Origin of the sequence: Streptosporangium sp. NPDC023615, assembly GCF_040640155.1 — a bacterium.
Lineage (GTDB): Bacteria > Actinomycetota > Actinomycetes > Streptosporangiales > Streptosporangiaceae > Streptosporangium.
In genome coordinates, this window is sequence record NZ_JBFABE010000018.1 from 57,672 (window position 1) to 114,779 (window position 57,108).

The following is a 57,108-nucleotide window of genomic DNA, read 5'->3' on the forward strand; positions in this document are numbered from 1 at the left end:
TGCGCCGGGCGCGGGTGCTGCGCGGGCACGCCGTGCGGGCCCTGTACCTGTCCGCCGGCGCGGTGGACGTGGCCGTCGAGACCGGCGACGACGAACTGCTGCACGCGATCGAGGAGCAGTGGGAGAACACGGTCGCCCGGCGCACCCACCTGACCGGGGGGATGGGCTCGCGCCACGCCGACGAGTCCTTCGGCGAGGACTTCGAGCTCCCGGCCGACCGGGCCTACTCCGAGACCTGCGCGGGCATCGCCTCGATCATGCTCGCGCACCGGCTGCTGCTGGCCACCGGCCGGGCCCGCTACGCCGACCTCGCCGAACGCACCCTGTACAACGTGCTCGCCACCTCGCCGGCACTGGACGGCCGCTCGTTCTTCTACGCCAACCCCCTGCAGATGCGCGTCCCGCCCGAGCCGCGCGAGGGCGTCGTCCCCCACACCTCCGGGGTCGGGCTGCGCTCCTCCTGGTACGACGTGTCGTGCTGCCCGAACAACATCGCCCGCACCCTCGCCTCGCTCCCGGCCTACCTGGCCGCCGCCGACGGCGACGCCCTGCGCGTCCACCACTACGCGCCCGCCGAGATCCGCCACCGGGGCCTGACGCTCCGGCTGGAGACGGACTACCCCTGGTCCGGCACGGTGACCGCGCACGTCGTCGAGGGCCGTCCCGGACGGGTCGCCCTGCGCGTCCCCTCCTGGGCCGAGGGCGCCACCCTCACCCACGGCGGCACGACCCGCCCGGCCGGGCCCGGATACGTGACGGCCGAGGGCGACTGGCGTCCGGGCGACCGGATCCGGCTCGACCTGCCGATGCGGGCCCGCTGGACCTTCCCCGACCGGCGGGTGGACGCGGTGCGCGGGTGCGCCGCGGTCGAGCGCGGCCCGCTCGTCTACTGCGCAGAGTCGGCCGGCGACGAGCCGCCGCTGGCGCTGGTCAAGGTCCTCCCCGGACCGCCGGCCGAGCGGACGGCGGACGGGATCGTCGAGCTGGAGGCCCGGGCCTGCCTGGTCCCGCCCGCCGACACCGCCTGGCCCTACCGGAGCGGGAACGGGGACGCGGCCGGTCGGGGGGACGCGTCCGCGCGGGAGGACACGGACGTGCAGGAGGCCGCGGACGACGCGAGCGCCCCGGCCGGGCGGGAGGTCACCCTGAGGATGGTCCCGTACCACCGCTGGGGCAACCGCGGGCCGTCGAGCATGCGGGTGTGGCTGCCGCTGGCCTGAGGGGAGACCTCCGATCACGGGGACGCCTGATCGCGGGGACGCCTGATCGTGGGGAGGGCCGATCGCCGGAAGGTCTGATCGCGGGGAGGTCTGATCGCGGGGACGGTCGCCGGGCGCGGGGTCGACAATGTCGGTCATGAGCTCATCGCGACACGACCGTCCCCTGCCCCCGGCGCGCATCGAGGAGGTGGCCGACGGCGTCTACGCCTACCTGCAGCCCGACGGGAGCTGGTGGATCAACAACACGGGCTTCCTGGTCGGCCGCCATGGAGTCATCAGCGTGGACTCCTGCTCCACCGAACGCCGCGCCCGCGCCTACCGCGAGGCCATCGGCACCGTCACCGACCGGCCGATCAGGACGCTGATCAACACCCACCACCACGGTGACCACACCTTCGGGAACTTCGTCTTCCCCGAGGCGACCGTCGTCGGGCACGAGCGGACCAGGGAACTGGTCCTCGCCGAGGGGATTCCCGACTACCTCACGCTGGCCTGGACCGAGGCCGACTGGGGAGCCCTGGAGGTCAACCCCCCGTTCCTCACCTACACCGACGGGGTGACCGTCCACTCCGACGAGCTGCGCTGCGAGGTGCGGCACATCGGCCTTCCCGCCCACACGACCAACGACTCGATCGTGTGGATCCCCGAGCGGTCGCTGCTGTTCGCCGGGGACCTGGTGTTCAACGGCGGCACGCCGTTCGTGATGATGGGCTCGGTGACCGGGGCGATCACGGCCCTGGACCGGCTCAGGGAACTGGGCGCGGAGACGATCGTCCCCGGACACGGCGACGTGTGCGGGCCCGAGGTCATCGACACCGTCCAGGGTTACCTGCGGTTCGTGCTCGCCACCGCCGAGCGCGGCCGCGAGGCGGGGCTGTCCCCGCTGCGGGCCGCGCGCGAGACCGACCTCGGGGAGTACGCCGGGCTGCTCGACCCCGAACGCATCGTCGGCAATCTGCACCGGGCCTACGCGGAACTGGACGGCCTGCCCGCGGGCGAGCCGATCGACGTGGTCACGGCGGTGCTGGAGATGATCGACTACAACGGCGGCAAGCCGCTGACCTGCCTGGCCTGACCCTGGCCGACGGATCCGCAGGGTTTTGTACTGATCTTTAGTGATCAGCGGAACACCTGGCGATATCCAGGCGAAAGGGCGGTTGAGTCGCCGGGGGAGCCGTGCCACGTTGGGAGTGATCCTTCCGCCGGGGGAGGCCCCGGTGGAGGGATGTCTGCGATGTTCGCGGAGCGCGCGCTCTCCCGGGTCGTGTACGGCTCCCGCTACGACCGGGTGCCCAGGAACCAGCGGTCCTACGTCCGTCCCGGCGAGCGGCTCGCCCGCGAGGTCCGGTGGCGCCTGAGGATCGGCCGGACCCCCGTGCTGAGGTACCAGGACTACCGCGAGCGCATCCTGCTGGAAGGGGCCGAACGGTTCGTCACCTGCCGGCTGTGCGGGGAGACCCGTCAGCAGCCGCTGTTCCAGCGGGCGGGCGCGGGGCGCGGGGGGAACTACCGGGTGGTGCGCTGCCCGGCGTGCGGGCTCCTCTACCGCAACCCCGCCGTCCGGCCCGCCGCAACGGACACCCCGGCCACGGGCCGGGATCTCACCTCGCCCGCGGTCCGGGATCTCACCTCGCCCGCGGGCCGGGACCTCACCCCGCCCGCGGGCCGGGACCTGTCCCCGGTCGCGGCGCCCGTGACGTCCCCTCCGGCGACGCGGAACCGCGGGGAGCGCGGGCGCCCGGCCGACCGGCGGCGACGTTACCGGCTGACCATGGACGCCTTCGGCCCGGTGTTCTCGTCGGGTCACGGGCGGAGGCTGCTCGACGTCGGCCGTGGCGGCGGGCTCTTTCCCCGGCTCGCCGAGGAGCGCGGTTTCGAGGTGACCGGACTGGATCTCCCGGCCGGTTCCGTGGCCGCCGCCACCGCGCGGGCGGACGCCGGCGGTTTCGATGTGATCACCCTCTGGTCGGTCCTGGCCAGGCTCCCCAGGCCGCTGGAGGACCTCGGGTGCCTGCGCGGGCTGCTCGCCCCGGGCGGGGTGCTGCTGATCCTCACCGCGAACGCCGCCTCCCTGCAGCTCAAGGCGTACGGGAGCGGCTGGAGGGGGTTCACCCGGAACGGCCTCATGTTCTACTCGGCCGAGACCCTGGCCGCCCTGCTGAGCCGTACCGGATTCGCCGGGGTGGCCTTCGCCCCGTTCTACGGCGACGACGTCGAGGCGGGCGCCGTGGGGCTGCCCGGCCGGATGGACCGGCGGCTGCGCCGTAACGTCGAGACCGGCGGAGGCAAGATGCTCCGCGCCCTGGCCTTCGCCGACGAGGAGGCCATCGGCCGGTGGAGCGAGCGGCTGGGAGCCCGGAGCCCGACCTGACCGGAGCCCGGAGCCCCACGTGACCCGCGTGCTCGGTCGCGCTCCTCGGTCACGCTCCTCGGGCCCGGTCCTCTGCCCCGGCTCTGCCCCGGCCCCGCTCTGCCCCGGCCCCGGCTCTGCCCCGTCGCGGATCGGCGGCCGGGCGCCGCGCCGGTGTCCCCCAGGCGGTGGAAGGTGAAACCCGCGCCCCCGCTGACACGGGCCAGGCGGACCTCGGGTTCCTCGGGCGCCGGCCGGGCGCCGGGGTCGATCACGGCCTCGTACGCGTGACGCTCCCCCCTTCTGAGCGGGACCGGGACGCATCGCGCACGCGGATCGACCGCGGCGACGACCGCGTCCAGGGCGCGGTCGGCGTCCCCGCCCAGCTCGGCCAGCCAGGTGAACGGGTCGGCCTCCCGGAAGATCGGCGCGTCGGGGAAGCCGAACCTCACCCGGAGCGGCCCCGACACCTCCACGTCCAGACCGGCGTAGGAGTCCGGCCGGAAGGTCGGGTGGAGCTGCAGGACCCTGCCGATGGCCGCGGCGCCGTCGTCGGGGACGTTCATGGCCTCGCGGATCCTGCTCGCGGTGAGCCCGGCCAGCCCGACGAGCACCCGCGGTCCGGCCCGCCGGGCCGCCCGCTCGCCGTACCACCGGTTCACGCTGAGCAGGTACGCGCGGAAGAGCAGGTGGCTCTGGAGGGCGACCTCGTCCAGCACGGTCTGCAGCGCCGCGTGCGACAGGTCCTCCAGCCGGAGGTCCGGATCGAAGGGGCCGCCGTACCCGTCCAGCCCGCCCGGCTCGGCCGAGACCTTGCCCGAGGTGACCGGCAGCCGGGCGAGCAGCGACGCCTCCACCTCGGCCCGGCCGGGATGCGGCGCGAGGGGCTCGGCGCTCTCGGAGATCTCGACGCGCCAGCGGCAGTGCGGCATCCGGTCCGCGGGCACCCGGGGAGGGCGGTGGACCGGCAGGAACCGGGCGCGCGGGTTGGTGGCCGCGCCCGTCGCGTCGAACGTGGGGTCCTCGATGGTGTGGCACATGCCGCGGACCCAGTCCTCGCCCATGGGCTCGACGTCGAGGAGCGCGCCGCAGTGGGCCAGCTCGAACTCCCCGTGCCGTTCGTCGACCAGCCGCAGCCGGAAGTCCATGAACTGTGGCGGCGCGCCGATGTCGAGCTGGAGGTTCTTCAGGATGGACGAGACACCGTCGCCCCGGAAGCCCAGCGCCTCCTGCATCCGGATCGAGTAGACGGGGCTGGCCGCCGCCCACTCCTCGATGGCGACCCGCTCGGCCCCCGGCCGGCCGTCGCGTTCCAGCACCATCGGGACGCCGACGCGGTCCTGCAGGTGGCCGTGCAGCAGCCACTCCCTGCCGAGCACGGCGAGCGCCCCGCGGCGGAGGCGCTCCAGCCGGAAGCCGGGGTCGAACGGGCCGGAGTAGTCGGAAAGAAGTGTCACATCGATTCCTTCGCCGAACCGGGACCCTCAAACTAGACACGTGTCCAGGTCGCGGTCAACAGAGAACCGCAACACGTTCCTTTCCGGTAGGGGACGCGCTCGGCGCGCGGAGAGGCCCCCGGAGGATCATCGCCGCGGCAGGATCATCGTCACGCCGGGGACCGAGCCGACCGACGCCAGGGCGGCTCCCGCCTCCTGCAGGCCGATGGACCGGGTGACCAGCGCCTCCGGCCGCAGGCTCCCCCGGGCGACGGCCGCCAGCATCTCCGGGTAGGCGTGCGCGGCCATCCCGTGGCTGCCGAGGAGTTCGAGCTCGTGACCGATCACCCGGCCCATCGGCAGCGCGGTCAGCCCCGGCAGCAGGCCGATCTGGACGTGACGGCCCCGCCGGCGCAGGCCCTCGATCGAGGCCGTGCACGTCTCGGGGCTGCCGAGCGCGTCCACGGAGACGTGCGCGCCGCCCGAGGTCAGCTCCCTGACCCGCGCGGCGATCTCCGTGCCCGGGACGGCGGGGACGCAGGCGGCGGCGCCGAACCGCAGGGCCAGCTCAAGGGCGCCGGGGGAGACGTCCACGGCGATCACCCTGGCCCCGGCCGCGGCGGCGATCATGACGGCGGACAGGCCCACGCCGCCGCAGCCGTGCACGACCACCCACTCGTCCGGCCGGACCCGGCCCACGGCGGTGATCGCGCGGTACGAGGTGGCGAAGCGGCAGCCCAGGCTCGCGGCGGTGGAGAAGTCCATCTCCTCGGGGAGCCGCACCAGGTTCACCTCGGCGTGGTCGATCGCGACGTACTCCGCGAAGGAGCCCCAGTGGGTGAACCCCGGCTGGGTCTGGCGCTCGCAGACCTGCTGCTCCCCGGCGGCGCAGGCCGCGCACGAGCCGCAGGCGCAGACGAACGGGGCCGTCACCCGGTCGCCGGGCCGCCAGGAGACGACACCGGTGCCCACCGCCTCGACGACCCCGGAGAACTCGTGCCCCGGCACGTGGGGAAAGACCCGGATGTCCGGGTCGTGTCCTCGCCAGCCGTGCCAGTCGCTGCGGCACAGGCCGGTGGCCTCCACCCGGATCACCGCTCCGCCGGGCGGCGGCTCCGGGGCGGGCACCTCCCTGACCTCGAGATCGGCTCCGAAACCGTCGAAGAGCACCGCTCGCACCCGCCTGTCCCCCTCCCGGATCGCGCCCGGCCGCGCGTTCCGGCGGCCCGGCACCATTGTCGGCGCCCGGGGGACGCCGGGGAAAGCCGCAGGGCCGCCGACACCCCGCCGGAAGTCGGAGTCCCTGGTGAAGAGGTGTCCCGAGCACTGATTAGAGGGGTCATGCTGGGAGAGAGGCAGGGGGCACGAGACGGGACGAGCATCTACTGATCGGACGGTGTGATGGGGCAGAAAGTCGACAAGGACCGCTACTCCGAGGAGGAGTTCGTCCGCTTCAGGGCGAAGCTGGCGGAGCAGCTCGACAGCCTGCGCGAGGTGCTCGCGCGGCCCGGCTTCGGCGCGGGACCCGCGACCATCGGGGCCGAGCTGGAGATGTTCCTCATCACCCCCGACGGGCGGGCGCTGCCGCGCAACCACGAGGTGCAGGCCGCCGCGGGCGACGACCGGCTCACGCTGGAGCTGGGCAGGTTCAACCTGGAGGCGAACCTGACCCCGCTGCCGATCGAGGGGCGGCCGTTCACCGCACTGGTGCGCGAGGTGCGGGAGGTCATGGCCCTGGTGGACGCGGCGGCCGCGACGCAGGGGGGGCAGGCCGTGGCGATCGGCATCCTGCCCTCGCTCGGCGAGTTCGACTTCACCCACGAGACGCTGAGCGGGGAGGACCGCTACAAGGCGATGACCCGGGGCATGCGGCGTCTGCGCACCGAGCCGTTCCGGGTGCTGGTGGAAGGCGTCGAACGGCTGGAGCTCGAGGTCGAGGGGATGATCCTGGAGAGTGCCAACACCTCCTGGCAGGTCCACCTGCGTACCACCCCCGTCGACTTCGCCCGCGTCTACAACGCCGCGCAGCTCGCCATCGGGCCGGTCCTCGCGGTCAGCGGGAACTCCCCCTCCTTCCTGGGCAGGAAACTGTGGGAGGAGACGAGGATCGCGCTGTTCGAGGAGGCCGCCGACGACCGGGACGTGGAACGGCTCGACCGCAGGGACGGGCGGGTCTCCTTCGGGTCGAGCTGGACGCGCGGCATCGAGGAGATGTTCGCCACCTGCGTCCGCGACTACGAGCCGGTGCTGCCGATGATCACGGACTCCGGCGAGCCGGGCCCCGGCGGCGTCCCCGAGCTGGCCGAGCTGCGCCTGCACCAGGGCACGGTCTGGCTGTGGAACCGCCCGGTCTACGACCCGGGCGACGGGGGCCACCTGCGGGTGGAGATGCGCGCCCTGCCGGCCGGTCCGAGCTCGGCCGACATGGTGGCCAATTCCGCGTTCCTGCTCGGGCTGACCGCGGCCCTGGCCGTCCGGCCGGTGGAGGAGTTCCCCTTCGCCGGGGCCTACCGCAACTTCTACCGCGCCGCGACCCACGGCCTGGACGCGGCGATGAGCTGGCCCGGCCTGGACGAGGAGACCCCGGCCGACCGGCTCGCCCTGGACCTGCTGCCGCTCGCCGAGAGCGGGCTCGCCAGGATGGGCGTGGACGCCGACGAGATCCGGTGGACGCTGGACATCGTGCGCGAGCGCGTCACGCGCCGCCGTACCGGCGCGATCTGGCAGCGGGAGGCGACGGCACGCCTGGGCGGCGACCGGGAGGCGTGGGCCCGTATGGTCTGCCGGTACCGGGAGCTGGCCATGACCGGCGAACCCGTACACACCTGGCCTTTTTAACTGCACAGGGGATTTGAGTGACGGCATACTCATGAACTCCGCATCTTGATCCGCCCATCACGGCGGAACCGGACAGGGAGTGACCCCGCATGAGCCAGTTGAAGGCCGTACCGACGGAGCCGTTCGGGCTCAGGCGTGACGGGGGCGGCCTCGCGGCCGGGATCGCGGCCCTGGGGAAGGAGCTCGAGCGGGTCCCCCTCGCGGACGTGCTGGCCAGGGCGAACCGCGTCCTGGCCAGGAAGGGCAGGAACGGCGCCGGCGCGTTCACCGGGATGACCCCCAAGCCCGCCGACTGGTACTGCTTCGACAACGACGACAACGCCGTCAGGGAGTGGTACCCGCAGGGCCTCACGAGCGCCTCCGACGCCGGGATCGCCGGCGGCGGCGCGAGCGTGCTCGTGGTGAGCTGGTACCATACGCCGTCGTCCGGGGCCGAGCGCGGCGTGCGCCTGACCTTCCTCGACACCGCCACGCTGCGCTACCGGCACGTCCTGCTCGTCCGGGCCACCGCCGACGGCGACATCACGCCGATCAACATCCACGCCGGCGGTGTCGCCTGGTACGGCGATCTGCTCCACGTCGCCGACACCAGCCGGGGCCTGCGGGTCTTCGACCTCCGGGAGATCTTCGAGGTCGACGGGAAGGGCGCGCCCACGATCGGCAGGAAGGGCGGGGCGTACGAGGCGTTCGGCTACCGGTACGTGATGCCGCAGACCGACGCCTGGACCAGCACGAGCGGCACCGTCCGCTTCTCCTTCGCGGCCGTCGACCGTAGCACCGCCCCCGACACCCTGATCTCCGGCGAGTACGTCGACGAGGCCGGGGTGACCGGGCGGGTGGCGCGCTGGCCGCTGGCCGCCGGGGGCTCCCTGAACGCCCCCGCCGGGGGCGTCGTCCAGGCGGTGGACGCCTACGCGCTGCCCGCCAGGAAGATCCAGGGCGCGCTCTCCCACAACGGCACCTGGTACCTCAGCCAGAGCGCGGGCGCCGCCGGGAACGGCACCCTGATCGTGGTCGGCGACAGGCCGGCCAGGCGGTCCTACGCGGTGGGCCCGGAGGACCTCACCTGTGTCCGCGACCGGGGCACGCTGTGGACCGTGAGCGAGTTCGCCGGCAGGCGGGCGGTGTTCGGCGTGCCGCTCTGACCGGGAGGCGCGCGTCCCCGGCCGGATCCCAGGGGTGACGTGCCGCACCTCCCGGGCCCGAAGGGCGGCGCGCCGTCCCGGCCGGACCCGGAGGGGGCGTCGCGCCGGCGGGGGGCCGGTCAGTGCAGGGAGCCGCCGACCAGGCGGAGGTCGCCGCCCAGGGAGACCGAGACGGCGGCGGTCACGATCGCGGTGAGCGCCTGGGCGGCCACCGGGACGGGCATCGAGGGCGCGGCCCCGCCGAGGACCTGCTCGGGGGAGAACGGCACGTGCACGAGGCCCCCGCGGATGCCCGGACGCTCGGTGGCGATCAGGTGCATGAGGCCGTAGAAGACGTGGTTGCACAGGAACGTGCCGGCGCTCTGGGAGACGCTCGCGGGCACCCCGGCGGCCCGGGCCGCCGCGGCGCAGGCCTTCACCGGCAGCGTGGCGAAGTAGGCGGCCGGGCCGCCGGGCACCACCGGCCGGTCGATCGGCCGGTGCCCGGCGGCGTCCGGGACGCGGGCGTCGTCGAGGTTGACGGCCACCCGCTCCACCGTCACGTCCGGCCGGCCGCCGGCCTGCCCGACGCAGACCACCACCGCCGGGTCGTGCTCGGTCACCGCGGCGCGCAGCCGTTCCAGTGCCTCGCCGAACACGCAGGGCAGCAGCGCGGTCCGCACGCCGGGGACGAGCCCCACCGTCTCCCACGGCGGGTTGCCGGGTCCGTCGAGCGGTTCCAGGGCGACGAGCAGCGCGTTCCTCATCGGTTCTCCGCGGTCCTGACGTCCGGCGGCGGGGGCGACGACGAGGGCGACGGCGACGACGAGGGCGAGGGCGACGAGGGCGACGCCGGGGGTGGCGGTGACGGGCGGGAGGACGGCGGGGCCGCGGCCGCCGATCCCGGGGCGGGCAGGGCGCAGGCCGGGGTGCCGCCGGGCAGGCGGTGCCGGTTGGCGGCGACGAGCCGGTAGAGACCGTGGGCGGCCCACCGCACCGGCGGGAGGCGCAGCAGGAACCCCAGGGGGCTCCACGGGAGACCGGCGGCGATCAGCAGCCCGGCCACGGCCTGGGCCCCGCCGCGCACCCGGCCGCCCTCGATCCAGAGCACCTCGTACTCGGCACGCTCGCGCGTGACGCCCAGCGCGGCCAGGTCTGCCCTCTGCCAGGGGACGACCCGCGCACGGATCCCGACGAGACGCTCGGCGAGGCCGACACTCGTCGTGCAGAAACCGCAGTCGCCGTCGAAGACCAGTACAGGTTCTCCCGTCATGCCCACGACACTACCCAGCCCGTTTCGATCATGGACGGGCGACCAGGGTGACCGCGATCGGGCGGTGATCGGAGTGCGGGACGTCCGGGTTGACCGGGGCGATCCCGGCGAAACCCGGGGTGACCAGGACATGGTCGATCTGCTCGACCGGGCCGCCCCGCCCGCTCGGAACGGTGTCGAACGGCCTGACCGCGTCCAGCGGGTCGGTCAGGCCCGCGTCGGTGAGCACCTTCCAGGCCGCCTCCCCCGGCTGGAGGTTCAGGTCCCCGGCCACGACCACCGGGGCGCCCCGCCCGGCGGCGTCCTTGACGATCCCGCCGAGCTGGCGGACCTGCGCGAGGTCGTTCCGGTCGGGCGAGGGCTGCAGGTGGGTGCCGATCACGACGAACTCCCTGCCCCGCCAGTTCAGCCCGACCTCCAGCGCCTGCGCGCCGGTCGGGCCGCCCTGGACCAGCACGTGGTTGCGGATCGACGTGATCGGCAGCGTGGTGAGCAGCGCGTCGCCCCACACCTCGTCGGTCGCGGGCGCCCAGATGTAGTGCATGTCCAGCCGCTCGGCGATCAGCCGCACCCCGTCGTGGCCGCCGTTGAGCAGCCAGCCCCGGTCGGCCTCGCTCAGCACGACCACGTGCGGCCTCAGGCGCCGCAGCTCGTCGGCCTGCTGTTCCAGCGAGAGCCTGCCGGACTCGCCGTACCCCATCCTGATGTTGTACGCCGCGACCCGCAGGCCGTCCGGCGGGGGCTCCCAGCGCGGCACGTCGCCCTGCCACAGCGGTACGGCGGCGACCAGGGCGGCCGAGGCCGTGACGGCCGCCGCGAAGCGCCGGTCGTAGGACAGGCGGGGCAGTCCCGCGCCGCCCACCAGCGCCAGGGCCGCGACGAGGAGCGCCGCGGTGATCGGCACCCACCCGTTGGGCAGGTAGAGGTCGTAGGCGGCGTAGTAGCCGAAGACGAACACGAAGAACAGCAGCATGCCCCCGGCCGCGGCCAGGCCACGCCGGGCCGGCCGGTCCGGGCCGAAGGTCGTCGCGGCGTGCGCCAGGCAGGCGCCCAGCGCGACCTGGCCGACGATCTGCGCGGCGATCGTCCAGCCGGGCGCCACCCCGTGGACGCCGTCCACGGTGGCCCTGCCCAGGGTGAACGCCACCGCCGAGGCGACCAGGGCGATCGCGGGCGGCAGCGGGCGGCGCAGCACCGGCAACGCGGCGGGCAGCGCCGACACCACCGCGAACGCCGCCACGATCACGGCGGCGGCCTGCTGGGCCGAGTCCGTCGCCGCCTGGGCGTGGGCGGTGTTGCCCGTGTACAACCCCCACAGCAGCACGGCAGGGCCGATCGCGAGCCAGGCGCGCGGGGCCCCGGAGTACTCCTCGTCCGGGGGGACGGCCCGGATCAGCAGCATGCCGAAGAGCCCCAGCTCCACCAGCAGCAGCAGCCACGGGACCGGCCCGGGACGCCACATCAGGTCGATGCCGTCCAGCGCCGCGTGGATCACCGTGGAGGCCGCGAGCCCGGCGATCACCCCGGCCATCACCGGCCGGGCGTCCAGGGTGGCCATCGCGGTCGCCACCAGCCAGACCAGCCCGGCCAGCAGGCCCACGCCGGCCACGTAGAGCTGGGGGTCCCCGCCGCCGGTCATCTGGAGGACCAGCCGGGCGAGGAGCAGCACGCCGCCCGCGCCGAGGGCGATCAGCGGCGGCCTGACCCTCCTGGCCAGCGGGACGGCGAGGAAGGCCATGACGAACCAGGAGAGGGCGAACAGGCCCATCATCTCGGCGGGGGTGCTCCCGGCCCGGCCGAAGAGGGTGATCAGCGACGGCAGGAAGACCCTGAGCACGTCCGCCAGCACGACCACGCCGAGCGCCATGTCCAGGCGAATCCGCATGTTACCTCCAGAGAACGCGAGCTATCCTCGCCTTCTTCGCGACGCGTGACAAGGGCGGTCCACCGCGACGGCGCGGGACGTCTCACCGCGGCGGGAACGCTCAGGAGGCGGCGGGCTCGTCGCCGGGACGAGGGCCGGGTCCTGAGCCGGGCCGGGGGGGAGGTCCGGCGGGACCGTCGAGGTACCGGAACGCCTCGTGCGCCGAGCGGACGCTGTCGCGCAGCGCCTGCTCCAGGTGACCGGCGTCCTCGGCCAGCCGCCCGATCTCCGGTACGGCGAAGGCGTCCGCGCCCGACTCGGCCAGCAGCTCCTCGTAGCGGGGCAGCCGCGCGCGGAGCACCGCGATCTGCTCGTGGGCCCGCAGCGCCCGCTCGGCGTCGGTGACGTGACCCGCGTAGCGTTCCAGCGCCTCCACCCGCGCGGTCACCGCGGCCTCGCTGGCGGCCAGGGCACGTTCCAGCGGCGCCATGGCCGCGGTCACCTCGGGCGTGCTGCCGCCGTACGCGAACTCCCGGTGCTCGTTCCGCAGCGCCGAGATCTTGGCCAGCAGCCGGGCGATCTCCCACTCCTGCGCGGGAAGCATCGCCGAGTTTCGCGCGTCGTCCAGCAGGCCGGTGGCGTTGACCTGGGAGTGCAGTATGAAGTCGATCGACTGCTGGGTCCGGTCGAGCAGCCGCCCGGCCTCGTGGTCGAAGTCCTCCGCCAGCAGGTAGCGGCCCTCGTACCAGCGGGCCTCCCGGTAGAGCTCGCCCTCCTCCGACTCCTGGTCCACCGGCTCGCGGGCGGCGAGAAGGCCGACGAAGACCACGAAGAACAGCAGCGCGGTCGCGAAGAACAGCAGCCTGACGTCCAGGAACAGCAGGACCATCAGCGCGAGCGTCGACAGCGCGCCGCCCGCCTGCAGGAAACGGATGGGCAGGCGCGAGGGGGGCGACGGAGGCTCCGGGCTCCACCCGGCCCGGATACGCGACAGCATCGACCCGTGTCGGCGGAACAGCTCGGCGATCCGGGCGGGAACTTCAGGATCGACCACCACGCGCCGCACAGGTTAGTCCTCCGTATCAGTCAGGACCTCTACGATTCACATCAGCCGTCGAGATGGCGGAACGCCTCGTGCGCCGAGCGTACGCTCTCGCGCAGCGCCCGCTGGAGCATGTCGGCGTCGTCACTGAGATACCCGATTTCGGGCAGTGAAAAGGTGCTGGCGCCCGCCTCGGCGACGAGTTGCTCGTATTCGGGCAGGTGAGTACGGAGAATCTCGATCTGCCCCTGGGCGAGAAAGGCGCGCTCGGCGGCGGCGACGTGGCCCGCGTAGCGTTCCAGCGCCTCCACCCGCGCGGTCACCGCGGCCTCGCTGGCGGCCAGGGCGCGTTCCAGCGGGGCCATGGCCGCGACCATCTCGGGGCTCCTGCCCCCTCTGGCGAGGTGGCGGTGCTTGACGCGCAGGGCGGAGAGCTTGGTCAGCAGCCGGGCGATCTCCCACTCCTCGGCCGGGAGCATCACGGAGTTGCGGACGCTGTCGAGCATGCCCAGGGCGTTGATCCGGGAGTTCAGGATGAAGTCGATGGCACGCTGGACCCGGCCGAGCAGGCGCCTGGCGCCGTGGTCGAAGTCCTCCAGGACGAGGAAGCGCCCCCGCCACTGCCGGGCGTGCCCGTACAGCACGCGCTCGACGGAGTCGATGGGGGAGGGCTTCCTGGCGATGTAGACCACGGTGAGGATCAGCAGGCAGAAAGCGATCATCACGGCGAGCAGGGGGACGACGAACGAGAGCGAGTCGCCGAGGACGGCCAGGACGGCCGGGATCAGCACCGCGAAGCCGCCGAGGACCCCGATCAACGCTCCCGGCACGCGGGGGCCGCCGTCGTCCCTGGGGACGCGGCCGGTACGGAAACGTGACAGCAGAGGGCCGTTACGGCGCAGGAGGTCGGCGACCTCCCGGGGGACCTCCGGATCGACCACCACGCGATGCACAGGCTCGCCCCCTTTGCTGTGTTTCATGAGCATAGCGATTAACCATGTTCCAGGTCGTACGCCTTCCATGGTGCCCCGTTTCCGGACGGGGCGCGGGCCGGAGAGGTGCGGGCCGCCCCGGCGGCGGTGTCGCGTCCTGAGGACACCGGGAGGGTGGCGGCGACCTGTCCGGGAAGGACGGCGGCTCGACCAGGGGAGTGGTCCCGTGTCCGAAAGGGGTGGCTCGTCCGGGGAGGAGGATGTCGCGGCCAGGGCGTCCGGCGGGGCGACGGTGGCCGGTCCGAGAACACCGGCGGGGCGGCGGACCGCCTGAAAGCAGAAGATCCCAGGCCGCCGGCCTGGGATCTCGCTGGTGGACGATACAGGGATTGAACCTGTGACCTCTTCCGTGTCAGGGAAGCGCTCTCCCGCTGAGCTAATCGTCCTCGGGTGAATCAGAGCGGAAGACGGGATTCGAACCCGCGACCCTCACCTTGGCAAGGTGATGCTCTACCACTGAGCCACTTCCGCGTATCCGCTTCGGGTTTCCCCTCGGCACCCGCACCACTTTACCGGATCCCGGGGGTCCGTCGGTCGTGCGTGGAGGTGGAGACGGGATTTGAACCCGTGTAGACGGCTTTGCAGGCCGTTGCCTCGCCTCTCGGCCACTCCACCGGCCGGATCCCGGAGGACCCGCCGGAGCGGAAGACGGGATTCGAACCCGCGACCCTCACCTTGGCAAGGTGATGCTCTACCACTGAGCCACTTCCGCGTGATCCCGGAGACGACTCCGGAGCACGTGGAAAACTCTAGCGCCTTCCCCGGGCGGATGTGCGCACCAATCCCGACCGGGGCGCATCATCCGCCGTGACCGGCCTGACGTCGGAGGCGCGGACGAACATGACCCGGTGCCCGAACTGGATCTGCCGGTAGCGGATCCTCCCGGTGACGATCCGGTGTCTGGACGCGTCGTAGGAGGCGGCCCTGAGGTAGCGGGCACGCCGGGTCATCGCGACGCTGTACACCTGCCCGGCCGGGATCGAGTACTGCAGGGGGGCCAGCGGCTGGACGGGCACGTTCTCCGGATAGGCCGGTGCCCCCGGGTAGGCCCTGCCGTAGACCTTGATCGGGGCGCGGCCGGGCCGGGGGGTGACCAGCGGGCCGGAGGCGGGCAGAGAGGTGGGCGCGGCGGCCGGGTCGCTGAACCACGCCTTCTGCCCCAGGTACCAGATCGCGGTCCAGCCCTCCCGGCGCTCGGCGAGCGCGTACCGCTGGCCGGTGGAGGCGCGGGCGGCGTGGTCGTAGACGCTGTAGCTGGACCCGCCGGTGGGGTGCTTGCCGATGTCCCTGACCAGCGGCGCCGTGGGGGAGGGACGGGTACGCAGCCAGACCGAGGCGGCGCCGAGCCTGCGGCATCCGCCGGGGCAGCCGGTGAAGCCGGGGCTGTTGGAGGCGTAGTGGGGTTTGATCAGCACGGAGCGGGCGTTCTCGCCGCCCGAGGCGCGCAGCGGGCTGCCGAGCAGCTCGAAGTAGTGGCCCCAGTCCCAGTAGGGGCCGGGGTCGTCGTGCATGCCGCTCACGGTCTCGGGGGTGGTTCCCGGCACGTTGTCGTGCCCGAGGATGTGCGCCCGGTCGAGGGGGATGTCGTACTTGTCCGCGAGGTGGCGCACCAGCCTGGCCGACGCCACGTACATCGCCTCGGTGAACCAGGTGCCGCCCCTGGCCAGGTAGCCCTCGTGCTCCAGGCCGATGGAGCGGGAGTTGACGTACCAGTTCCCGGCGTGCCAGCCGATGTCCTTGCCCCGCAGGTGCTGGGCGATGTGGCCGTCCCGGGACCGGATGGTGAAGTGCCAGCTCAGGTAGTCGGGGTTCTTGGCCAGCCGGGTCATGGCGTCGTAGGTGGTCTCGCCGTCGTGGATCACGATGTAGTCGATCTCACGGCGGCCCTCGAAGCGGTCGTGGTTGCCGTAGCCGCCGCCCGCGAGCCGCTGGTAGACGGCGGGAATCCACTCGCAGGAGACGTTCGCGGGGCAGTCGGGCCCCGCCGGGGGGGCCGCCACGGGCGGGCGGGCCTGCACCGGTGGCCGGGCCTGCACCGGCGGGCGGGCCTGGACGGGGGGCCGGGCCTGGACGGGCGGCCGCGCCGTGACAGGGCGCGCCGTGGCGGGGCGGGCGGTCGGCGCGGCGGCGGGGCGTACGACCGGCTGGGCGGCGGGGCGTGCGGGCACCGGGCGTGCGGGGGCGGCGGGAGGCAAGGCGCGGCCGGCGGCGGGATCGGGCGCGCGCCGCTGTGCCGTCCAGGCGGGGGACGTCCACGTGGAGGACGTCCGTGAGGAAGAGGTCCGTGCCGGGGTTCGGGGCACCAGGCCGGGCCTCGCGGCCAGCGTCATCGGCTCGCCGTCGTCGGTCACGCGTGTGACACCGGCGCGGATCGTCGCGTAGACCTCGTCGGCGAAGGAGCGCGCCGCCTCCGTGAGGACCGTCCCCGGCCGGGACCCCGGGCCGAGGGGGCCGGAGTAGCGGGCCACGGCCCCGTACCAGCCCGCGGGACCGGCGTGCGGGTCGCCGCCGGTGGCGCGCTGGTGGTCGGCGAGCAGCGCGGCGCCGCCCATGACGTTGGTGCAGGGATCCCGCCGCAGTCGCTCGGGGGAGAAGCCCGACAGCTCCGCGGCCCGCCGCAGGGTGTCCTCCGGCGGGGCCGGTGCGACGGACGGGAGCGGGATCACGCGCGGTCTCCTGTCGTCCCCGCGCGGGTCCTCGCCGGCCCCGTGGGGAAGGCCGCCCTCCGCCCGGCCGTCGACCAGGTGCATCGGCCCGTATCCGGCCGAGACGCTGGGCAGCCCTCCGTGAGCGTCCCATCGCGACTCCAGGTAGGAGACCCCGAGCAGCACGCTCTCCGGCACCCCGTACGCCCGCGCCGCCGCGGCGAAGGCGGCCTGCCTGCCCCCGGGAGCCGCACCGGGCCCGGGCGCGCAGGCCGTCCCGGGCGCGGAGGGCGTTGCCGGGCCGGGCGGTGCCGGGCGCGACGGGTGGGCCGTCGCCTGTTCACCGGAGCGTTCCGCGCGTGCGGGAACGACCGAGACCAGCACGGCGAGAGCGGTGACGACGGCGGTCCCCGGCAGGCGGCGCATAGTGTGTTCCTCCCTCTCTGGTCACTACCTAGAGTAATCAGAGATGACCGACTGTCGCGCATTCTGACGGGGTTGAGATTTGAAGAGATTCTCTGCCCGAAATCGGGCAGAAAACTTGTTGTTCTCTTCTCGGGATGCGTAGGGTCCTGCTCTGTGTCCATGGCGCGGTATCCGCACGAGGATCTGATCACTCATCTGACCCGGACGAGCGGACTCGGGCCGGGCGAGGCGGCGCGGGTCGTGGCGGACGTCCTGGCCTACTTCTCCGAGCCCGTCGAGGAGTTCGTCCGGCGGCGGCACGCCGAGCTCAAGGCCAGGGGGATGGTCAACGACGAGATCTTCCCCCGGGTGGCCGCCGAGCTCGCGGTCCGCCGCGTCGCGGCACCCGAACTCTCCCTGCGCCAGTTACGCCGGATCGTCTACGGATAGCGGGCGCACCGGATCGTCTACCGATAGAAGGAGCGGACGTATGTGCGGAATCGTGGCCTACGTGGGGCCCAAGGACGCGGCACCCATCCTGCTGGAGGGTCTGCAGCGTCTTGAGTACCGGGGCTACGACTCCGCCGGGGTGGTGGTGTCCAACAAGGGGCTCAAGATGCGCAAGGTCAAGGGCCGGGTGGCCGACCTGGCGGCGGTCGTGCCCGCGCGCTTCAAGGGCGGGCTGGGCATCGGTCACACCCGCTGGGCCACCCACGGCGCGCCCAGCGACGTCAACGCGCACCCGCACCTGTCGGCCGACGAGCGCATCGCCGTCGTGCACAACGGCATCATCGAGAACGCCGACGAGCTGCGCGCCAAGCTGGAGGCCGAGGGCGTGGTCTTCCTCTCGGAGACCGACACCGAGGTGCTGGCGCACCTGATCGCCCGCACCGTCAGGGAGGCCGACTCGCTGGAGGAGGCCGTCCGCGCCGCGCTCAAGCGGGTCGTCGGCACGTACGGCATCGCGGTGCTCGACGCCGAGCGGCCCGGCGAGGTGGTCGTGGCGCGCAACGGCAGCCCGATCGTGCTGGGCATCGGCGAGAAGGAGATGTTCGCCGCCTCCGACGTCGCCGCGCTGGTCCGCTACACCCGCCAGGTGGTCCACCTGGAGGACGGCGAGATCGCGGTGCTCAAGGCCGACGGGTTCACCACCTTCGCCAGCGACGCGCGCGAGACGGCCAAGGAGCCGCTCACCGTCGACTGGGAGGCCGGCCACTACGACACCGGCGGCTACGAGCACTACCTGCTCAAGGAGATCTCCGAGCAGCCCGACACCGTGGCCAGGACGCTGCGCGGGCGCCTGGACGACCGCTTCCACATCGCGCACCTGGGCGGCCTGAACATGGACGCGCGGGAGACCCGCTCGTTCCGCCGCGTGAAGATCATCGGCTGTGGTTCCGCGTACTACTCGGGCCAGATCGGCGCGCAGCTCATCGAGGAGCTGGCGCGCATCCCGGCCGACGCCGAACCGGCCAGCGAGTTCCGCTACCGCAGCCCGGTGGTGGAGGCCGACACCCTGTACGTGGCGATCAGCCAGTCCGGGGAGACCTACGACACCCTCGCCGCCGTCCAGGAGCTCAAGCGCAAGGGCGGCCGGGTGCTCGGCATCGTCAACACCGTGGGCAGCGCGATCGCCCGCGAGTGCGACGGCGGCGTCTACCTGCACGCCGGGCCCGAGGTGTCGGTGGCCAGCACCAAGGCGTTCACCTCGACGGCCGTGGCGTTCGCGCTGCTCGCGCTGCACCTGGGCCGGGTACGGGACCTGTCCCCGGCCGACGGCAGGCGCATCTGCGACGGCCTGCGCAGGCTGCCGGAGCAGATCAAGGAGATCCTCGTGCTGGAGCCGGTGATCCGGGAGCTGGCGCACAAGTACGCCAGGGCGCCGAGCATGATGTTCGTGGGCCGGGTCCGCGGATACCCGGTGGCCAGGGAGGGCGCGCAGAAGCTCAAGGAGATCTCCTACGTGCACGCGGAGGCGTACCCGGCCAGCGAGCTCAAGCACGGCCCGCTGGCGCTGATCGGCCCGGAGATGCCGACGGTGGCGATCGTCCCCGACGACGAGCTGCTGGACAAGAACCTCACCACGCTGGGCGAGATCCGCGCCCGGGGCGGGCGGGTGCTCATGGTCGGGCACCGCACCGCCGACCCCAAGCTGGCCGACGACTGCGTCGTGGTGCCCAAGAACGAGACCGAGCTGGACCCGATCCTGCTCTCGATCCCGCTGCAGCTCTTCGCCTACCACGCCGCCGTGGCGCTGGAGCGGGACGTCGACAAGCCCCGCAACCTGGCCAAGAGCGTGACGGTGGAGTGAGGACCTCCCGGCCGACCGGTCATACCCCCCGCACTATGACAGAAAGTGACATGAGCGTAACCTAGGGTGCAGGGGGTTCCCGGGGGAAGGGGCGCTTATGCGCCGCAGGGGGTTTTTCGCACTGGCGGCGGGGGCCGTGGTGCTCGCGGGCTGCGGCGGCGAGGGCGCTCCCGCGGGCGCGGCCGTGGACCGGCTGTTCCTCCTCGAACCCGCCGCCGACGGCCACGGCTGGGACGGCATCGCGCGCCGGCTGGCCTCGGTCCTGGTCCGCTCGGGGCTGGCGCGCACCGTCATGGCCGTCGAACGGCCGGGAGTGCTGGGGTCGGCCCCGCGCGACGCCTTCGTCGTCCCCGGCGCGCCCGGCCTCGCCGGGGACGCCGGGGACGCCGCCTCGGGTGCCTCCGGTGCCTCCGGTGTCTCCTTCGCCCGCGAGGGCAGGCTGCTCGTCACCGCGATGCCGATGGTCGCCGCCGCGGAGATCGCGAACACCGCCGCCGTGGTGGAGGCCGCCACCCCCCTCGCCCGCCTGGCGGGCGACTGGACGGCCCTGGTCGTCCCGGCCGGTTCCCGGCTGCGCGCCTTCGAGGACCTCGCCGCCGCGCTGCACCGCGACCCGGCCGGGCTGACGGTCGGGGGCAGGCTGGAGGGCGGCTCGGACCACGTGCTCTACGGCATGATCGGCAAATGCCTCGGGGTGGACACCCGGCTGCTGGAGTACGCCGGCTACCTCGCCGCGGCGGACGCGGCCGAGGCGCTCCGGGTGGGGCGGGTGGCGGCCATGCTGGGATCGGCCCGCGCCCTGCTGCCGGCCATCTCCGCGGGCCGTCTGCGCCCCCTGGCCGTCTCCTCGGGGGGGCGGATCGAGGGGATCGACGCGCCGACGCTGATGGAGCTCGGCGTCCGGCTGGAGTACAGCGACTGGTGCGGGCTGCTGGGCCCCCGGGGCATGAGCGAGGGGGACAGGCAGGCGGCGATCGCCCTCTGTGAGAGGCTCGACGCCACGCCGCACTGGCGCGCCCTGTGCGCGGCGAACGGGTGGAGCCGGGTCTTCCTCGGCGGCGACGACTTCCGCCGGTGGCTGTCCACCGAGACCGGCCGGACCCGGGGCGTGCTTCACGAACTCGGCCTTTTGACGTCCTCAGACACAACCTGTTGGGGTAGTTGCGTCAGGCGGCCCTAGATGTAGGATCCTGATCGTTGCTGGTTCGCCCCGCGAGGGGCGAGGCAAGAGGGAACCCGGTGAGAGTCCGGGACTGCCCCGCAGCGGTGAACGGGAACGAAAGCCGTCATTGAGCACTGGGTGAACCATGCCCGGGAAGCGACGGCCGGTAGGCGTGTGCGGTGCGCCCGTGAGTCCGAAGACCTGCCGGTGACGTTGTTGTCCAGGGCCTCGTGGGAGGGCTCGCGGAACGAGGCGGTCCGGCGTGCCCGGAATCGCTCGCGGACGCGTGCCCCCGGCGGGAGCCGCAGGGGGAAGTCCGAACGAGCGAGGACATGACGTGACAGAGACCTTGGCGCGGGCCGCGGCGGAGACCGCGACGAAGAACGTGACGCCCACCGGCGCGCCGGCCGGGACCGCGGCGGAGAGCGGCCCGCGGGCGGGAACCGCCGCGGGGCCCGATGCGCGCGCCGGGAGCGCCGGGAGCGGCGGGGACGGCGGGGACGGCGGGGACGGGGCCGCCGACCGCAGGCTGGCCATCGACGAGGCCGCCGCGGGGGTGATCACCGACCCGGAGAACTCCAGGGTCGCCGCCGCGATGCTGGCCGAGCTGATCGCCGACGAGGCCGCCGGGCACGGCGTGCGGAGCTTCTCCGACTCCGTCGCCGCCACCCACGCCGCCGGGCTGGTCCAGGACCGGCTCGCGGAGTTCGTGGCCGCGCACGCCGGTGCCCTGGACGCGCTGATCCTGCCGGACGCCGACGCCCGGTTCGAGTACTTCGGGCTGCGTACCGTCTACGACCGTTACCTGCTGCGCCACCCGAGCACCCGCGAGGTGCTGGAGCGCCCGCAGCACTTCTTCCTGCGGGTGGCCTGCGGCCTGTCCGAGACCGTCGAGGAGGCCGCCGAGCTGTACGCGCTCATGGCCTCGCTGTCCTACCTGCCCAGCTCGCCCACGCTGTTCAACTCCGGTTCGCGCCGCCCCCAGCTCTCCTCGTGCTTCCTGCTCGACTCGCCCCGCGACGAGCTGGAGTCCATCTACGAGCGCTACACGCAGGTCGCCCGGCTGTCGAAGTACGCCGGGGGCATCGGCATCGCCTGGACCAGGGTCCGCTCGCGCGGCTCGCTGATCCGCGGCACCAACGGCCACTCCAACGGCATCGTGCCGTGGCTGCGCACGCTGGACTCCAGCGTCGCCGCGGTCAACCAGGGCGGCCGGCGCAAGGGCGCGGCCTGCGTCTACCTGGAGCCCTGGCACGCCGACGTCGAGGAGTTCCTCGAACTGCGCGACAACACCGGCGAGGAGGCCAGGCGCACGCACAACCTCAACCTCGCCAACTGGGTCCCCGACGAGTTCATGCGCCGGGTCGAGGCCGACGCGACGTGGTCGCTGTTCGACCCCAAGGAGGTCCCGCACCTGACCGACCTGTACGGGGCGGCCTTCGACGAGGCCTACCGGGCCGCCGAGGCCGAGGGCCGGTTCGTCCGGCAGATCCCGGCCCGCGCGCTGTACGGGCGGATGATGCGCACGCTCGCCCAGACCGGCAACGGCTGGATGACCTTCAAGGACGCGGCCAACCGGACCTCCAACCAGACCGGCGGGCCGGGGAACGTCATCCACCTGTCCAACCTCTGCACCGAGATCCTGGAGGTGACCGGGGACGCCGAGACCGCGGTCTGCAACCTCGGCTCGATCAACCTCGCCGCGCACCTGTCCGCGTCCGGCACCGCCGGAACCGGAACCGGCACCGGCACCGGCGCGGGAGCCGGCACCGGGATCGAGGCCGAGGCCGAGGCCGGGGCCGGGGCGGGGATCGAGGCCGGGACCGGGGCGGGCGCCGGGGCGGGGATCGACTGGGACCGCCTCCGGGCGACGGTCCGCACCGCCGTGCGCTTCCTGGACCGCACCATCGACCTGGGCTTCTACCCGACCCCCGAGGCCAGGAACGCCAACCTGAGGTGGCGGCCGATCGGGCTCGGCATGATGGGCCTGGCCGACGTCATGTTCGCGCTCCGGCTGCCGTTCGACTCGCCGGAGGCGCTGGAGCTGTCCACCCGTATCTCCGAGGAGATCGCGCTCGCCGCCTACGCGACCTCCTGCGACCTGGCCGCCGAGCGGGGCCGGCACCCCTCGTACGAGGAGACCAGGGCCGCGGGCGGGGTGCTGCACCCCGACCACTACGGCGCGGCCACGTCGGCGCGGTGGGCCGAGCTGCGGGAGCGGATCGCCGTGACCGGGCTGCGCAACTCGCTGATGATCGCGATCGCGCCCACCGCCACGATCGCCTCCATCGCCGGCTGCTACGAGTGCATCGAGCCGCAGGTGTCGTGCGTCTTCAAGCGCGAGACACTCTCGGGGGAGTTCCTCCAGGTCAACCGCTACCTGGTCCGCGACCTTCAGGCCAGGGGCCTGTGGACCCCGGCGATCCGGGACGCGATCAAGCGGGCCGACGGCTCGGTCCAGGACATCCCCGAGATCCCGGCCGACCTCAAGCCGCTCTACCGGACCGCCTGGGAGCTGCCGCAGAAGGCGCTGATCGACCTGGCCGCCGCGCGCACCCCCTACATCGACCAGTCCCAGTCGCTGAACCTCTTCATGGCCACGCCGACGATCGGCAAGCTCTCCTCGATGTACGCCTACGCGTGGAGGTCGGGGCTCAAGACCACCTACTACCTGCGTTCGCGCCCGGCCACCCGGATCGCGCAGGCCACGGTGGCGGCGCAGGCCCAGGCGGCCCCGGAGGGCGCGTCCCAGGATGGGAACCAGGGCGCGTCCCAGGGCGGGAACCAGGGCGGGATCCGGGCGGGGGGAGGGGTCGGGGTGCCGGAGGCCGCCGGGTTCGTCGCCGACCCCGGCGCCGTCGCCTGCTCGCTGGAGAACCCCGATTACTGCGACGCCTGCCAGTAGGGCGCCGGCCGCCCCCTCCCGCCCTGTTCTTCTCGCCCCGTTCTCTTCCCGTTCCACGAAAGGCACCGTTTCCGATGCTGCTCGACCCCGGCATGGATCTCACCCTGCGGCCGATGCGCTACCCGGAGTTCTACGAGCGCTACCGGGCGGCGATCCGCAACACCTGGACCGTCGAGGAGGTGGACCTCGCCTCCGACCTGGCCGACCTGGCGCGGATGACCCCGGAGGAACGCCACCTGATCAACCGCCTCGTGGCGTTCTTCGCCACCGGCGACTCGATCGTGGCCAACAACCTGGTCCTCAACCTCTACCAGCACCTCAACGCGCCCGAGGCGCGCCTCTACCTGAGCAGGCAGCTCTTCGAGGAGGCCGTGCACGTCCAGTTCTACCTGACCCTGCTGGACACCTACCTGCCCGACCACGACGAGCGGGTCAAGGCCTTCGCCGCGGTCGAGCACATCCCCTCGATCCGCGACAAGGCCGAGTTCTGCTTCCGCTGGATCGACTCGCTCGGCGGGCTGACCCGGCTGGAGACCCGGCAGGACCGGCGGGCGTTCCTGCTCAACCTGATCTGCTTCGCGGCGTGCATCGAGGGCCTGTTCTTCTACGGGGCGTTCGCCTACGTGTACTGGTTCCGCTCCCGCGGCCTGCTCAGCGGCCTGGCCACCGGGACGAACTGGGTGTTCCGCGACGAGTCCATGCACATGGAGTTCGCCTTCGGCGTGGTGGAGACCGTACGGGCCGAGGAACCCGAGCTGTTCGACGACGAGCTCACCGAGCAGGTCACCCGGATGATCGAGGAGGCCGTGGCGGCGGAGCTGGCCTTCGCGGCCGACCTGTGCGGCGACGGCATGCACGGGATGGGTGTGGAGCCGATGCGGCTCTACCTGCAGTACGTGGCCGACCAGCGGCTGGTCAGGCTCGGCATGCCCGTCCGGTACGGTACGGCCAACCCGTTCGCGTTCATGGAACTGCAGGACGTCCAGGAGCTGGCCAACTTCTTCGAGAGGAGGGTTTCGGCCTATCAGGTAGCCGTCGAGGGGAATGTCACCTTTGATGAGTCCTTCTGATTAGCTGGAGATCCCGGAAAGGAAGCTCGTAGGACAGAGAGGCCGAGGGGGACGTCGTTCGTGTCCGACTGGATGATCATGATCGTTTCCGTGGCCGCCGCGATCGTGGCGGTGGAGGCGGTACGCAGGGTGCTGCGTTCACGACTGATCGGTGAGAGGTGGATCCTCGCCGGCCCGCTGGTGCGCCGCTGCACCTGGCCGGGGTTCGCCACGGCCGCCGTGGCGACCGCCTACACCGTCTACACGCCCGACCGCACCGGCGAGCCGACCCTGGTGGAGGGCTCGGCGGGCCAGGCGATCGACCGCGGCCTCAGCCTGGTCCTGATCGCGTGCGCCACCTGGCTGGTCATCCAGGCCGCCTACGCGATCACCGACGTGGTCCTGGACCGCCTGGTCGCCGTCGAGGGCGAGCGCAACCGCAGGGCCCGCCGCATCCGCACCCAGATCACCCTGGTCCGCCGGGTCGCCTCAGCCGTGATCATCGTGGTGGCGCTGGGCGCGATGCTCTTCACGTTCCCGCAGGTCCGGGCGCTGGGAGCCGGTCTTCTGGCCTCGGCCGGGATCGCCGGCGTCGTGGTCGGCATCGCCGCCCAGTCGACGCTGGGCAACATGCTCGCCGGGCTGCAGCTCGCCTTCAGCGACGCGCTCCGCCTGGACGACGTCGTCGTGGTCCAGGACGAGTGGGGCCGCATCGAGGAGCTCAGCCTGACCTACGTGGTGCTGCGGCTGTGGGACGAGCGCCGGCTGGTGCTGCCGGTCTCGTACTTCACGGCGAACCCGTTCGAGAACTGGACCCGGCACAGCAGCCGGGTGGTCGGTCACGTGTTCATCCGGGTCGACTGGTCTGTGCCGGTCGAGGAGTTGCGCACCGAGCTCTACCGCGCGCTGCGCGAGCACCCGCTCTGGGACCAGAAGGACTGGACCCTCCAGGTCACCGACACCCTTCCCAACGGGCTGCTGGAGCTGCGCGCCCTGATGAGCGCCTCCGACTCCGCCAGCGCCTGGGACCTCAAGTGCGACATCCGCGAGCACATGGTGGCCTTCGTCCGTGACAGGTACCCCGAGTCGATGCCCCGCTTCCGGGTCGACGTCCCGCCCGTCTCGGAGAGCGTTCCCGGGCTGCTCACCGGGATGACGGCGGCCGAGCCGGACTCCCGGCCGGTCGGCTCGTGGGGGACGGGCGGCGACCGGCCCCGGAAGGAACCGCCGTCCTGAGGCGACCGTCACCGGCGGCCCGTCAACGGCGGCCCGGCCCCATGGAGGCCGGGCCGCCCGGGTCGGTGCCCGGGTCGGTGACGGTGCGGGCGGGGTGCCGGTGCGGTGCGGGCGGGGTCCGGGTGCCTCAGAGGCCGCAGTCGCAGCAGCACCCGTCGCACTTGTCGCAGCATCGGCAGCAGTCGCAGCATCCCTGGCAGGCACCGCCGTCGTCGCACCTGTTCAGGTAGCAGCGTTCGTGCCAGGGACTCCGCCGCTCCGAGCTCCACCGGGGCCGCCACATCCCGCAGGTCAGCAGGGCTCCCGTGGCCGCGGCCGACTTGCGGACGAACCCCGGACGCTCGTAGGAGTGCCCCCTGTGGGGGGCGGATGCCGTGCCCGGCGCGCGGCCGTCCTCCGGAGCGGGGCGCGCCGCCTCGCGGGAGACGGCGTGGGCGGGGCCGGAGGCGTGCCGGAACGTCCGGTCCACCGCGCGCCGCACCTCGGTGCCCAGCAGCGCGTCCACCAGGTGCCGGTCGGCGGGTTCCAGCTCCAGCTCCAGCAGCGCGAGCTCCAGGCCGTGCGCGGCGTCCTCGCAGAGCCGCCGCGCCTCCCGCGCCGAGGTGCCGGTGGCGGTCAGCGGGTTGAACGCCCCGCGCGCCTCGTCCTGGCGCCGATCCTCGACCGCGTCCAGCAGGTGGGCGATCCGGCCGAAGAACCGGCCCGCCTCGGCCAGCGCCGCCGCGTTGCCCGGCCTGCCGGCGAGCGTCGCGGTGTGCGCGAACGCGGCGGCGACCGCCTCCTCAGTTGGGCCGGTCAGCTCCAGCAGAGACGCCCCGGCGGTGTTCTCCAGCTCGAGCTGGACGACGGCCGTGGCGGCCAGCGGGGCGGTGTCGAACCCGATCGAGGCCCCCATCCTGGCGCCGGCCGCCTCCCAGCGGGCCGCCAGCATCCGGCGCGCGGGAGCGGTGCCCGGCCCCGCGTCGCCGTCGGCGACGTGGTCGCGAAGCTTGCCCGCCGCCAGGACCAGCGAGACCGTGGCGGCCAGCCGCGCCCCCCGGGCGCGGGCGTCCACCACGTCCGCCGTCCGGAACCCGCGCAGCGCGCACGGCCCGGCGGTCCGGTGAGGGGAGCCCGCGGGGTCCTGCGCCTCGGTCAGCACCGAGACGATCAACCCGTCGTAGTTGGTGGCCAGCCGGGCCGCGTGCCCCTGCCCGTCGCGGAGCGTCAGGCACAGCCCGCACAGGTGAGCCGCCCACGCCCTGTGCAGCGACGGACAGGAGTGATCGCCGCAGGGGCGGATGATGCCGAACATGTGAGCTCTCGGGGGGTGGAGGGGTGGGTGAGAAACACGGAACGTACCGGGAGAATCTATCCCGTACGGAAGATCTCTGCCGGTACGGCCCGCCAGGGGCCTCCCGCGTCGGGAAGGCCTCGAGCCGAGGACCGGCGCCACCGTGCCACCGCGCCACCGTGCCACCGCGGTCACCGGGCCACCGCGGTCACCGCCCTGTGCCGGCCCGCTCCCCGTCCCCGAGCCCGCGGTGCCCCCGTCCGGCGGCTCCGGTCCCAGGTGCCCGGTCCGAGGTGCCCGGTCCGAGGTGCCCGGTCCGAGGTGCCCGGTCCTGGGCCGCCGGGCCGGCGCCGGTCAGCGCTCGACGATCTCGTTCTTGCCGATGACGACGATGCCGCCGCTGGTCACCGCGAAGCGGCTGCGGTCGTACTCCAGGTCGAAACCGATCCGGGCGCCGTCCGGGATGATCACGTTCTTGTCGATGATGGCCTTGCGGACGACGGCGCCCCGGCCCACCTTGACGTTGCCCATCAGCACCGAGTCCTCGACCTGGGAGTGGGAGTGCAGCACCACGCCGGGGGAGAGGATCGACCGCAGAGCGAGCCCTCCGGACACGATCGCGCCCGCCGAGACCAGGGAGTCCACGGCCCGGCCCACCCGGTCGCCGTCGTTGTGCACGAACTTGGCCGGGGGGAGCGGGTCGTGGCCGGTGTAGATGGGCCAGCGGCTGTTGTACAGGTTGAAGACCGGGTGCGCCGAGATGAGGTCCATGTGGGCCTCGTAGTAGGCGTCGAGCGTCCCGACGTCGCGCCAGTAGCCCCGGTCGCGCTCGGTGGAGCCGGGCACGACGTTGTCGGCGAAGTCGTAGACCTCCGCGCTGCCGGACTTGACCATCATCGGGATGATGTTGCCGCCCAGGTCGTGCTTGCTCGTCGGGTCGAGCGCGTCCTCCCGGAGCGCGTCGATCATCGACTGGGTCCTGAAGACGTAGTTGCCCATCGACGCGTACACCTGGTCGGGCGCGTCCGGCAGGCCGACCGCGTCCTTGGGCTTCTCGCGGAAGGCCGTGATCTTGCGCCCGGCCGGGTCGGTCTCGATCACCCCGAACTGGTCGGCCAGGGAGATCGGCTGCCGGATGGCGGCCACGGTCACCTCGGCGCCCGACTCGACGTGCTGCTGCACCATCTGCCGCGGGTCCATCCGGTAGATGTGGTCGGCGCCGAACACGATCACGTGGTCGGGCATCTCGTCGTAGATCAGGTTCAGGTTCTGGAACAGCGCGTCGGCGGAGCCGGAGAACCAGTGCGGCCCCAGGCGCTGCTGGGCGGGGACCGGCGTGACGTAGTTGCCGAGCATCGCCGACAGGCGCCAGGTCCGGGAGATGTGCCGGTCGAGGCTGTGGTTCTTGTACTGCGTCAGCACGACGATCTGCAGGTAGTGGCCGTTGGCCAGGTTGGACAGCACGAAGTCGACGAGCCGGTATATCCCCCCGAAAGGCACCGCCGGCTTCGCTCGATCAGCTGTCAGAGGCATGAGCCTCTTACCTTCTCCACCGGCGAGCACGATCGCGAGGACTCTCATGAATGGACCTTAACCTGACGACCAGGGATGAAACACTAGGCTGATCGTATGCGAGTGGATCTGCTGACCCGTGAATATCCCCCCGACGTGTACGGAGGCGCGGGCGTTCACGTCGAATACCTCGCCCGGGAGCTGCGCAGGCTCGCCGACACCCGGGTCCGCTGCTTCGGGGCCTCCCGGCCGGAGGAGGGCGTCTCGGCCTACCGGGTGCCCGGCGGCCTGGAGACGGCCAACGCCGCCCTCCAGGTGCTCGGCGTCGACCTGGAGATGGCCGCCGGGTGCGAGGGCGCCGACCTGGTGCACAGCCACACCTGGTACGCCAACTTCGCCGGTCACGTGGCCAAGATGCTCTACGGGACGCCCCACGTGGTGACCACGCACAGCCTGGAGCCCCTGCGCCCCTGGAAGGCCGAGCAGCTCGGCGGCGGTTACACGCTGTCGTCGTGGGCCGAGCGCGGCGCGCTGGCGGACGCCGACGCGATCATCGCCGTCTCCGAGGGCATGCGCCGCGACGTGCTGGCGAGCTATCCCGAGATCGCCGCGGAGAAGGTCACGGTGATCCACAACGGGATCGACACCGCCGAGTACGCGCCCGACCGCGACACCGACGTCCTGGAGCGGCACGGCATCGACCCGAGCATGCCGTACGTGGTCTTCGTCGGCCGCATCACCCGGCAGAAGGGCCTGGTCCACCTGCTGCACGCGGCGCGGGACTTCCACCCCGACGCCCAGCTCGTACTGTGCGCCGGGGCGCCCGACACGCCGGAGATCGCCGCCGAGGTGACCGCGCTGGTCCGCGGCCTCGACCGCGAGGGCGTCGTGTGGATCTCGGAGATGCTCCCCCGGCCGGAGGTGATCCAGATCCTCACCCACGCGACCGTGTTCGTCTGCCCCTCGGTCTACGAGCCGATGGGCATCGTCAACCTGGAGGCCATGGCCTGCGAGACCGCGGTCGTGGCCACCGCCACCGGCGGGATCCCCGAGGTCGTGGCCGACGGCTCCACCGGGCTGCTGGTCCCCCTCGACCAGGCCGCCGACGGCACGCCGCACGACCCCGACGCCTTCGCCGCCGCCATCGCCGAGCGGGTCAACCGGCTGCTGGCCGACCCCGCCCTCGCCACCCGGATGGGCGAGGCCGGCAGGATCCGGGCGGTAGAGCACTTCTCCTGGGAGCGCATCGCCGAACGGACCATGGAGCTCTACCGCCGGGTCGCCGGGGAGAGGGCGGGCTGACCCCGCCGGAGGGAAGGGGTCGCGGGGCGGCGGTCAGCCGGTGATGTAGTGCAGGATCACGTTGTGCACGTGATGGGCCTTGCCGTCGCCCCGGAACTCCACCTCGTAGGTGTGGGTGCCGACGTGGATGGCGATGGCGCCGGAGGAGAAGAACGAGCCCGCGAAGGACTTGTTGCTCACCACGCTGACCGCCGACACCTTCCCGTACGGGATGCTGGTGATGGCGACCTTCTTGCCGACGAACGACTTGTCCTGCACGATCACGCGCTTGTCGGTGAGCCCCAGGAAGCCGGTGCCCGTGCCGATGGCGTCGTAGACGGCGATGATCTGCTCGCCGGGCATCAGACCGCTCTCGATCTGCTGGTACTGCTCCTTGCGGTCGTACACGACCCGTGTCATGGGACTCGCAATCTCTTCGAGGACCGGTGTCCCTGTGGAACGAACGTCCGGGAGGCGGGGTTCCTGGCCGAGTAGGGTCGGCCCGTGAACTTTCAGATGAGGATCACCGATCGTCACGGCGGCGTCAGCGCCGTGCCCTACGACAGCCGCAACCTCGGCGGGATGTGCGGGGACGACCCCGGCGCGGTCGCGGCGAACAGGGCCGCGACCGCCGCCGGATTCGGCCTGGAACGGGTCGTGTTCATGCGCCAGGTGCACGGGGCCGACGTCCGCTACGTCGAGGAACCGTTCGGCGAGGACCCGCCGCCGCTGGACGGGGTCTGCACCGGCGTGCCCGGCCTCGGCCTGGCCGCGCTCTGCGCGGACTGCGCGCCCGTGCTGCTGGCCGAGCCCGAGGCAGGGCTGGCCGGGGCCGCGCACTCGGGGCGGGTGGGCACCGTCGCCGGCGTGGTCGGTGCCCTGGTCGAGGAGATGGCGCGGCGCGGCGCGGACCCGGCGCGGATGACCGCGCTGATCGGGCCGATGGCCTGCGGCACCTGCTACGAGGTCCCGGCGGAGCTGCGCGACGAGGTCGCGGTCACGCTCCCCGAGGCGTGGTCGATCACCCGCCGGGACACCCCGGCCCTGGACCTGCGGGCCGCGATCACCGCGCAGCTCGGCAGGGCGGGCGTCGGGGAGATCACGCACGACACCCGCTGCACCATCGAGACCGCCGACCTGTTCTCGCACCGCAGGGACGGCAGGACCGGCAGGTTCGCCGGCTACGTCTGGCTGGAGCCCTGACGCCGGTCCCCGCCCCGGTCCCCGTCCCGTCCCGGTCTCCGTCCCGGCTTTCGGCCCCGGGCCGGGGTGACCGGGCCGCTCAGGTCGTGACGCGCTCCAGCACGACCACCGGGATGTCCCGGTCGGTCTTCTTCCGGTAGTCGTCGTAGGCGGGCCAGGCGGCCGCCATGATCCGCCACATCTCCGGCTTCTCCTCCGGGGTGGCGGTGCGCGCCCTGGCCTTGAAACGGTCGCCCAGCACCTGGACCTCGACGTCCGGGTCGGCCTGCAGGTTGAGGTACCACAGCGGCGGGTCGTCGGCGCCCCCGTTGGAGGCCACCACCAGGTAGTCGTCACCGTGGCGCTGGTAGATGAGCGGGGCGTCCCGTCGTTCCCCGGACCTGCGGCCGACGGTGGTGAGGATCAGGGCGGTGGTGCCCTGCCAGTCGTGTCCCTCGGCGCCGTCGGTCGCGCGGTACCGCTCGACGTGCTCTTTTCCGAACAGCATGATCTGTCCCCTCTGACGGTTGAGTGGATCGTTACCCCGCGGAGAGGACAGATCACCCCCGGCCGCTCAGTCGGCGGACAGGATGCTCCCGTAGGCGCGGGCGGCGAGGTCCGCGATCAGGTCGTGCGCGCCGAGGACCTCGGCGTACTCGGCCCCGGCCTCCGCCGCCGTCGCGGCCACCAGCCCGTCGGGCGCCTCCGGTCCCACGACGCAGGGGGAGAGCGCGATGCGCGCGGCGCCGATGGCGCGCAGCCGCTCGGCCGCCGCGGCCACCGGGGGCGCGCTGTCCAGCGAGGCGACCAGGACGGGCAGCGTGAGACGCGAGGCCAGCAGCACGGCCGTCGGCTGCGCCTCCGCCGCCGCCCGCTCGCCGCCGACGGTGGCGAGGACCACCGCGTCGACCGGGCTGGAGACGTTGACGAGGCGCATCCGGTCGGCTCGCGCCAGGCCCTTCTCCGCCAGGCGGATGTGCAGGGCCTCGGCGAGCAGCGGGTGCGGGCCCAGCGGGCCGGTGACCGTCACCGCGACCCTGCTCGACGCCACGGCCGCGGCGATCAACCGGTCCGCGACCGGGTGCGGGCCGGTCAGCAGCGGCACCACGATGGCGGCGGTGACGCCCTCGGGGCGTTCCCTGGCCGCCGACTCCAGCTCGGCCGTCAGCCGCTTGGCCTCCTCGTCGAGACCGGCCAGACGCACCTGGATCTGGGGGTTGTCCACCCGTATCAGGGCCGCGAGCTCGGCGGCGGCGCCGGAGGCGTCACCGAGCGCGGCCAGCACCAGCGCCGGTGCCTCGGGCGGGAGCTGGGAGGGTACGGGCCTGCGGTGCCTGCCGGAGGGACGGACCGGACGCCCTCGTACGGGAAGGATGGGACTCTCGCTCACATGCGCGGACTCTAGGGCCATTTGCTGTTTTCTGTTACCTGAAACGGCAGGATTTCCTGACAACATTTTGCCGGGACCCGCCCGTCCCCGGACGACGACCGGGGTGTGCGGCGGACGATCCGTCACGGCGCCCGGGGGCGCCGCCGGGCGTCAGACGTCGCGGTGGCCCTCCCACTCGTCCTCCAGCGCCGAGTGCACGATGGAGTCGCGCCAGGTCCCGCGAGCCCGGACGTGGTGCCTGATCCTGCCCTCCTCGACCATCCCGGCGACCAGCATCGCGAGCTGGGCGGCGGTGTTGGCCGGGGAGCGGGCGCCCCAGATGCGGTGCAGGCGCAGGTCGCGGAAGCCGAAGGCGAGGATCAGCCGGATCAGGTCGGTGCCGATGCCCCGGCCCCACTGGTCGGGACGGAGGCCGAGGCCGATCTCCGCGCTGTGGGGGTGGTCGGCCTCGATGTGCAGGCGGGCCACGCCGAAGGCGTCGCCGTCGTCGAGGCCGGTCACCACCAGCACGTAGAGCAGCCGCGGCTCGGCCGTCCGCGCCTTCATCGCCTCGACGATCGTCTCCTCGACCTCCTCGCGGGTACGGGGGTCGAACGGCAGGTGCTCGGTCGCGGTGGGGTCGCCGTAGACCGCGTGAAGGGCGTCCACGTCGTCGATGGTGACCTCACGCAACCGGAGTCTCTTGCCCCTGATCTCAACGGAGCGCATGCGCGGGCACCGGCGTCTCGGGGACTCCACGGCCGGAGACCGTCTCATCAAGCGGACATACCATCATTTTAGTGATCTTATATGCATACTTCGGTGTCTGCCCAGGCCCTCGGGTACGACCTGGTCCCCGCCGCCTCCTTCCTCGCCGCCGTCCCACCCGTACCCGTGGCCCCGGCCGCTCCGGGAGCGTGCCCCGGGGCGGGGCTCACCGGGAGGTGGCCCCCGGGTGAGGGCCGGGGGGCGGTGGCCGGGATGGCCGTCCTTCGCCACCGCCCGCCCGGGTTTCCTTCGTGGCGGGTTCACGGGGGATCGCGGTCGCTCGCGCGGATCCCCCGGGGGAGGGGGATCCGCGCGAGGTCAGGCATCCCGGGAAGCGGTCCCCGTGCGCGTTCCCGGGTCGCCGCTCGGGCCGTTCGGGCCGCTCGGGCCACCGGTGCCACCGCTGCCACCGGGGCCGTCCAGGCCGTCCGGCCCGCCAGGGAGGCCGTCGTCACGCGGCCCGGGGACGTCGCCGGGGAGCCCGGGGGCGTCGTCGCGCGGCCCGGGGGCCATGGCCAGGCCCACCGCGGTGACGGCCAGCGCCGCGACCACGTACAGCGAGACGGCGAGGGTGCCGCCGAACCGGTCGAACAGCCAGATCGCGACGATCGGGGCGGGCGCGCCCCCGAAGATCCCGGCGACCTGGTAGCCCATGGACGCGCCGCTGTAGCGCAGCCGGGTGCTGAACAGCTCGGCGATGAAGGCGGCCTGCGGGCCGTACATCGCGGCGTGGCAGGCCAGCGCCACCACCGAGGCCAGCGCGATCAGCGGGAAGGATCCCGTGTCCAGCAGCGGGAAGAAGGCGAACACCCAGACCGCGGCCCCGGCCGTGCCCGCGAGGTAGACCGGCCGGCGGCCGACCCGGTCCGACAGCGCGCCGAACAGCGGGATCAGGAAGAGCTGGAAGACCGAGCCGATCAGCACCGCGTTCAGCGCGATCCCGCGCTCCAGCCCGAGAGGACCGGTCACGTAGGCGAGGATGTAGGTCACGAAGGTGTAGAAGGCGACGTCCACCCCGATGCGGGACAGGCCCGCGGACAGCAGCGCGCGCGGGTGCGTGCGCAGCACCTCCACCAGCGGCATCCGCGCCTTCGCGCCCGCCCGCTCCACCTGGGCGAAGAGCGGGGACTCCACGATCCGCAGGCGGATCCAGAGCCCGACGATCACCAGCACCCCCGAGAGCAGGAACGGCACCCGCCATCCCCACGACAGGAACGCCTCCTCGGGCAGGGCGGCGGACATGATCCCGAGCACGCCGGCGGCCAGCAGGTTCCCGGCGGGCACGCCGACCTGGGGCCAGCTCGCGTTGAACCCGCGCCTGCCGGGGTCGCCGTGCTCGATGGACATCAGCACCGCCCCGCCCCACTCGCCGCCCAGGCCGAGCCCCTGGACGAAGCGCAGGACGGTGAGCAGCAGCGGGGCGGCCACCCCGATGGTGGCGTAGCCGGGCAGCAGGCCGATCAGGAAGGTCGCCGCGCCCATCAGCAGCAACGTCGCGACCAGCACGTTCTTGCGGCCGATCCGGTCGCCGAAGTGGCCGAACACGATGCCGCCGAGCGGCCGCGCGACGAACCCGGTCGCGTACGTGAGGAAGGCGAGCAGCGTGCCGGTCAGCGGTTCGAAGGTGGGGAAGAAGAGCTTGTTGAACACCAGCGCGGCGGCCGAGCCGTAGAGGAAGAAGTCGTACCACTCCAGGGAGGTGCCGACCAGGCCGGCCACGATGACCCGCCTGGTCTGGGATTTCGCCGTCACGTGTACTCCTTGGGGGAGGCGTCGCCCGGGGACGGCTTCCACCGGGTTCCTTCAACATAAGAATCGTTGAACAATTCGACAAGACTTTTCTTTCATGATTTCTTGGGGCCGTGGAAGACGTGGCCGCCGCACTGCGGCACGACCGGGGACGTCTCGGGCGCAGCAGCACCGCCGAGAAGGTCGCCGACATCCTCCGTGACCGGATCGCGGACGGCTCCTTCGTCCCGGGCGAGCGGCTGTCGGAGGAGAGCATCGGCGCCGTGCTGGAGGTCTCGCGCAACACCCTGCGCGAGGCGTTCCGGCTGCTCGGGCACGAACGGCTGCTGGAGCACCGGCTCAACCGGGGGGTGTTCGTCCGCGTGCTGTCGGCCGAGGACGTTGCCGACATCTACCGGGTGCGCAGGGTGATCGAGGGCGCCGCGGTCCGCCAGGGCGCGAACGTCACGCCCGCGGCCCTGGCCATGATCAAGGAGGCGGTGACGGAGGCGTCCGCCGCCGCCCGGGAGGGGCGCTGGCAGGACGTCGGGACGGCCAACATCCGCTTCCACCAGAGTCTCGCCGCGTTGAACGGCAGCCCGCGGCTGAACGAGACGATGCGCCAGTTGCTGGCCGAGCTCCGGCTGGTCTTCCACGTCATGAGGAACCCGCGCTCCTTCCACGAGCCCTTCGTGGCCCGCAACCTGGAGCTGGTCGAGCTCATCGAGAGCGGGCGCACGGCCGAGGCCGAGAGGGCGCTGGAGAGCTACCTGAACGACGCCGAGGAACTGCTCGTACGGGCATACATCCCCGAGCCGTAATCATTATGTGATGGGGCAGAATGAGCGGATGATTCCTCCGGACCCGCACGTCCTGGTGGTCACCGGTCCCGGTCTGGTCGCCGACCTCCGCCTGCTCACCGAGGTGGCCGACCGGGAGTTCGCGGCCCTCGGCGTCGGCGGGGAGCTGTCGGCCGCCCCCGACCTGCCCGCCTTCCGGGAGGCCCTGGGGGCACCCGGCGTCCTGGTCGTCCTGCCCGGACCGGATCCGCGGGTCCGCGCGCTGCGCGCGGAGTACCCCGAGGCGGTCTGGCTCGACGTGACGCGGTCCGGGACGCCGCCCGCCGCCCCTCCCGCGCCCGGCGCGGCCGGTCCCTACCTGCACGGCCGGGGCATCTGGGGGCTGACCTGGGCGATCAGGCACGCCGTGCACCGGTCCCGGCACCCCGCGCGCCGGGTCGCCTACGGCGACCACCCCGACCAGTGGGCCGAGGTACGCCCGCCGCGCGGCGCCCCGGAGCCGCCGTCGGGGACGGCGCCCCCCGCCGGGGCGGCCCCCGTGGCGGTGCTGCTGCACGGCGGCTTCTGGCGCTCGATCTGGGGCGCGGACCTGATGGACGCGCTCGCCGTGGACCTCGCCGGGCGGGGGTTCTCCACCTGGAACCTCGAATACCGCCGCCCCGACCTGCACGGCTGGGCCGCCACCACCCGGGACGTGGCGCGGGGCGTCGCCGCGGCGGCGCGGGAGGCGGGCGGCCCCCTGGTGGTGATCGGCCACTCCGCGGGCGGGCAGCTCGCCCTGCGCGCCGCCGCCGACGACCACCGGATCACCCTCGCCGTCTCGCTGGCGGGGGTGCTGGACCTGGCCGAGGGCGACCGCAGGCACATGAGCTCCGGCGCGGTGGCCGGCGCCCTCGGCGGGTCCGTCGCCGAGGCGCCCGAGGTCTACGCGCTGTCCGGGCCGCTGGAGCGCCTGCCGCTGGGCGTGCCCCAGCTCATCGTGCAGGGCGGCGGGGACGACCTGGACCTCGTCGACTTCGGCCGCCGCTACGCGCGGGCCGCGCGGGAGGCGGGGGACGAGGTGACCTACCTGGAGATGTCGGGCGATCACTTCGACGTCATCGATCCGGCCTCGCCGATCTGGCGGGCGACCGCGGGGGCCGTCGCCGACGCGGTGGCGGCCCGCCCGGCCTGACCCGTCCCGGCCGCCCCCCGGCCTCGCCTTCCGGCCTCGCCCCCGGTCTCCTCAACCGGCGGAGAGCGGCCGCCAGGGCACGGGACTGGAGAGCACCATCATGCTCGACGGGTGCCCGTAGGGGGCGAGCCGGTCGATCATCTCCTCGAAGGCCGTCATCGAGGCGGCGGCCACCCGCAGCAGGCAGCAGGTGTCGCCGGTCACCCGGTGCACCTCCAGGATCTCCGGCCAGGCCAGCGCCTGCTCGTCACGGAGCACGCAGCGCGGGCCGTAGCACGACATCCTGATGAGGGCGGCCACCCCGCGCCCGGCCATCGCCGCGTCGACCCGCGCGTGGTAGCCGGTGATCACCCCGGTCTCCTCCAGCCGCCGCACCCGTTCGGCCACCGCCGGAGCCGACAGGTGCACCCGCCGGGAGAGCTCGCTGTACGACAGGCGCGCGTCGTCCTGCAGCTCGGTCAGCAGGGCCCAATCCATCGCGTCCACGACCACACTCCGTCACGTCGTAACCTGATCCGCTCGATGCCTTGCGTTCCAAAGGCCCAAGTCGATAATCACCTTTCTTCCATTATTTCCGTAGTGACCGATACCGCGCACCATGGAGGTGTACAGACGAAGGAGGAGCGATGACCGGGATCAAGCAGCTCACCGAAGAGGACAGAAGGGCACGGGCCGAGGAGAACGCGGGGCTGCCGACGCTCGGCTTCGAAGCCGGGACCCCCTATGACGAGTACGTGGGAACCGCCGCGCTGCACGGCCTCCAGCGCACCGTCACCGACGCTCCCGAGGAACTGGCGTTCCTGGTCACCACCCAGGTGATGGAGCTGTACTTCGGGCTGCTCCGCTCGGAGTGGCTCCTGGCCCAGCGCCAGCTCGACGACGACGACGTCACCGCCGCGACGCTGACGATCAAGCGGACGGTACGGCACTTCGAGGCGCTCAACGCCGCCTGGGCCGCGCTGAGCTGGATGACCCCGGCGCAGTTCAACTCCTTCCGCGACGCCCTGGGCGAGGGGTCCGGCTTCCAGTCCGCGCTCTACCGCCACGTGGAGTTCCTGCTCGGCAACAAGTCCGAGGCGCTCATCCGGCCGCACCGCCGCAACCCCGAGGCGTACCAGGAGCTCACCGAGGCGCTGCGGCGGCCGAGCCTGTACGACTCGGTGCTCGCCCTGCTCGCCCGCCAGGGGTACCCGGTCCCCGCCTCCGTGCTGGAGCGCGACCTGACCGCGGAGTACGTGCCCGACCCCGAGGTCGAGGCGGCCTGGGTCGAGGTCTACGACGGGCCGCTCGCGCCGCTGGCCGAGGCCCTGACCGACCTGGCCGAGCAGTTCTCCGACTGGCGCTACCGGCACCTGATGGCGGTACGGCGCTCGATGGGCGCCAAGCCCGGCTCCGGCGGGTCGAGCGGCCTGAGCTGGCTGGAGCGGAGCATGCGGCGGGAGATCTTCCCCGAGCTCTGGACGGCCCGCACCCTGATGTGAGACCGTCCCGGCGCCGCGGCCGCGCGGCCCGGCCGGGGCCGGACCCGTCGTCACGGCGTCCGGGCGGGGCGCCGGGCCCGCGTGAGCGCGGGACCGGCGGGGATCAGCCGGTCTGGCAGGACGGGCACCAGAAGAGGTTGCGCCCGGTGAGGACCTCCGTGCGGATCTCGGTGCCGCACAGGTGGCACGGCATGCCCGAGCGCCGGTAGACGTAGACCTCGCCGCCGTGGCCGTCGACCCGGGGCGGGCGGCCCATCGCCTCGGGCGTGTGCTCGGGCCTGACCGTGTCGATGTGGCCCACCCGGACACCGTCGGCCATGAGCGACACCAGGTCCGCCCACACCGCCTCCCACCGGGCGCGGGTGAGGTCCCGGCCAGGCCTCGAGGGGTCGATCCCCTGCCGGAACAGCGCCTCGGCCCGGTAGATGTTCCCCACGCCCGCCACGACCGACTGGTCCATCAGCAGGATCCCGATGGAGGCCCGGCTCCGGCCGATCCGCCGCCAGGCGAGCTCGGGGTCGGCGTCGGCGCGCAGCGGGTCGGGCCCCAGCCGGGCGTGCAGCTCCTTCCTCCCGGCCGGGTCGAGCAGCTCGCAGGTGTTGGGGCCGCGCAGGTCGGCGTACTCCTCGTCGCCGCTGAGGCGCAGCCGCACCATCCCGGTCGGCGCGGGCGCCGGCGCGGGGCCGAAGGCGTACCGGCCGTAGATGCCCAGGTGTACGTGGAGCCAGTGCTCGTCGTCGAACCCCAGCAGCAGGTGCTTGCCGTGCGCGTCGGCCTCGGTGAGCACCCGTCCGTCGATCAGCAGGGCCCCGGCGGCGAAGCGCCCCTGCGGGCTCAGCGCGCGGACCCGGTGGCCGCCGAAGGCCCGCAGGTGCTCCCGGGCCAGGCGATGGATGACGTGTCCCTCAGGCATGGTCCGGCCAGGATACGGCGTGCCCGGCCATGGTCGGGACGGGGTCAGGACGGAACGCCCGCCCGCCCCGGCCGGTGCCCCCGCCGCTGTCCCCGCCCCCGCCCCCGCACGAGCAGGGTGTGGGCCGTGGCGGCCAGGGCGGCCCCGGCCGCGTAGGCCACCAGGTCGCCCGCCCCGAAGGTGCTGCCGAGCACCAGCCTGGCCACGACGCTCGTCTCCGACAGGGCGGCCGGGACGGGGGTGAGCTGGGCCAGCTCGACCGCCCAGCTGAACGCCAGCGCGCCGAGCGCGGCCCGCACCGGGGTGACCGGGGGCCGTACGAACACGATCAGCGCGTGCACCAGCACGGTGTAGAGGGCGTCACCGGCGTACGCGCCGAACCAGCCGCCGGCGACCGCGCGGACGGTCAGCCCGGCGGCGACGGTCAGAGCCGCGGCGAGCGCGGCGGGCAGGCGGGCGCGGAGGGCGGGGGGCATCCGCCCACGATAGCGACCTGGCGTCACGGGATCACCCGGCCGATCGGGCGGTGGACCAGGCGGTGGATGGCGCGCCGGATCGCGCGGCCGGCCGCACGGTGGGTCACCCGGCCGATGGCACGGCGGATCACGCGGCCGGCCGGGAGGCGCCGGGGGGATCAGGGCAGGCGGGGCAGGCGGGGGTCGTGCAGCCACTCGGCGAACAGCGTGCCCAGCGGCCGCGGCGCCCGGCGCCCTGCCAGCGCGACGAACGCCTCGGTGGTGACGTTCCCGTGCCTGTGACCGGCCGTCCACTCCCTGAGCAGCGCGAAGAAGGCGTCGTCGCCGACGGTCCGGCGCAGCGCGTGCAGGGTCAGGGCGCCGCGGTGGTAGACGCGGTCGTCGAACAGGCGCCGCGGGCCGGGGTCGGCCAGCACGAGGTCCTGGGGGAGCGCCGAGAGCCTGCGGTGCCAGCGGAGCGCGTGCTCGTCGGACGACGGGCCGCCGGAGTTCTCCGACCAGACCCACTCCGCGTAGGAGGCGAACCCCTCGTGCAGCCAGATGGAGCGCCAGTCGGAGATCGTCAGGCTGTTGCCGAACCACTGGTGGGCCAGCTCGTGCGCGACCAGCCGCTCCTGGCCGCGCCTGCCGTCCACGTGGTTGATCCCGAAGATCGACATTCCCTGCGCCTCGACCGGGATCTCCAGCTCGTCGTCGGTGACGACCACGGTGTAGGAGCCGAACGGGTACGGGCCGAACCGCTCGGTGAAGACCTCCATCATCGCCTCCTGCCGGGCGAAGTCGTGGCGCACCCGCACGGCGTGCCCGGCCGGGAAGAACAGCCGCATCCCCGGCCCCGCCCCGGCCTGCCGGTAGCGGCCGATCTGCACGCTGGCCAGGTAGGAGGCCATCGGCTCGGCCTGCTCGTACACCCACGTGGTCGTCGAGGCGGCCTGCCGCCGGGAGACCAGCTCCCCGTTGGCGATCACCTGGTACGCCGAGGCGGTGGTGACCGAGATCCGGTAGGCGGCCTTGTCGTCGGGCCGGTCGTTGCAGGGGAACCACGACGGCGCCCCGATGGGCTGGCCGGCCACGATGACGCCGTCGGTGAGCTGCTCCCAGCCGAGGCCGCCCCAGTGGCTGGACACCGGGCGCGGGACACCGGAGTAGCGCACCTCCATCGTGAACAGCCCGGCCCGCAGCGACGCCGGCGACAGGTGCAGCTTGCCGCCGCGGTGGGTGAACCGCACCGGCGCGCCGTCGATCGTCACCCCGCCCACCCGGAAGGCGCCCAGGTCGAGGGTGAGGCGGGTGAGCGGCCGCAGGGCCACCGCCGAGATCCTGGCCACGCCGCCGAGGCGGTTCGGGCCCACCCGGTAGTCCAGGGTCAGGTCGTAGTGCTCCACCCGGTAGCCGTCGTCGCCGTGCATGGGGAAGTACAACGGGGGGACCGTGCTCAGAACCACGCCGACTTCCTTCGTCTCACTGTCTTCTCGCGCCGTCTTCTCGCGCTATCCCCGCCTGGTCCAGGCCGCGATCGGGTTGCCGAACCAGCGGGTTCCGGCGGGCACGGACTCGCCGCGCATCACCAGCGAGGCCGGCCCGACCGTGGTGTTCTCCCCGATCGTCGCCGCGGGCAGGATCACCCCGTGGGGCCCGAGGGTCGATCCGGCTCGCATGACGACAGTATCGATGCTCATCACACGGTCGTGGAACAGGTGGGTCTGCAGCACGCATCCCCTGTTCACCGACACCCCGTCGCCCAGCTCGACCAGGTCCACCTCGGGCAGCCAGTAGGTCTCGCACCACACGCCCCGGCCCACCCGCGCCCCCAGCGAGCGCAGCCACAGGTTCAGCGGCGCCGTCCCCAGCCAGCGCTGGGCGAACCAGGGCGCGGCCAGCACCTCCACGAACGTGTCGGCCAGCTCGTTGCGCCACACGAACGAGCTCCACAGCGGCCGGTCGCCCACCGCGATCCGCCCCACCAGCGCCCACTTGGCGACGGTGGCGAGCGCGGCGGCCAGCACCCCGCCACCCAGCACCCCCACCCCGGACAGGAGCGCCGCCACCGCGAAGCCGTACGCGCCCGCCAGCCACTCCAGCCACGCGGCGACGAGCACGGTCAGGGCCACCGTGCACATCACCGGCACCACCCGGCACACCTCGACCACGGCGCGGGCGACCCGCAGGCGCGCCGGCGGGTCGTAGGTGCGGCTCCGGTCGCCCTCCTCGGCCGCCCGGCGCAGCTCCACCGGCGGCATGCCCAGGTACGACGAGCCCGCCCTGGCCTTCTTGGGCGCCGCCGACAGCACCGCGACCAGGCCGTCCTTGGGCACCTTGCGCCCCGGCGCGGTCATGCCGGAGTTGCCGAGGAAGGCGCGCTTGCCGATCCGCACGTGGTCGACGCGCATCCTGCCGCCCTCCAGCTCGTACGGCGCCACCATCGTGTCGTCGGCCAGGAAGGCGCCGTCGCCGACCGAGGTCATCGACGGCAGCGCCAGCACCGTCGACAGCTCCACGTCCCGGCCGACCTTCATGCCCAGGGCGCGCAGCCAGGCCGGGGTGATCGTGCTGGCGTACAGGGGGAACAGCCACACGCGCGCCATCGACATCAGCAGGCCCGTCGCCCACGCCTGCCAGGCCTGGCGGCTGTGCACCGGGTGCTGGCCGGCGTGCAGCCCGGCCGACAGCACCCGCACCGAGGCCACGATCAGCAGGGCCAGCGTCGCCGCCGAGACCACCGTGGCCACCGGTACGGCGGCCAGGACGGAGCCGAGCGAGGGGGCGCCGCCGCGCAGCAGCACGGCCAGGCCCGGCAGCGCGGCGATCACCGGGAACAGGGAGAGCACCGCCGCGGACAGCCCGTAGCCGGCCGCCCAGAGCCGCGAGCGCGGGGGCCGCTCCCCGGCCGGCGGGCGCGCCTTGCCCACCCGTCCCGCGGGCACGCCCGCCCAGCGCTCCCCGGCCGGGACCGGCCGCGCGACCGCCGAACCGGGCGCTACCTGCGCGTTCTTGCCGATCTTCGCGCCGGGGAACAGGGTGGCGCGGGCGCCGACCGTGGCGGAGGCGCCGATCTTGATCTCGCCGACGCGCACCCGGTCGCCGTCGATCCAGTAACCGCTCAGATCGACCTCGGGCTCCACCGCCGCGCCCCTGCCGAGCTTGAGCATGCCGGTGACCGGCGGCATCGTGTGCAGGTCGGCGTCGTCGCCGATCTGGGCGCCGAGCGCCCGCGCGTAGTGGGTGAGCCAGGGGGCGCAGGCCACCTCGCCCACGCCGAGCCGCTCGGAGAGCCGCTCGGCGAACCAGAGCCGCAGGTGCGTCCCGCCGCCCCGGGGGTAGGTGCCCGCCTCCAGGCCGCGCAGCAGCAGCCGGGCCCCGGCCGCCGCCAGCGCGATCCGCCCGGCCGGGGTGACGAACAGCAGCGCGCCCGCGAGCACCCACCACCAGGGGACGGCGGGCGCCCAGGGCAGGTCCACCAGGTTGTTCAGCGCGGCCAGGGCCACCACCCAGCGCAGCGCGCCCACCGTCAGCAGCGGCACGGTGAGCACCGCCTGGAGGATCGCGGCGCGGCGCGGCACCCGCGCGACCGTCCGGCCGGTGGTCACGATCTCCGGCGCGTCCAGCGCCGACAGGTATGCGTCCAGCGCCGGCAGCGTCGGGTTGTCGTAGACGTCGCCGACGGTGACCGCCGGGTACCGCTCCCGCAGCGCCGCGACCAGCCGGGCCGCGGCCAGACTGGTGCCGCCCTCGGCGAAGAAGTCGCCCTCGACGCCGCCGAGGACGTCCAGCCAGCGGTCGGCCACCCAGTCGTCGACGTCCGGGACCCCGGCGGCGGCGCCCCCGCCGGACCCTCCGGGGCCGTCGGGCCCGCCGAGCCCTCCGGGGGGCGGCCAGGGCAGGGCGTCCCTGTCGATCTTCCCGGAGGTACGCGTCGGCAGGTCGTCCACGACGACGATCCTGGGGACCAGCGCGGCGGGCAGGGTGTGCCGGAGGCGTTCGGCGGCCGTCGTCCTGTCGAAGGCCCGGGCGGCCGTCCCGCCGGACGCCCCGCCGGATTCCCCGGAGGGCTCCCCGCCGGGCCCCTCGGCGGGGACGACGTAGCCGACGAGCACCTGGTGCCCGCCGGCGGTGGTCTTGACGGCCGCGGCGGCCCCGGCGACGCCGGGCAGCGCCCGCAGGGCCGCGTCGACCTCGCCCAGCTCGATCCTGCGCCCGCCCAGCTTGATCTGTTCGTCCGCCCGGCCGACGAAGATCAGCCCTTCCGGCTCGGCCCGCACCACGTCGCCGCTGCGGTAGGCGCGCTCCCAGCCGAGCGACTCCAGCGGGGCGTACTTCTCGGCGTCCTTGACCGGGTCGAGGTACCGGGCGAGCCCGACGCCGCCGATGACCAGCTCGCCGGTGCCACCCATGGCCACGGGCTCGCCGTCCCCGCCGACCACGGCCAGGTCCCAGCCCGCCAGCGGCAGCCCGATCCGCACCGGCCCCTCCCCGGTCAGCGGTGCCGCGCACGCCACCACCGTGGCCTCGGTGGGCCCGTAGGTGTTCCACACCTCCCGCCCGGGTACGGCCAGCCGCTCGGCCAGCTCCGGAGGGCACGCCTCACCACCGAAGATCAGCAGTCGTACGTCGTCGAGCGTCTCGACCGGCCAGAGCGCCGCCAGGGTCGGCACCGTCGACACGACCGTGATGCCCATCTCCATCAGCCACGGCCCCAGGTCCATGCCGGTGCGCACCAGCGCCCGGGGCGCCGCCACCAGGCAGCCGCCGTGCCGCCAGGCCAGCCACATCTCCTCGCAGGAGGCGTCGAACGCCACCGAGAGCCCGGCCAGCACCCGGTCACCGGGGCCGATGGGCTCCGGGACGAGGAACAGCCCGGCCTCGGCGTCCACGAACGCCGCCGCGTTGCGGTGGGTGACCGCCACGCCCTTGGGCCTGCCCGTGGACCCGGAGGTGAAGATGATCCACGCGTCGTCCTCCGGGCCGGGCCGGCCGTCCCGGCGCTCCCCGGCGTCGGCGGCGTCGGCGGTGCCGGTGGTGTCGGTGGTGTCGGCGGCGTCGGCGGTGCCGGCGGTGCCGGCGGTGTCGCCGGGGGAGGCGTCGTGCGCGGGAAAGGGGACGATCTTGCCGCCGTCGCCGATGACCGCGCGGACCCGCGCCTCGCCGAAGACCAGCTCGGCCCGCTCGTCGGGATCGTCGGCGTCGACCGGCACGTAGGCGGCTCCGGCGGTGAGGACCGCGACGATCGCGACGTACAGGCCGACGGTGCCCGAGGGGACGCGGACGCCGACCCGGTCGCCGCGCCCGACCCCGGCGGCCCGGAGCTCCGCGGCCACGCGCCCGGCCTCGGCCCGCAGGCCGGTGTAGTCCAGGCGGGTCCGCCCGTCGTCGAGGGCGGTCGCGTGAGGGTGGCGCCGCGTGGTCTCGTCGAGGATGTCCAGCAGCGTCCTCACCGGCGGCGCGGTCCCTCCCGGCAGGAGCGCCCGCGACGGCGTGACGGTATCGGCTGGTGACGGGCCCACGATCTTCCCCCATGTGACGTGAGGCCCCTCAGGCCCCGGACCTGCGGACCTCCACGGTCCCCCGACAGCCTATGCGCACGGGGTTAACGCATTTCCGGCATGGGGGCGTACGTCGGTGAACAGTGGCTTTCCGGTTGATGACATCCGATGGTCCGGTCACGGGCGGGAATGTCGTCACGGGCGGGGTACGGCCGGGACCGGGCGTCATCGGGCCCGGGTGCGGTCAGGGCCGGGAGGGCCGGGGCCGGCGGGGACCGGTGGGGGGCGGGACCGGCGGGGACCGGTGGGGGCCGGGCGGGGTCGGGCGGGGCTGGCGCCGGGTGCGGTCAGGGGGAGGGGGGGAGCCAGCCCCTGGAGGCCGCGAGGTACCCGGCCTGGAACCGGCTGCGGGCGTCGAGCCGTTCCATCAGGTCGGCGGTGACCCGCCGCAGGGTACGCACCGAGACGTCGAGCCTCCGGGCCACCGCCTCGTCGGTCAGCCCCGTCGAGAGCAGGCGGAACACCTCGCGTTCCTGGTCGCTGAGCCCCTGCTCGTCGCGCCTGCGCTCCTCGCCCAGGGGGGCGGCGCCCCCCCAGGTCTGCTCGAACAGGGCGACCAGGGCGGCGACGACGCCCGCCCCGCGCAGCAGGACCGCTCCAACGCTGCTGTCGGCGGGGTCGGTCGGCAGCAGGGCCGTCCGCCCGTCGAAGATGAGCATGCGGAGCGGGAGGACGGGCGTGGTGCGGACCCGGCCGCCGTTCCCGGTGAGCCAGGTCGCGTACCCGGTGGTGGCCTGGTCGTTGCGGACGCTGTCGGGGTAGATGATGCGCACCGCCACGCCGCGCCCGAGCAGCGCCTCGTCCAGCGGGCGGCTCGCCATGATGTTCTCCGGCGTCTGGGCGCTCCTGGGTTCGAAACCCAGCAGCTCCTGCCGGCAGTCGGCGACCAGCTCCTCGATCCTGTTGCGGATCGTGTCGATGCCGACGAGTGCCTCGGAGTCGTCGCTCGGGCGCGCGGTGTTCTGGTCGCCGTAGGCCGCGATCATCTGGGCGACGGCCGTCCGGCTCCGCTCGATCTCCTGCTGCTTGGCAAGCAGCGCGGCCTCCTCGCGGGCCAGCAGCGCGGCCAGTCCCACCTCCGGGCGGACCAGGCGCAGCACGTCCGGCTCCTCCCACGAGGGGCGCAGCAGCGACAGCTTGGCCAGCTCGTCCAGGGTGGCGCGGACCCGGTCGACCGGCCAGTCCAGCTCCAGGCTCAGTTCGGTCACCCCGTAGGAGGGGTTCTCCAAGATGGTGCGGTAGACGGTTTCCTCGGCGGACCCGATGCCAAGCAGCATGAGCACGACCCCTCCACTGTTCGAGCATGACCGCGACGCGATTCGATGGGCGGGGCCCACGACGATCACAGGCTGAAGGTAGCCGGGCGCAGTGATGACCCGGTTACGCGATCGGCCGCGCCCCCGGCGAGGTGCCGTGACCTGCGGGGGAGCCTCCCGGACCGGGCCACGGGGAGTGCCGTCCGGGGCGGGGGCCTCCCGGCGCCCCGGGAGGCTCCCGGGCGGTTTCCGCCGGGGCGCCGGCGCCGCGTTTACCGGGGGAGGGGGTGTCCGGGGCGGTGGCATGATCCTGCCACGCCAGGGACCTGCCAGCGGAAACGCCTGGTGCATTCGCCGCGCGCGAACCACGGTCGTGTCATGTATCTCATCAACGCGCGCCTGCGCGCCCCCGAGACCGAAGGCCGGCCGGCCCCGCCCGGCGGGCGGATGCTCGCGCGAGAGCTCCGAAGCCTGCTCCTGGCGCTGGCGGAGCCCGGTGACGGGATAGAGCACATCTACAGCGAGGACCACCCCGCCGGGATCCACCTCGGCCTCTTCATCCGCAGGTCCACCCTCGACGAGGCCGAGAGCGCGGCGGCCCGGCTGTGCCTGCGCGGCCTGGAGGGCGTGCCCGGCCTCGCGGGCTGGTCGCTGGTGGCCTGCGGCACCGACCTCGAACTCGCGCTCGGGCGCCTCGGCATGCTCGGAGAGGAGGCCTGTCAGCGTCCTGCCATTGCAGCGCGCTGACAGCCCCTGGGCCTTCCCGGACCCACCACGATCGACGAAGAATCAAAGTGTCAGAACGAAACGGGAAATTTCCGGAAAGCAGTATGGAGAGATCCCGTGGAACGGAAAAAAGGGCGCCGAGAATCGTCGGCCGAAAGGAAAGAAGAACAATGGGTACCACGCTCCGCTCCACCGCCCCCGCCCTCGGCGTCCTCTCGCTCACCGCCATCGTCACCCCCGTCGCCGCCGCGACCGTGCCGGGAAGGAGCACCGCCGGCTTCGAGGGCGCCGCGTTCACCGCGGCCCTCGCCACGGCCGGCGGAGCCGGCTGGCAGTGAGCCGACCAGGAGAAACCCAAGAAAAGACCATTCGTCACGGGCACCGCGCCCGAGAAGTCGTCCGGGAGGCGACCACCGTGAAGCACCAGGAAGTCGAGTTACTCGCCCTCGGCGCAGGGCCGTCCAACCTCGCCCTCGCCGTGGCCCTCGAAGAGCTCGCTCCGGAACTTGCCACCAGAACGCTGATCATAGAACAGCACGAGAACGTGGTGTGGCAGCGAGGAATGCTGCTGCCCTGGACCCAGAGTCAGGTCTCCTTTCTCAAGGACCTGGTGACGCTCAGGAATCCGCAGAGCAGATTCTCCTTCGTGAACCATCTGCACTCCGTGGGAAGGCTCAGTGAATTCGTCAACCTGGGCAGCTTCACCCCGTACAGAATGGAGATCTCGAACTACCTGCTCTGGGTGGCGCAGTCGCTCGCCCAGGTGCGCATCGAGTACGGCCGGCGCTGCGTGACGGTCGAACCGGTCCTGGCCGAGGACGGCGGCGTCGAGCGGTGGGTCGTCCACCTCGCCGACGGCTCGACCATCGGCTGCCGCACCCTGGTGGTCGGCGCGGGCCGTGACGCGCACGTCCCCGAGGTGTTCGACGCGATCCCCCGCGAGCGGATCATCCACAGCACCGAGTACAGCCAGAAGATCGCCGGGCTGGACCACGACGCCCCGCACCGGGTCGCCGTCATCGGCGGCGCGCAGAGCGCGGCCGAGATGCTGTGGGCCACCCACCAGAGCATGCCCAACGCCGAGTGCACGATGGTGATGCGCTCCATCGGCCTCAACGGCTACGAGAGCAGCAAGTTCACCAACGAGCTCTTCTACGCCTCCTTCGTCGACGAGTTCCACCGCTCGCTCCCCGATGCCCGCCGCCAGCTGCTGTCGGAGATGCACCGCACCAACTACGCGGGCCTGTCCCCGGGCCTGCTGGAGAGCCTCTACCGGCAGATCTACCTGGAGCGCCTCACCGGACGGGAGAGGATCCGGATGATCACGATGGCCGAGATCGCCGGCGCCAGGACCCAGGGGGAGGAGATCGTCCTCACCCTCCGCGACAGGAAGAGCGGCGTCCTCGACGAGCTGCCCTGCGACGTCCTGCTGCTCGGCACCGGCTTCGACCGCCGGATGCCCACGCTGATCCGCGACCTCGCCGCCGGGGCCGGCCTCGGCGAGATCGGCGTCGACCGCTTCTACAAGCTGACCCTGCCCACGGGCTCGGGCGCCGCCTGCTACCTGCAGGGCGTCAACGAGGACACCCACGGCATCGCCGACTCCCTGCTCAGCACGCTGGCCAACCGGGCGGAGGAGATCGTCGGCGACATCCAGGGGACCAACGCCGCCGCCGAGCTCCTGACACCGCTCGCGCTCCCGGTCGCCTCCTGACACCCCCCGAACCCTTCGAGGAGAGATCCCGTGGACCTCCGTTCCTTTGACCCCGCCCAACTGCGCCAGGACAACGGCCTGCTCGCCAAGCGGCTGCTGCCGTGGGAGACGCTGAACGCGCCGTTCGAGGGTGCCTGGTGCGTCATCGAGCCCGGCACCGCCTCGACCCGGCACGCCCACCACGAGTACGAGATCTTCATCGCCATGTCCGGCGAGGCCGTCCTGGAGAGCGAGGGCGAGAGCAGCGTCTTCTCCGCCGGGGACGTCGTCTACTTCCCGCCCGGCACCGACCACCGGGTCGTCAACGACGGCACCGCCGACTTCCGGATGTACGGCATCTGGTGGGACCACGACATGACCCGCGCGTTCGACAGCCGCCACCAGGAGGAGAGATGACGGAGACGATCGTCATCGCCGCGACGCCGACCCCCAACGGGGACCTGCACGTCGGCCACATGGCGGGCCCCTACATCGCCGGCGACGTCTACGCCCGCTACCTGCGGGCCGACGGCCGCGCCGTCAACTACAACACCTGCACCGACGACAGCCAGTCGTACATGATCTCGACGGCGGGCAGGCACGGCACCACGCCGGCCGAGCTGTGCGCGACCTCCACCGCCGCCATCCAGCGGTCGGTCGAGGCCATGGGCCTCTCGCTGGCCCCGCTGCCGCCCGTCGACGACGCCTACCGGCGGACCGTCCTGGACTTCGTCGCCGCCCTGCACGAGCGGGGCCGGTTCGAGCTGCGGACCGTGCGCATGCCGTACGCGCAGAAAGCCGGGCTGTACCTCTTCGACGGCCTGGTCAAGGGCGAGTGCCCGGCCTGCCTGACCGAGAGCTGCGGCGGCTCGTGCGAGGGGTGCGGCCACCCCAACCACTTCGACGACCTGGGCGACCCGCGCTCGGTCCTCGACCCGTCCGACCCGGTGACCTCGCGCGAGGTCACCGTCCTGGTCCTGCCGGTGGAGAACTACCGCGAGGAGCTCGTCGCCTACTACGCCGCCCGCGAGAACACCTGGAGGGGACACGCCAGGCAGCTCATCCGCGAGATCCTGGCCCGGCCGCTCCCGGAGATCCCGATCACGGTGCCGTCGCCGGGCTGGGGGATCGAGGCGCCGTTCGCCGAGACGCCCGGCCAGATCCTCTACCCGTGGGTCGAGGCGATGCCCGCCTCGATCTACAGCACCTGGAAGGCGGCCGGCGAGCCCGAGGGCCCCGTCGACCAGGCCTGGCGCGCCGGCAGCGGCAACGAGCTCGTCTACTTCCACGGGTTCGACAACGTCTACTTCTGGGGCCTGGTCGACCTGGTCATGCTGCTGGCCCACGGCGACCGCTACCTCACCCCGGACGCCAACGTCTGCAACGAGTTCTACGAGCTGGAGAACGAGAAGTTCTCCACCAGCCGCGGCCACCTCATCCGCGGCGCCGACCTGGTCGCCGAGGTCCCGCGCGACCTCGTCCGGTTCTACCTCGCGCTGACCTGCCCGGAGGACCAGCGGGCCAACTTCACCCGCGAGGGGCTCGACAAGGTCACCGCCCACCGGCTGCGCGGGCCGTGGAACGCGCTCGCCGACCGCCTCGACGCCCTCGTCACCGACCCGGGGGAGGAGCTCAAGGTCACCGCCGCCGGGCGCCGCCGGGCCGCGGTGGTCGTCGAGAGGTTCAGGCTCTGCTACGACCTGGGCTCCTTCAGCCTGACCCGGGCGGCCGACGGCATCGTCACCCAGCTCTCGCGGCTGCTGACCGCCGAGCGCGACGAGCCAGGGGACCTCCTGATGGAGGTGCGCGCCCTGCTCGCCTGCGCCGCCCCCATCCTCATCGACGTCGCGGCCGAGGCCCAGGCGGCCGGTGTCGAGCTCACCCTCGACACCTCCGCCGAGACGATCGACGCCTTCCTGCTACCGCGACTGCCCGGGAGCCCCCGATGAAACTCCTCGCCCTGGAAGCCCGACAGAACGCCACCTACTACCGCTCCCGCTACGAGCAGGTACGCGCCTACGGCGCCGACCTCTACGTGCTCAACGGCGTCGGCACCCCGGACTTCTGGCCCGCCGACCGCTACCGCGTGGTGGGCTCCCAGAACATCGAAGACCTCATCACCGAGGCCAAGCAGTGGCACGAGCAGGAGCGCTTCGAGGGGATCATCACCTTCTCGGAGTCGGCCGTCACCGCGGTCGCGGCCGTCGCCGAGGCGCTCGGGCTGCCCGGCGTGGGCGTCGAGGCGGCCAGGACCAGCCGCAACAAGCTGCTGATGCGCGAGGCGCACCGCGCCCACGACGCGCCGCACCCGGACTTCCGCTTCGTCACCGAGCTGTCCGAGGCGCTCGGCGCCGCCGCCGAGTTCGGCTACCCGGTCATCCTCAAGCCCACCCTGGGCGCCGCGAGCAACTTCGTGTTCAAGATCGACGACAGCGCGGAGATGGAGGAGCTGTTCCCCCGGGCGCTGGACGGCATCGAGGGGATGTCGTGGTTCGAGATGGAGGCGCACGGCCTCGACCTGGGCCCGCACGGCCTGCTGGTCGAGTCCTACCTCGACGGCGAGGAGTTCCTCATCGAGGCCGTGGCCTGGGACGAGGAGGTCTACCTCGGCTCGGTCGTGGACCGCATCACCGTCGAGGGAGGCACCTTCGACGACGACGTGCACCACGCGCCGACCTCGCTCACCCCCGAGCAGGTGGCCGCGGTCCACCGGGTGGTCACGGCCGGCGTGCGCGCCCAGGGGCTGCGGCGCAGCGTGCTGCACGCCGAGGTCCGCTTCCACCGGGGCGAGCCGTACCTGCTGGAGATCGCGATCAGGCCCGGCGGCGGCGGCCTGGACCTCATCGCCGAGATCACCGCCGCGCACAACCCGATCCGCGCCGTCATGGACGTCGCCCGCGGCGCCACGCCCAGGGTGCGCCACTACCGGCCGACCGGCGTCCACGTCACCGCGATGTGCCTGCTGTGCGACGCCGGCCGCATCGCCCGGATCGACGTGCCCGCCGAGGTCTCCGAGTCCGAGAAGGTCTTCTTCCTCAAGATCACCGCCAGTCCGGGGGACGTCGTCCGGCGCCCGCCGGAGGGCAACAGCATCCTCGGTTTCCTGGGCACCACCGGCACCTCGCTGGAGGACGCCAGGGCGACGATGCTGGAGTACGCCTCCAAGATCACCGTCACGTTCGACCGGGACGGGGAGGCGTCGTGACCCAGCTCGCCGAGGAGGCGCTGCGGACGACCCGCCGCGTCGCCCGCACCCGCCGCTACCTGATGTGCCCGCCCACCCACTTCGACGTCGTCTACTCCATCAACCCCTGGATGGACCCGGGCAAGCCGGTCGACGGCGCGCTGGCCAAGCTCCAGTGGGACGGCCTGGTGCGCGCCTTCCGCGCCCTGGGCCACCAGGTGGAGTTCATCGAGCCGCTGCCCGGCTACCCCGACATGGTGTTCGCCGCCAACGGCGCCACGGTCGTCGACGGCAAGGTGCTCTCGGCCAGGTTCCGCCACGAGGAGCGCGCCGCCGAGGGCCCCGCCTACCTGGAGTGGTTCCGCGCCCGCGGCTACCGGACCCGCGAGGCGGTCCACGTCAACGAGGGCGAGGGCGACTACCTGCACGCCGGCAGGTACCTGCTGGCCGGCACCGGCTTCCGCACCGACATCCGCTCGCACCGCGAGGCGGAAAGGTTCTTCGGGATGCCCGTGGCGGGACTGAGGCTGGTCGACCCGCGCTTCTACCACCTCGACACCGCGCTCGCGGTGCTCGGCCGCGACCAGATCATGTACTACCCCGGCGCCTTCTCGCGGGAGAGCCAGGGCGTCCTGCGCGTCCTGTACCCCGACGCGATCATCGCCGACGAGGCCGACGCCGAGGTGTTCGGGCTGAACGCCGTCTCCGACGGCCGCCACGTCCTGCTGCCGCCCGCGGCCACCCACCTGATGGGCGAGCTGCGCGAGCGCGGCTACGAGCCCATCGGCGTCGAGCTGTCCGAACTGCTGAAGTCCGGCGGCAGCGCCAAGTGCTGCACCCTCGAGCTCAGGGCGGCCCGATCATGATCGACTACAACGGGCGCCGCTTCACCACCGGCGGCGTCCCCTCCTCCGAGAGCCACCCGATCGCCCTGTACCGCCAGCACGGCGACCTGCTGTGGGGGGAGTTCTCCGGCGGCCACGCCCGCCGGGGGAGCCTCACCGGGCTCTGCGCCCCCGACGGCACCCTCGACTTCGCCTACACCATGGTCCTCGACACCGGCGCCGTCGTGTCGGGCCACTGCCGCAGCACCCCCGAGCTGCTCCCCGACGGGCGCGTCCTGCTCCACGAGACGTGGGAGCGCTTCGGCGCCCACGCGAGCAGAGGCGTCTCCCTCCTGGAGGAGATCGACCCCGCCACCTCCGGCGAGACCGCGCGCACCGCGTCCGCCGACACCCACCAGACGACTGAGAGCCGGACATGACCCTGAACACCATCGCCCGCCCGGACGCCGACGAGCAGGGCAAGCCCGGCACGCCCAGGAAGGGCGGCACGGTGACGTGGGCCTGCGCGCCCGGATTCCCCCCGTCGATCATCTTCCCCTTCACCCCGCCGGAGCGCTTCGGCACCCGCAACCTGCTCGAGTTCCAGATCCTCATGTACCGGCCGCTGTACTTCTTCGGCACCCACGGCACCCCCGAGGTCGACTACGACCTCAGCATCGGCGAGCCCCCCGAGTGGAGCGAGGACGGCCTCACCGTCACCGTCACCGTCAAGCCCTGGAAGTGGTCCAACGGCGAGACGATCTGCGCGGACAACGTCCTGTTCTGGGTGCACATGATGGCGGTCAAGGGCGAGCGCTACGGCGAGTACGTCCCGGGCTGCTTCCCCGACAACCTGGTCTCCTACGGCAAGCTCGCCGAGGACAAGGTGTACTTCACCTTCGACAAGGTCTACTCCAAGCGCTGGGTGCTGATGAACCAGCTCAGCACCATCACCCCCATGCCCAAGGCGTGGGACCGCACCGCCGACGGGCCCTCGGACGCCTCCTACGGCCTGGACAACGTCGCCGCCGTCTACGACTTCCTGATGGCCGAGAACGGCGGCGTCATCGAGGAGGACAACTCCGACCGGGTGCACTGGGCCACCAGCCCGGTGTGGAGCGTGGTCAGCGGCCCGTGGCGGCTGAAGAGCTACACCATGGAGGGCGTCGTCACCTTCGTCCCCAACGAGCACTACTCCGGGCCGAACAAGGCGCACCTGGACGAGTTCCGCCAGGTCCCCTTCATGTCCGACGGCGAGGAGTACCAGAAGCTGCTGGAGGGCCCGGACGGCCCCGACGGCGTCCAGGTCGGCTACCTGCCGCTGAGCTTCAGCACCGAGCCGACCGACGACCCCACCAAGGGCGGCCCCAACCCGCTGGCCGAGCACTACACGCTGGTCCCGCAGGCGGCCTTCTGCATCCGCTACATCCCGCTCAACTACAACAACCCCACCGTCGCCGGCAAGATGCTCGCCCAGACCTACATCAGGCAGGCGATGCAGCACGCGCTCGACCAGGACCGGGCGGCCCGCGACATCTACCACGGCTACGCCTACCGCCAGGACGGCCCGGTGCCCCGCTACCCGGTGAGCGACCTGGTCTCGCCCACCCTGCAGGGCGCGCCGATCCTGCCCTTCGACGCCGAGCGGGCCCGCGCGCTGCTGGAGGCCAACGGCTGGGACACCAGCACCACGCCGGCCGTCTGCGTCAACCCCGGCGAGGGCCCCGGCCAGGCCGGCGCCGGCATCCCCGGCGGCACCAGGCTCAGCTTCTCCCTGCGGTACGCCGAGGGCCGCCCCGCCCTGACCCGCCTGATGGAGCAGTTCCGCGACGACGCGGCCAAGGCCGGCGTCGAGATGCGGCTGCAGGAGGTCTACGGCTCGGTGCTGGTGGCCGAGGACGCGCCCTGCGTCCCCGGGCCCGACAGCCCCTGCCTGTGGGAGCTCAGCACCTGGGGCGGCGGGTGGGTCTACCACTACCCGAGCGGCGAGATCCTCTTCCGGACCGACGCCGGCGGCAACTTCGGCCACTACACCGACCCCCGCGCCGACGAGCTCATCGACCGCACCCTGACCAGCGACGACCCCGCCGCGCTGTACGAGTACCAGGACTACATCGCCGAGCAGGTCCCGGTCATCTTCATCCCGAACTTCTCCCTGCGGCTGTTCGAGGTCTCCAACGAGCTGCGCGGCTTCGAGCCGATCAACCCCTTCGGGATGATCAGCCCCGAGAACTGGTACTACGTCGAGAACGGTGAATGACCCCCATGACGATCGCCGCGGCACCCGTCGCCGTCATCCCCGCCCACAACCTCCTGGTCCTGCTGCTGCAGCTCGGCGTGCTCCTGGGGCTGGCCACCGTCCTGGGACGCCTGTCGGTCCGGTTCGGGCTGCCCGCCCTGCTCGGTGAGCTCACCGCCGGCATCCTGATCGGGCCCTCGCTGCTCGCCAACGTCGCCCCCGGGTTCTCCGCCTGGCTGCTGCCCACCGACCCGGCCAGATTCCACATGATCGACGCGGTCGGCCAGCTCGGCGTCCTGCTGCTGGTGGGACTCACCGGCATGCACCTGGACGTGGGCTTCATCCGCCGCCAGGGCCGCAGCGCCGCCTGGATCAGCGGCTTCGGCCTGCTCGTCCCGCTCGTCCTCGGCGTCGGGCTCGGGTTCCTGGCCCCGTCCGAGATGATCGCCGAAGGCGTCGACACCACCGTCTTCGCGCTCTTCATGGGCGTCGCGCTCTGCGTCAGCGCCATCCCCGTCATCGCCAAGGTGCTGATGGAGATGCGCCTGCTGCACCGCGACATCGGCCAGCTCATCCTGAGCAGCTCGGTCATCGACGACGTGGCCGGCTGGTTCCTGCTCTCGGTGGTCTCCGCGCTCGCCACCGCCGGGGCGCGCACCGGGCAGGCCGCGCTGACCGCCGTCGCGATGCTCGCCGGGATCGTCGCGGTGTCGCTCCTGCTCGGCCGCAGGGTCGTCGCCGGGGTGCTGCGCCTGGCCGACCGGGGCGGGAGCGCCACCACGATCGCCGCGGTGACGGCCATGCTCCTGCTCTCGGCCGCCGCCACCCAGTCGATGGGCTTCGAGGCCATCCTCGGCGCCTTCGTCTGCGGGGCGCTCGTCGGCTCCTCGCCCGACCTGAAGGTCGCCAGGCTCGCGCCCCTGCAGACGCTCGTCGCCGCGGTGCTCGCGCCCATCTTCTTCGCCACCGCGGGCCTGCGGATGGACCTGACCGAGCTGGCCAAGCCTCCCGTGCTCGTCGCCGGGATCGTGGTGCTGGCCGTCGCCATCGCCTCCAAGTTCGCCGGCGCCTACCTGGGGGCGCGCATCGCCCGCAGGACCCGCTGGGAGGCCCTCGCGCTCGGCGCCGGCCTCAACTCCCGGGGCGTCATCGAGGTCATCATCGCGATGGTGGGCCTGCGCCTGGGCGTGCTGACCACCGCGTCCTACACGGTCATCGTCCTGGTCGCGGTCGTGACCTCGATGATGGCGCCGCCCCTGCTGCGCTACGCGGTCGCCAGGATCGACCCCACCGAGGAGGAGGCCGCCCGCGAGGAGTTCTTCGACACCCTGCAGGGCACCGCCGAGCACGGCCCCGCCGACAGGCAGCTCGTGACCACCGCCAAGGAGGCGTGACATGACCACCGACACCAGGCCGCTGATCCTGCTGGTCGCGACGGGGATGCGGCACTACCGCGAGTACCTGCTGCGCTCCATCGCCACCGAGTACCGCGTCCACCTCATGGTGACCGCCGAGCCCGGCTGGGAGAAGGAGTACGTCACCGGCTGGACCGTCGTCGCCGACCTGGGCGACGGCCCCGCGCTGGCCGCCGCCGCCCTGGAGCTCGCCGCCCGCGAGCCCGTGCACGGGGTGCTGTGCTGGGACGAGGCCACGATCCTGGCCGCCTCGCACGTCTCGCAGGCCCTGGGCCTGCCGGGCGGCGACACCGAGATGGTGCGCCGCTGCCGCGACAAGCACCTCACCCGCGTCGCGCTCGACGCGCTCGGCGTCCCCCAGCCCAGGTCGCTGGCCGTCTCCACGCTGAACGAGGCCCTGAGCGCCGCCGAGACGGTCGGCT

47 protein-coding genes, 4 tRNA genes and 1 riboswitch (2 of these 52 running past the window's edge) are annotated in these 57,108 nt (G+C 73.0%); of the genes, 27 read left to right on the forward strand and 24 right to left on the reverse strand.

Features of this window, described 5'->3' with window-relative positions:
- The 3 genes from AB0G16_RS15915 to AB0G16_RS15925 form a co-directional block, all read left to right on the forward strand.
- Positions 1 to 1,220: the 3' portion of a beta-L-arabinofuranosidase domain-containing protein gene (locus AB0G16_RS15915; RefSeq protein WP_362804953.1), read on the forward strand. The gene continues 652 nt to the left of window position 1, outside the view; 1,220 of the gene's 1,872 nt are visible here — the last part of the coding sequence; its start codon lies beyond the left edge, outside the window; the stop codon is at positions 1,218 to 1,220.
- Positions 1,221 to 1,356: 136 nt separating this feature from the next.
- Positions 1,357 to 2,295 (forward strand): MBL fold metallo-hydrolase, encoded by a 939-nt coding sequence (locus tag AB0G16_RS15920; protein ID WP_362804956.1) that lies wholly within the window; start codon positions 1,357 to 1,359, stop codon positions 2,293 to 2,295.
- Positions 2,296 to 2,454: 159 nt separating this feature from the next.
- Positions 2,455 to 3,591 carry a class I SAM-dependent methyltransferase gene (locus AB0G16_RS15925; RefSeq protein ID WP_362804958.1) on the forward strand — a complete coding sequence of 379 codons (1,137 nt, stop codon included), beginning with the start codon at positions 2,455 to 2,457 and terminating at the stop codon, positions 3,589 to 3,591.
- Positions 3,592 to 5,153: 1,562 nt separating this feature from the next.
- Here the strand turns inward: AB0G16_RS15925 and AB0G16_RS15930 are convergent.
- Positions 5,154 to 6,185, reverse strand: coding sequence for an alcohol dehydrogenase catalytic domain-containing protein (locus AB0G16_RS15930; RefSeq protein WP_362804961.1), 1,032 nt, complete (start codon positions 6,183 to 6,185; stop codon positions 5,154 to 5,156).
- Positions 6,186 to 6,407: 222 nt separating this feature from the next.
- Between AB0G16_RS15930 and AB0G16_RS15935 the strand changes: the two genes are divergently transcribed.
- Positions 6,408 to 7,844 (forward strand): glutamate--cysteine ligase, encoded by a 1,437-nt coding sequence (locus AB0G16_RS15935; RefSeq protein WP_362804964.1) that lies wholly within the window; start codon positions 6,408 to 6,410, stop codon positions 7,842 to 7,844.
- 89 nt (positions 7,845 to 7,933) lie between these two features.
- A complete protein-coding gene (locus AB0G16_RS15940) occupies positions 7,934 to 8,989 on the forward strand; it encodes a hypothetical protein (RefSeq protein ID WP_362804967.1) in 1,056 nt (351 codons plus the stop codon).
- Between the two features lie 119 nt (positions 8,990 to 9,108).
- On the opposite strand, the gene pcp is transcribed toward AB0G16_RS15940, so the two are convergent.
- The 10 genes from pcp to AB0G16_RS15990 all read right to left on the reverse strand — a co-directional run bounded on the left by pcp (position 9,109) and on the right by AB0G16_RS15990 (position 17,210).
- Positions 9,109 to 9,735, reverse strand: coding sequence for a pyroglutamyl-peptidase I (gene pcp, locus AB0G16_RS15945; protein ID WP_362804970.1), 627 nt, complete (start codon positions 9,733 to 9,735; stop codon positions 9,109 to 9,111).
- Complete coding sequence (locus tag AB0G16_RS15950) at positions 9,732 to 10,241, reverse strand: DUF393 domain-containing protein (protein WP_362804973.1); 510 nt, start codon at positions 10,239 to 10,241, stop codon at positions 9,732 to 9,734. Before AB0G16_RS15950 ends, pcp begins: the two co-directional genes overlap by 4 nt.
- Positions 10,242 to 10,269: 28 nt before the next feature.
- Positions 10,270 to 12,126 (reverse strand): endonuclease/exonuclease/phosphatase family protein, encoded by a 1,857-nt coding sequence (locus AB0G16_RS15955; RefSeq protein WP_362804976.1) that lies wholly within the window; start codon positions 12,124 to 12,126, stop codon positions 10,270 to 10,272.
- A 100-nt stretch (positions 12,127 to 12,226) separates the two neighbouring features.
- Positions 12,227 to 13,171, reverse strand: a complete 945-nt coding sequence (locus AB0G16_RS15960) for a hypothetical protein (RefSeq protein WP_362804978.1) — start codon at positions 13,169 to 13,171, stop codon at positions 12,227 to 12,229.
- Between the two features lie 41 nt (positions 13,172 to 13,212).
- Positions 13,213 to 14,100 (reverse strand): hypothetical protein, encoded by an 888-nt coding sequence (locus tag AB0G16_RS15965; RefSeq protein ID WP_362804981.1) that lies wholly within the window; start codon positions 14,098 to 14,100, stop codon positions 13,213 to 13,215.
- A gap of 350 nt (positions 14,101 to 14,450) precedes the next feature.
- Positions 14,451 to 14,525: transfer RNA gene (locus AB0G16_RS15970), tRNA-Val, on the reverse strand.
- A gap of 13 nt (positions 14,526 to 14,538) precedes the next feature.
- Positions 14,539 to 14,610, reverse strand: a tRNA-Gly gene (locus AB0G16_RS15975).
- Positions 14,611 to 14,680: 70 nt separating this feature from the next.
- A tRNA-Cys gene (locus AB0G16_RS15980) sits at positions 14,681 to 14,754 on the reverse strand.
- Positions 14,755 to 14,779: 25 nt separating this feature from the next.
- Positions 14,780 to 14,851: transfer RNA gene (locus AB0G16_RS15985), tRNA-Gly, on the reverse strand.
- 37 nt (positions 14,852 to 14,888) lie between these two features.
- Positions 14,889 to 17,210, reverse strand: coding sequence for an N-acetylmuramoyl-L-alanine amidase (locus tag AB0G16_RS15990; protein WP_362804984.1), 2,322 nt, complete (start codon positions 17,208 to 17,210; stop codon positions 14,889 to 14,891).
- A gap of 159 nt (positions 17,211 to 17,369) precedes the next feature.
- Here AB0G16_RS15990 and AB0G16_RS15995 point away from each other — a divergent pair, with 159 nt between their 5' ends.
- The 6 genes from AB0G16_RS15995 (at position 17,370) to AB0G16_RS16020 (ending at position 25,852) form a co-directional block, all read left to right on the forward strand.
- A complete protein-coding gene (locus AB0G16_RS15995) occupies positions 17,370 to 17,639 on the forward strand; it encodes a hypothetical protein (protein WP_362804987.1) in 270 nt (89 codons plus the stop codon).
- A 40-nt stretch (positions 17,640 to 17,679) separates the two neighbouring features.
- Positions 17,680 to 19,500, forward strand: a complete 1,821-nt coding sequence (gene glmS, locus AB0G16_RS16000) for a glutamine--fructose-6-phosphate transaminase (isomerizing) (protein ID WP_362804990.1) — start codon at positions 17,680 to 17,682, stop codon at positions 19,498 to 19,500.
- A gap of 97 nt (positions 19,501 to 19,597) precedes the next feature.
- Positions 19,598 to 20,680, forward strand: a complete 1,083-nt coding sequence (locus AB0G16_RS16005; RefSeq protein ID WP_362804993.1) for a tripartite tricarboxylate transporter substrate-binding protein — start codon at positions 19,598 to 19,600, stop codon at positions 20,678 to 20,680.
- 4 nt (positions 20,681 to 20,684) lie between these two features.
- Positions 20,685 to 20,886: riboswitch (cobalamin riboswitch) on the forward strand.
- Between the two features lie 305 nt (positions 20,887 to 21,191).
- Entirely contained in the window at positions 21,192 to 23,567 is a 2,376-nt protein-coding gene (locus AB0G16_RS16010) for a ribonucleoside-diphosphate reductase subunit alpha (RefSeq protein ID WP_362805106.1), read from the forward strand.
- A gap of 74 nt (positions 23,568 to 23,641) precedes the next feature.
- The gene (locus tag AB0G16_RS16015; RefSeq protein ID WP_362804996.1) at positions 23,642 to 24,637 is read left to right on the forward strand and encodes a ribonucleotide-diphosphate reductase subunit beta; all 996 of its coding nucleotides are present in this window, start codon (positions 23,642 to 23,644) and stop codon (positions 24,635 to 24,637) included.
- Positions 24,638 to 24,697: 60 nt separating this feature from the next.
- Positions 24,698 to 25,852: a mechanosensitive ion channel domain-containing protein gene (locus AB0G16_RS16020; protein ID WP_362804999.1), complete on the forward strand. Its 1,155-nt coding sequence runs from the start codon at positions 24,698 to 24,700 to the stop codon at positions 25,850 to 25,852.
- Positions 25,853 to 25,979: 127 nt separating this feature from the next.
- Here the strand turns inward: AB0G16_RS16020 and AB0G16_RS16025 are convergent, their stop codons facing one another.
- Positions 25,980 to 27,146 carry a DUF5685 family protein gene (locus AB0G16_RS16025; RefSeq protein WP_362805002.1) on the reverse strand — a complete coding sequence of 389 codons (1,167 nt, stop codon included), beginning with the start codon at positions 27,144 to 27,146 and terminating at the stop codon, positions 25,980 to 25,982.
- A 333-nt stretch (positions 27,147 to 27,479) separates the two neighbouring features.
- A complete protein-coding gene (gene glgC, locus AB0G16_RS16030; RefSeq protein WP_362805004.1) occupies positions 27,480 to 28,706 on the reverse strand; it encodes a glucose-1-phosphate adenylyltransferase in 1,227 nt (408 codons plus the stop codon).
- A gap of 48 nt (positions 28,707 to 28,754) precedes the next feature.
- Between glgC and glgA the strand changes: the two genes are divergently transcribed.
- Entirely contained in the window at positions 28,755 to 29,939 is a 1,185-nt protein-coding gene (gene glgA, locus AB0G16_RS16035; RefSeq protein WP_362805007.1) for a glycogen synthase, read from the forward strand.
- A gap of 33 nt (positions 29,940 to 29,972) precedes the next feature.
- Here glgA and AB0G16_RS16040 read toward each other — a convergent pair whose 3' ends face one another.
- Positions 29,973 to 30,338, reverse strand: coding sequence for a PH domain-containing protein (locus tag AB0G16_RS16040; protein WP_362805010.1), 366 nt, complete (start codon positions 30,336 to 30,338; stop codon positions 29,973 to 29,975).
- 96 nt (positions 30,339 to 30,434) lie between these two features.
- On the opposite strand from AB0G16_RS16040, the gene pgeF reads away from it, so the two are divergent.
- Positions 30,435 to 31,121: a peptidoglycan editing factor PgeF gene (gene pgeF, locus AB0G16_RS16045; RefSeq protein WP_362805109.1), complete on the forward strand. Its 687-nt coding sequence runs from the start codon at positions 30,435 to 30,437 to the stop codon at positions 31,119 to 31,121.
- A gap of 79 nt (positions 31,122 to 31,200) precedes the next feature.
- Here pgeF and AB0G16_RS16050 read toward each other — a convergent pair whose 3' ends face one another.
- The 4 genes from AB0G16_RS16050 to AB0G16_RS16065 all read right to left on the reverse strand — a co-directional run bounded on the left by AB0G16_RS16050 (position 31,201) and on the right by AB0G16_RS16065 (position 34,989).
- Positions 31,201 to 31,608 (reverse strand): nitroreductase family deazaflavin-dependent oxidoreductase, encoded by a 408-nt coding sequence (locus tag AB0G16_RS16050; protein WP_362805013.1) that lies wholly within the window; start codon positions 31,606 to 31,608, stop codon positions 31,201 to 31,203.
- A 66-nt stretch (positions 31,609 to 31,674) separates the two neighbouring features.
- Positions 31,675 to 32,490, reverse strand: a complete 816-nt coding sequence (locus tag AB0G16_RS16055; RefSeq protein ID WP_362805016.1) for a CbiX/SirB N-terminal domain-containing protein — start codon at positions 32,488 to 32,490, stop codon at positions 31,675 to 31,677.
- Between the two features lie 150 nt (positions 32,491 to 32,640).
- Positions 32,641 to 33,198 (reverse strand): GNAT family protein, encoded by a 558-nt coding sequence (locus AB0G16_RS16060; protein ID WP_362805018.1) that lies wholly within the window; start codon positions 33,196 to 33,198, stop codon positions 32,641 to 32,643.
- 357 nt (positions 33,199 to 33,555) lie between these two features.
- Positions 33,556 to 34,989, reverse strand: coding sequence for an MFS transporter (locus AB0G16_RS16065; RefSeq protein WP_362805021.1), 1,434 nt, complete (start codon positions 34,987 to 34,989; stop codon positions 33,556 to 33,558).
- A 110-nt stretch (positions 34,990 to 35,099) separates the two neighbouring features.
- Here AB0G16_RS16065 and AB0G16_RS16070 point away from each other — a divergent pair, with 110 nt between their 5' ends.
- Complete coding sequence (locus tag AB0G16_RS16070; RefSeq protein ID WP_362805024.1) at positions 35,100 to 35,786, forward strand: GntR family transcriptional regulator; 687 nt, start codon at positions 35,100 to 35,102, stop codon at positions 35,784 to 35,786.
- 28 nt (positions 35,787 to 35,814) lie between these two features.
- Positions 35,815 to 36,939 carry an alpha/beta fold hydrolase gene (locus AB0G16_RS16075; RefSeq protein ID WP_362805027.1) on the forward strand — a complete coding sequence of 375 codons (1,125 nt, stop codon included), beginning with the start codon at positions 35,815 to 35,817 and terminating at the stop codon, positions 36,937 to 36,939.
- A 51-nt stretch (positions 36,940 to 36,990) separates the two neighbouring features.
- On the opposite strand, the gene AB0G16_RS16080 is transcribed toward AB0G16_RS16075, so the two are convergent.
- Positions 36,991 to 37,416 (reverse strand): Lrp/AsnC family transcriptional regulator, encoded by a 426-nt coding sequence (locus AB0G16_RS16080; RefSeq protein WP_362805112.1) that lies wholly within the window; start codon positions 37,414 to 37,416, stop codon positions 36,991 to 36,993.
- Positions 37,417 to 37,565: 149 nt separating this feature from the next.
- Between AB0G16_RS16080 and AB0G16_RS16085 the strand changes: the two genes are divergently transcribed.
- A complete protein-coding gene (locus AB0G16_RS16085; RefSeq protein WP_362805031.1) occupies positions 37,566 to 38,420 on the forward strand; it encodes a tryptophan 2,3-dioxygenase family protein in 855 nt (284 codons plus the stop codon).
- Positions 38,421 to 38,523: 103 nt separating this feature from the next.
- On the opposite strand, the gene AB0G16_RS16090 is transcribed toward AB0G16_RS16085, so the two are convergent.
- From AB0G16_RS16090 to AB0G16_RS16110, 5 genes are all read right to left on the reverse strand, one after another.
- On the reverse strand, positions 38,524 to 39,333 hold the full coding sequence (locus AB0G16_RS16090; RefSeq protein WP_362805034.1) for a DNA-formamidopyrimidine glycosylase family protein: 810 nt from the start codon (positions 39,331 to 39,333) through the stop codon (positions 38,524 to 38,526).
- Positions 39,334 to 39,377: 44 nt separating this feature from the next.
- Positions 39,378 to 39,809, reverse strand: a complete 432-nt coding sequence (locus tag AB0G16_RS16095; RefSeq protein WP_362805037.1) for a DUF2809 domain-containing protein — start codon at positions 39,807 to 39,809, stop codon at positions 39,378 to 39,380.
- Between the two features lie 158 nt (positions 39,810 to 39,967).
- Positions 39,968 to 41,254 carry a M1 family metallopeptidase gene (locus AB0G16_RS16100; RefSeq protein WP_362805040.1) on the reverse strand — a complete coding sequence of 429 codons (1,287 nt, stop codon included), beginning with the start codon at positions 41,252 to 41,254 and terminating at the stop codon, positions 39,968 to 39,970.
- Positions 41,255 to 41,299: 45 nt separating this feature from the next.
- Positions 41,300 to 45,241: a Pls/PosA family non-ribosomal peptide synthetase gene (locus AB0G16_RS16105; RefSeq protein WP_362805042.1), complete on the reverse strand. Its 3,942-nt coding sequence runs from the start codon at positions 45,239 to 45,241 to the stop codon at positions 41,300 to 41,302.
- Positions 45,242 to 45,636: 395 nt separating this feature from the next.
- Positions 45,637 to 46,626, reverse strand: a complete 990-nt coding sequence (locus AB0G16_RS16110) for a LuxR C-terminal-related transcriptional regulator (protein WP_362805115.1) — start codon at positions 46,624 to 46,626, stop codon at positions 45,637 to 45,639.
- 357 nt (positions 46,627 to 46,983) lie between these two features.
- On the opposite strand from AB0G16_RS16110, the gene AB0G16_RS16115 reads away from it, so the two are divergent.
- The 11 genes from AB0G16_RS16115 to AB0G16_RS16165 all read left to right on the forward strand — a co-directional run.
- Entirely contained in the window at positions 46,984 to 47,352 is a 369-nt protein-coding gene (locus AB0G16_RS16115; protein WP_362805045.1) for a hypothetical protein, read from the forward strand.
- Between the two features lie 149 nt (positions 47,353 to 47,501).
- Positions 47,502 to 47,669 (forward strand): hypothetical protein, encoded by a 168-nt coding sequence (locus AB0G16_RS16120; RefSeq protein ID WP_362805048.1) that lies wholly within the window; start codon positions 47,502 to 47,504, stop codon positions 47,667 to 47,669.
- A gap of 77 nt (positions 47,670 to 47,746) precedes the next feature.
- On the forward strand, positions 47,747 to 49,045 hold the full coding sequence (locus AB0G16_RS16125; protein WP_362805051.1) for a SidA/IucD/PvdA family monooxygenase: 1,299 nt from the start codon (positions 47,747 to 47,749) through the stop codon (positions 49,043 to 49,045).
- 30 nt (positions 49,046 to 49,075) lie between these two features.
- Entirely contained in the window at positions 49,076 to 49,441 is a 366-nt protein-coding gene (locus AB0G16_RS16130; RefSeq protein ID WP_362805054.1) for a cupin domain-containing protein, read from the forward strand.
- A complete protein-coding gene (locus AB0G16_RS16135; protein ID WP_362805057.1) occupies positions 49,438 to 50,973 on the forward strand; it encodes a class I tRNA ligase family protein in 1,536 nt (511 codons plus the stop codon). Before AB0G16_RS16130 ends, AB0G16_RS16135 begins: the two co-directional genes overlap by 4 nt.
- Positions 50,970 to 52,229 (forward strand): ATP-grasp domain-containing protein, encoded by a 1,260-nt coding sequence (locus tag AB0G16_RS16140; RefSeq protein WP_362805060.1) that lies wholly within the window; start codon positions 50,970 to 50,972, stop codon positions 52,227 to 52,229. Before AB0G16_RS16135 ends, AB0G16_RS16140 begins: the two co-directional genes overlap by 4 nt.
- Positions 52,226 to 53,074 (forward strand): dimethylargininase, encoded by an 849-nt coding sequence (gene ddaH / locus AB0G16_RS16145; protein WP_362805063.1) that lies wholly within the window; start codon positions 52,226 to 52,228, stop codon positions 53,072 to 53,074. The genes AB0G16_RS16140 and ddaH overlap by 4 nt, the downstream gene beginning before the upstream one ends.
- Positions 53,071 to 53,472 carry a hypothetical protein gene (locus AB0G16_RS16150; RefSeq protein WP_362805065.1) on the forward strand — a complete coding sequence of 134 codons (402 nt, stop codon included), beginning with the start codon at positions 53,071 to 53,073 and terminating at the stop codon, positions 53,470 to 53,472. Before ddaH ends, AB0G16_RS16150 begins: the two co-directional genes overlap by 4 nt.
- The gene (locus tag AB0G16_RS16155) at positions 53,469 to 55,292 is read left to right on the forward strand and encodes an ABC transporter substrate-binding protein (RefSeq protein WP_362805068.1); all 1,824 of its coding nucleotides are present in this window, start codon (positions 53,469 to 53,471) and stop codon (positions 55,290 to 55,292) included. The genes AB0G16_RS16150 and AB0G16_RS16155 overlap by 4 nt, the downstream gene beginning before the upstream one ends.
- On the forward strand, positions 55,289 to 56,665 hold the full coding sequence (locus tag AB0G16_RS16160; RefSeq protein ID WP_362805070.1) for a cation:proton antiporter: 1,377 nt from the start codon (positions 55,289 to 55,291) through the stop codon (positions 56,663 to 56,665). Before AB0G16_RS16155 ends, AB0G16_RS16160 begins: the two co-directional genes overlap by 4 nt.
- A 1-nt stretch (position 56,666) precedes the next feature.
- Positions 56,667 to 57,108, forward strand: the start of a protein-coding gene (locus tag AB0G16_RS16165) for an ATP-grasp domain-containing protein (protein ID WP_362805073.1). It continues 797 nt past the right edge of the window; 442 of the gene's 1,239 nt are visible here — the first part of the coding sequence; it begins with the start codon at positions 56,667 to 56,669; its stop codon lies beyond the right edge, outside the window.

What these genes read in the sequence shown, in the direction of transcription:
- AB0G16_RS16005 (WP_362804993.1), top strand. Translation starts at nt 19,598, where the DNA reads ATGCGCCGCAGGGGGTTTTTCGCACTGGCGGCGGGGGCCGTGGTGCTC.
- AB0G16_RS16060 (WP_362805018.1), bottom strand. Translation starts at nt 33,198, where the DNA reads ATGCGCTCCGTTGAGATCAGGGGCAAGAGACTCCGGTTGCGTGAGGTC.
- glgC (WP_362805004.1), bottom strand. Translation starts at nt 28,706, where the DNA reads ATGAGAGTCCTCGCGATCGTGCTCGCCGGTGGAGAAGGTAAGAGGCTC.
- AB0G16_RS15925 (WP_362804958.1), top strand. Translation starts at nt 2,455, where the DNA reads ATGTTCGCGGAGCGCGCGCTCTCCCGGGTCGTGTACGGCTCCCGCTAC.
- AB0G16_RS16140 (WP_362805060.1), top strand. Translation starts at nt 50,970, where the DNA reads ATGAAACTCCTCGCCCTGGAAGCCCGACAGAACGCCACCTACTACCGC.
- AB0G16_RS15920 (WP_362804956.1), top strand. Translation starts at nt 1,357, where the DNA reads ATGAGCTCATCGCGACACGACCGTCCCCTGCCCCCGGCGCGCATCGAG.
- AB0G16_RS16110 (WP_362805115.1), bottom strand. Translation starts at nt 46,626, where the DNA reads ATGCTGCTTGGCATCGGGTCCGCCGAGGAAACCGTCTACCGCACCATC.
- AB0G16_RS15935 (WP_362804964.1), top strand. Translation starts at nt 6,408, where the DNA reads ATGGGGCAGAAAGTCGACAAGGACCGCTACTCCGAGGAGGAGTTCGTC.
- AB0G16_RS15940 (WP_362804967.1), top strand. Translation starts at nt 7,934, where the DNA reads ATGAGCCAGTTGAAGGCCGTACCGACGGAGCCGTTCGGGCTCAGGCGT.
- pcp (WP_362804970.1), bottom strand. Translation starts at nt 9,735, where the DNA reads ATGAGGAACGCGCTGCTCGTCGCCCTGGAACCGCTCGACGGACCCGGC.
- AB0G16_RS16050 (WP_362805013.1), bottom strand. Translation starts at nt 31,608, where the DNA reads ATGCTGTTCGGAAAAGAGCACGTCGAGCGGTACCGCGCGACCGACGGC.
- AB0G16_RS15955 (WP_362804976.1), bottom strand. Translation starts at nt 12,126, where the DNA reads ATGCGGATTCGCCTGGACATGGCGCTCGGCGTGGTCGTGCTGGCGGAC.
- AB0G16_RS15995 (WP_362804987.1), top strand. Translation starts at nt 17,370, where the DNA reads ATGGCGCGGTATCCGCACGAGGATCTGATCACTCATCTGACCCGGACG.
- AB0G16_RS16080 (WP_362805112.1), bottom strand. Translation starts at nt 37,416, where the DNA reads ATGGATTGGGCCCTGCTGACCGAGCTGCAGGACGACGCGCGCCTGTCG.
- AB0G16_RS15950 (WP_362804973.1), bottom strand. Translation starts at nt 10,241, where the DNA reads ATGACGGGAGAACCTGTACTGGTCTTCGACGGCGACTGCGGTTTCTGC.
- AB0G16_RS16135 (WP_362805057.1), top strand. Translation starts at nt 49,438, where the DNA reads ATGACGGAGACGATCGTCATCGCCGCGACGCCGACCCCCAACGGGGAC.
- AB0G16_RS16085 (WP_362805031.1), top strand. Translation starts at nt 37,566, where the DNA reads ATGACCGGGATCAAGCAGCTCACCGAAGAGGACAGAAGGGCACGGGCC.
- AB0G16_RS15990 (WP_362804984.1), bottom strand. Translation starts at nt 17,210, where the DNA reads ATGCGCCGCCTGCCGGGGACCGCCGTCGTCACCGCTCTCGCCGTGCTG.
- AB0G16_RS16150 (WP_362805065.1), top strand. Translation starts at nt 53,071, where the DNA reads ATGATCGACTACAACGGGCGCCGCTTCACCACCGGCGGCGTCCCCTCC.
- pgeF (WP_362805109.1), top strand. Translation starts at nt 30,435, where the DNA reads ATGAGGATCACCGATCGTCACGGCGGCGTCAGCGCCGTGCCCTACGAC.
- AB0G16_RS16155 (WP_362805068.1), top strand. Translation starts at nt 53,469, where the DNA reads ATGACCCTGAACACCATCGCCCGCCCGGACGCCGACGAGCAGGGCAAG.
- AB0G16_RS16120 (WP_362805048.1), top strand. Translation starts at nt 47,502, where the DNA reads ATGGGTACCACGCTCCGCTCCACCGCCCCCGCCCTCGGCGTCCTCTCG.
- glgA (WP_362805007.1), top strand. Translation starts at nt 28,755, where the DNA reads ATGCGAGTGGATCTGCTGACCCGTGAATATCCCCCCGACGTGTACGGA.
- AB0G16_RS16015 (WP_362804996.1), top strand. Translation starts at nt 23,642, where the DNA reads ATGCTGCTCGACCCCGGCATGGATCTCACCCTGCGGCCGATGCGCTAC.
- AB0G16_RS16095 (WP_362805037.1), bottom strand. Translation starts at nt 39,809, where the DNA reads ATGCCCCCCGCCCTCCGCGCCCGCCTGCCCGCCGCGCTCGCCGCGGCT.
- AB0G16_RS16025 (WP_362805002.1), bottom strand. Translation starts at nt 27,146, where the DNA reads ATGTTCGGCATCATCCGCCCCTGCGGCGATCACTCCTGTCCGTCGCTG.
- AB0G16_RS16075 (WP_362805027.1), top strand. Translation starts at nt 35,815, where the DNA reads ATGATTCCTCCGGACCCGCACGTCCTGGTGGTCACCGGTCCCGGTCTG.
- AB0G16_RS16090 (WP_362805034.1), bottom strand. Translation starts at nt 39,333, where the DNA reads ATGCCTGAGGGACACGTCATCCATCGCCTGGCCCGGGAGCACCTGCGG.
- AB0G16_RS16040 (WP_362805010.1), bottom strand. Translation starts at nt 30,338, where the DNA reads ATGACACGGGTCGTGTACGACCGCAAGGAGCAGTACCAGCAGATCGAG.
- AB0G16_RS16115 (WP_362805045.1), top strand. Translation starts at nt 46,984, where the DNA reads ATGTATCTCATCAACGCGCGCCTGCGCGCCCCCGAGACCGAAGGCCGG.
- glmS (WP_362804990.1), top strand. Translation starts at nt 17,680, where the DNA reads ATGTGCGGAATCGTGGCCTACGTGGGGCCCAAGGACGCGGCACCCATC.
- AB0G16_RS16160 (WP_362805070.1), top strand. Translation starts at nt 55,289, where the DNA reads ATGACCCCCATGACGATCGCCGCGGCACCCGTCGCCGTCATCCCCGCC.